We start from the raw sequence: 41,789 nt of genomic DNA on the forward strand, positions 1-41,789 counted from the left end.
AAAAAAGACCAGTTCCAGCATCCGGGTCGCGACGGCGGTGCGGAACTCGTGGACTCGGGGCAGGGTGTGGGCCTTGGAGGCGATCGCGCGGGCTTGGGGCAGCGTGATTCGTCCGGTGTCGAGGGCGGTCTGGACCTCGGGCAGGTCGCGTAGTTGTTCGACGGTCCGGACCAGCCCACCGCCGGTGCCCTTGTGGCCACCGGTGAGATGGGTCAGGAAGTCCTTGGTCGACGCCCACCCCAACGGGCGTAGCGCGTCGGTGGCCTCGAGCCGGTCGATGCCCCGCAACAAGGCGGCGTCCAGCAACGCCCGGGCTGCGACCACTGCTTCCACGCCTGCGACCGTCGCGGGGCCGTCGAGGTCGTCCCAGGCACTGCCGGCCAGCTCCGCGGCACGCTCGACCACGGCGGTGGCTGTGTGGAGCGCTCCGGGAGAGGTCATGCGCTCAGTCTACTCGAACACCTGTTCGAGTCAAGCCCTGTCGGCGATCACCATGTGATGTCTCAGGACATAGGTGACAGTTCTGCATCAGGACATGGGTGACAGTTGATGTCTCAGGACATCGGTGAACTTCGGTCGACGTGTTGCGTGGACCTCGGGGTCTGCCGTTGCCGACGTACGTCACTCCGGGGTCGGGCCGGTGGTGCTCGATGAGGCTCTGGCCTTGTAGGTCGGTGAGGATGAGTTTCCTCGCCGGGATGGTGACGCCGGTGATGACCAGGACGTGTTGGTGAGAGAGCTGGCCGCTGACCATGTAGGCGACCTTGTCCAGTGTGAACGACGGCGTAGCGGGAGTGGTCGTCGATGAGCTGGAAGATCACGCACTTGCGGTCGCCGGTCAGCACGTACTCGGTGGCATCGAGTTGGCAGCACGCGTCCGGGGCGTTCTTGGACACCGGCGCAGTCGACCGGTCCCGGGCCCGAGAGGTGCCACTGACTCACCGAAGTGTCACCACCAAGACCCCTCGAAGTGTCACCGATGTCCTGATGCAGAACTGTCACCGATGTCTTGCGACACCACAGATCAAACACGCGTAGGGGGCCCGGATCACCGCCGGGCCCCCTGGCGTTGCCATCGAGAGGCTCAGGAGCCGTAGAGCACCCGAGCACCCTCGGCGTCGGACGCCTGGAACTCCAGGTCCGACGAGCTGCCGTTGCACTGGGGGTAGTGCATGATCGACGCGGAGTCGTACGGCGTCAGCGGGCGCCAGTTGTTGTCCTCGAAGCAGGTGCCCGACTCGGGGCGCGTGTGCTCGTGGCGGAAGCCCAGCGTGTGGCCGAGCTCGTGACTCAGGATGTCGCCGGGCTCCCAGTTGCCCGAGGCCCAGATCGAGTCGTCGACGAGCACGTTGCGCTGCCTCTTGGGGGTGCTCGGGAAGAAGGCCCGGGCGATGTACTGCGAGGTCGAGACCGGCTCCACGGAGAAGAGGATCGCGTTGTTCCGGGTCGTGCACTTGCCGTCCTGGGCCGGGACGTGGACGAAGTTCACCTTCGACGTCGCCGCCTCCCACAGACCCGCACCGGCGCTCATCGCGGCGACGATGTCGTCGTGGCGGGTGCCGAACCGGGTGCTGACGCAGTAGGTGAGGTTGAGGGCCTGGCTGGCGCTCCACTTGTCGTCGACGCCGTTGACGGTGTTGACGATGAGGCCGTCCTCGTGCGTCTGGGGCGGGGCGACCAGACGCTCGTAGAACGTCCTCAGGTCGTGCTTGCCCGAGACGACCTCGTCACCGTTGACGACGTAGGCGCCGTCGACGTCGACGTACGTCGAGGCCTCGAACTCCTGGTACGTCGGCACGTCGGCGCTGTCGGCACCGGCGGACGTCGACACGGACGCAGCCGCGAGGGATGCGACCAGGCACGCGACTCCGGCGGAGATCTTGTGGATCCGGGAAGACAACATGCAAGAACCTTTCGATGGAAGGGGTGGACCGCCGCTCATCGAAGCGCCGGCGTCCCGTCCACGACAAGGGATCCGCTGCCTCAGAAACCGGCAGCGTCGGCGACTGCAGGATTGTGAGCCAGGGGGCGGCCGTGCGGTGCCTCGGAGGTCAGCCGGCGAAGCGGTCCGACAGCGCGTAGCGCAGCAGCGCGACGTCGCCGATCGCGCGGCTCTCGACCAGCTCGGCCCGGCGCTCGGCACACCAGGGGAAGGCAGCGTCGCCGACGAACCGGCGCGCACGCGAGTCGCCGACGAAGAACGGCGCGACCACCAGCTGCAGCTCGTCCGCGAGGCCCGTGGCGAGGAACTGGGTGTGGACGCTCCCGCCGCCCTCGACCATCAGCCGGCGTACGCCGCGCGACCACAGGTCGGCGGCCAGGTCGGCCATCTCGACCTCGGCGCCGAGCCCGACCACCTTGGCGAGTGAGCCGATCCGGCTCTCGAGCGCCGCGACCGTCGCGTCCGGGCAGTAGACGATCTTCTCCCCGTCGCCGAGGGTGAAGAAGCGGGCGTGCGGGCTGAGCTCGCCGCGCGAGCTCAGCGTCACCTTCACCGGGGCCTCCGGGCGTCCCTCGGCCGATCGCCGGAGGCGGCGGTGCTCGGCGCGGATCAGCAGCCGCGGGTCGTCGTTGCGCACCGTCGCCGCGCCCACGAGGATCGCGTCGCAGCCGGCCCGCACCTCGTCGACGCGGTCGAAGTCGGCGTCGTTGGACAGGATCAGCCGGCCCTCGCCGGCGCTGTCGAGATAGCCGTCGAGCGAGATGCTGCAGCTCAGGAGGATGTACGGACGCTCACCCATGCGACTCCTCCCGTCCTCAGGACCAGCATGCCCGGAAGGGTCGCGACAAGCGACATCACGCCGTAGAGCACCGCCACCTCGAGGCCGGTGCCCGCCCCGAGGCCGGCCGCGGCGAAAACCCACGCGGCGGCGCCCTCGCGCGGCCCCCATCCGGCGATGCTCACCGGGACCGCCGACGCGAGCAGCACCACGAGGGCCAGCGCCAGCAGGTGCGGCGTGGACGCGGTGACCCCGGCGGTGCGGGCGGCGACGAGGAACACCACCACGTGTCCGCTCGCGGCCAGCGCCGAGAGGACGAGGACCTGCGGCCACGCCCGCCCGAGAGCGGCGCCGGCCTCCCGTCGTACGAGCACCAGGACGACGGCGCTCACCACCGTCACGACGCCGAGGACCCCGAGGGTGCGGCCGCGCAGCGCGACCGGCAGCAGGGGCACCGCGGCGAGCGCCATCGCGACCTGCACCACCTGGCCGCTCCCCCGGTCCCAGGCGACCGAGCGCAGGCCGCGTCCCAGGGCTCCGGAGGACCTCCCGTGCTCGTAGCCGCGGTGCAGGTCGCCGACCACCCCGCCGGGCAGGGTGGCGTTGAGGAGCTGGGCGCGATAGCAGGTGCGGTACGCCGCCCGGAACGGGACCGCGACGCCGAGTCCGTCCGCGATCAGGCTCCACCGGAGGGCACAGCAGGCGGTGGTGCCCGCGGTCACCACCAGGGCCAGCAGGAGCGCGCCGGGCTCGGTGTGGCGCAGCCCGGCGAGGAAGGGCCCGGCGCCCAGGCGGGCGGCGAGGATCCCGAGGATCGCCGCGGCTGCCAGCAGCCGGACGCCCGCCCAGATCCGCGCCCAGACCCTGCTCCTGTCGATGGCCGGCTCCTTCCCTACGGTGCGGCTCTCACGGGGAGTACGGCGTCGGGCGCGATCCGGTTCAGCACGTCCGCGACGCGCGCCGCGGTCGCGGCCCACGAGCCGAGGCGAGACCGCCGGCCGATCGCCGCCAGCCGCCAGCGCTGGCGCAGCCCCGGGTCCTCCAACCACGTGCGCAACGCCCGCCCGAGGGCCGCGGCGTCACCGGAGGGGACCAGCGTGCCGGGACGGGTCCCGTCGGGCGCGGTGCCGAGCGCTTCCGGGTGACCGCCGACGTCGGTCGCGATCGCGGGCAGGCCGCGGGAGAGCCCCTCGGCGAGCGCCATGCCGTAGGACTCGCGCCGCGACGGGGCCACGACCAGGTCGCTCCCGGAGCGCAGGGCGTCGAGGCGCGCGGTCGGAAGCGGACCGGTGAGCCGGACCCGGTCGGCCAGGCCGAGCCGGTCGATGCGCCTGCGCAGGTCGTCGACGTAGGCCGGGGCGAGGTCGAGGGCGCCCGCACAGCGACATCCCCAGGCGAGGTCGCGCACCTCGGCCAGCGCACCGACGAGGTCGTCGTACCCCTTGTCGGGCGTCACCGGCCCGACGCAGAGGAGCTCGGTGCCGGCGGGCGTGCCCGCGACCGTCGGGCCGGGGTCGACGCCTGGCGTCGCGACGTGCACCCGGTCGGCCGGCACGCCGTGTGCGAGCACCTGCCGACGCGCCCAGTCGCTGGTCGTCACGACAGCATCCGCGGCCCTCAGCACGGCGGGCTCCGCGGGCCCGGAGCCCGGCATGTGCAGCAGGACCGCGATCCGCAGCCTCCGGGTCTCCGCGACCAGCGCGTCCGTGGTGGAGGCGACCAGGCCGTCGACCAGGACCACGGCGCGGTCGGGCAGCGCGGACAGCACCGGCGCCGGGCCGGCCACGCCGACGAGGTGCTCGCGGATGTCCCACCCGAGGCCGGCGAGCCCGGCTCCCAGGCGGCGGTCGTAGACGTTGCCGCCGCTCGGGCGGCCGGCGTCGTCGATCCCCTCGGGGACGAGCAGGTGGAGCGTCACAGTGTCCGCTCGTAGCCGGCCCGCGCGACGTGGGACTCGTGCAGCACGACCTCGATCGCCGCCAGCGTGCGCCCGCCCGGACCCAGGTCGCCGCCGACCGCGCGCTCGGCGAGTCGGTCGGCCACCCAGCGCGCCAGCACCTCCGTCGAGGTGTTCTGCGTCGCGAGCGCCTCCTCCCCGTCGAGCTCGTCGAGGTTGCGGTAGTGCAGACGGCCCAGGACCTCCCGCACCACCTCGGTTGCGCGTCCGATGTCGACCAGGATCCCGTCCTCGTCGAGGTCGGCGCCGGCGAAGGTGGCGTCGACGACGTACGTCGCACCGTGCAGGCGCTGGGCCGGACCGAACACCTCGCCCTGCAGGCTGTGGGCGATCATGATGTGGTCGCGGACGGTCACACGGAACACGGGGCCTCCTGGTAGTCGATCGAGTGGCACAGGCCGGGCAGGTCTCCGGCGGCGATCCGCGCCATCACCTCGGGCAGCTCGGCGAAGGGCGAGCAGCCGGTGAGCAGCGCGTCGAACGCGGGATCGTGCAGCAGGTCGAGTGCGAGGGCCAGCCGGTCGCGGTGGGTGCGCGTGTCGCGACGGGCCGGGGCGACGGAGCCGACCTGGCTGCTGCGCAGGGTCAGCCGCGCGGAGTGGAAGGCCTCCCCCAGCGGCAGGGTGACCGGCCGGTCGCCGTACCAGGACAGGTCGAGCACGGTGCCCTCGCGGCGCACCAGCTCGAGCGCCCGACGCAGCCCGGCCTCGGTGGCGCTGGTGTGCACCACCAGGTCGCTGTCCTGCGGCGCCTCGTCCGGACCGGCGAACGCCACCCCCAGCGCCGCTGCCACTCCGGCCCGGTCCGGGTCGGTGTCGACGAGCGTCACCGTCACACCTGGTACGCCGGCGGCCAGCCGCGCGACGCAGCAGCCGACGAGGCCCGCGCCGACGACGGCGATCCGGTCGCCGAGGAGAGGCGGCACGTCCCACAGGGCGTTGAGGGCGGTCTCGACCGTCCCGGCCAGCACGGCGCGCTCGGCGGGGACTCCGTCCGGCACGGGCACCACGGCCGCGACCGGCACGACGTACGCCGTCTGGTGCGGGTGCAGGCAGAAGACCGTGCGCCCGGTCAGCTCGACGGGACCGCGCTCGACGATGCCGACGCTGAGGTAGCCGTACTTCACCGGGCCCGGGAAGTCCCCGTCCTGGAAGGGTGCGCGCATGACGGTGTGCTGGCTGGGCGGCACCCGGCCGGCGTACACCAGCGACTCGGTGCCGCGACTGATCCCCGTGCGCAGGGCTCGGACGAGGACCTCGTCGTCGCGCGGCTCGCGCAGCGGCACGGCTCGGATCTCGCCGCGTCCTGGCGCGGTGATCCAGTAGGCCCTGGCCTCGTCGACCACCGCGCCCTCCTTCCCAGGTCGGATCTGCCGGTCGGATCTGCCGGTCGGATCTGCCGGCCGGATCTCCGTGTCGGATCTGCGTGTTGAACCGGCGTCGGACACCGGTCGTAGGAGTGGGTACTACAACCTAGGACACGGAGGTGCGATGGATCGGGTTCAGCTCGGCCCGGCGGACCGGGTGACGGCGGTGCGGGCGGTGCTCGCGTGCTGCGTCGCGGGCCTGACCGTGCGGGGCCTGGTCGTGCCGCTCTCCGACCGGCTGACGACCGCGCTGGTCGCGATCAGCGCGGTGGCGCTGGCGCTCGACGCCGTGGACGGGTACGTCGCCCGGCGGACCCGGACGGCGAGCGCCTTCGGGGCGCGCTTCGACATGGAGACCGACGCCTTCCTGATCGCGGTGCTCAGCGTGCACGTGGCGCCGAGCCTCGGCTGGTGGGTGCTGGCGATCGGCGCGATGCGCTACGCGTACGTCGCCGCTGGCCGCGCCCTGCCGTGGCTGCGAAGGCCGACTCCCCCGCGCTCCTGGGCGAAGGTCGTCGCGGCCATCCAGGGCATCGTGCTCACCATCGCGGCGTCCGCCCTGCTGCCGGCACCACTGGCGCGCCTCGTCTTACTCGTCGCCCTGCTCCTCCTCGTCGAGTCCTTCGGCCACCAGATCCGCTGGCAGTGGAGTCTCCGCCACGCCCCGATCGACGCGCCGCTCCCGGCCGTCCTCGATCAGGACCACCCCCAGGACCACCCCGAGGGCCCGCCGCGGCGGCTGGTCGACGGGGCGGCGGTCGTCGTCCTCTGGGTCGCCCTCGCACCCCCGCGGGTCAGCGACGGGCTGAGCCCGGCCGACTTCGCCCACATCCCGGTGGAGGGTCTGGTGCTGGTCACGCTGGCGCTCGTCCTCCGCGAGCGCGCCCGCCGGGTCGTGGCCGTCGCGCTCGCCGCGACCGCAACGGCGCTCGCGGTGCTGCGCGGGCTCGGCCTCGGCTTCGAGGTCTACCTGGACCGTCCCTTCCACGTCCTCGGGGACTGGTCCTATCTCCCCAAGGGCGTCGAGGTGGTCCGCGACACCCACGGCGCACCGGTCGCCGTCCTCCTCGTCGCGGCAGCGCTCGCCCTGGTCCTCGCGCTGTCGGTCCTCCTCGCCTGGTGCGGGATCCGGGTCGGGCGGGTCGCGGCGGAGACGCCGCGCGGCACCTGGCGGACCGTGCTCACGCTGGGCTGCGTCTGGGTGGCCTGCGCCGCGTTCGGCGGCCCGACGGGAGGCGTCGCGGCGGCACAATCGGTGGGCCTGGTCGCCGACACCGTCGACCAGGCGCGCGCCGACCACCGCGACACCGCGGTGTTCGCCCGCGCCCTCGCCGACGACCCGTTCGCCTCCGTTCCCGCAGACCAGCTCCTCACCGGGCTGCGGGGCAAGGACGTGCTGCTGGTCTGGTTCGAGTCCTACGGGCGTGTCGCGCTCGAGGACACCTGGTTCGCGCCGTCGGTCGTCGCGGTGCTCGAGCAGGGCGACCGGCAGCTGACCGCCGCCGGCTACCACTCCCGCAGCGCCTTCCTGACGTCGCCGACCTTCGGTGCGGGCAGCTGGCTGGCCCACTCCACGCTGCAGTCCGGGGTGTGGGCCGACAGCGAGCGGCGCTACGGCCAGCTCCTCGACAGCGACCGCCTCAGCCTCACCCGGGCGTTCGCCTCGGCCGGCTGGCGCACGGTCTTCGCCGTGCCCGCCAACACCCGCGACTGGCCCGAGGGGGCGGCCTACTACGGCTTCGACGAGCTCTACGACTCCCGCAACGTCGGCTACCGGGGACCGGAGTTCGGGTACGCCTCGATGCCCGACCAGTACACCCTCGACCACCTGCAACGGGTCGAGCTCGCCCCCGGTCACCGCAGGCCGGTGTTCGCCGAGGTCGATCTCGTCTCCAGCCACCACCCCTGGGCGCCGGTGCCCGAGCCGGTGCCGTGGTCGGAGGTCGGCGACGGCTCGGTCTTCGACGGCCAGCCCGACCGCGGCGGCGACGCCGTCGACGGCGAGCGCCGCCCCCGGACCGCACAGCGCAACTACGCCGCGTCGGTGCGCTACACCTGGCGCACGATCGTCTCCTTCCTCACGACCCGTCCCGACCCCGATCGCGTGGTGATCGTGGTCGGGGACCACCAGCCGCACTCGTTCGTGAGCGGCGAGCACCCCGGGCGCGACGTACCGATCACCGTGCTCGCCCAGGACCCCGACGTCATCGCCCGCATCGAGGACTGGGGCTGGCAGCCCGGCATCCGGCCCGCCCCCGACGCGCCGGTGTGGCGGATGGACGTCGTCCGCGACCGGTTCCTGGCGGCGTACGGGAAGTGAACCGGATGCCCCTCTCCTTCGTGTTCCTCTCAAACGAGCGTGAGGAGTGCGCGATGGGCATGCGAGCGATCGGTGCGCTGGCGGCCGCGGTGTCGGCGGTCGTGCACCTCTACCTGTGGTTCGACGGCGTGCGCGACCAGGGCACCGTCGGCCGGCTGTTCGTGGTCAACGTCGTCGCGGGCGTGGTGATCGCGGTCCTCGTCGTGGCCTGGCGCAGCTGGGTCCCGCTGTTCCTGCTCGCGGGATTCGGCGCGACCACCCTGCTGGCGTTCGTCATCTCCACGACCGGCGGCCTGTTCGGCATCCACACGACGTGGGACAGCTGGTACGCCTGGGTCGCCGCGATCTCCGAGATCCTCGCCGTGGTCGTCGCCGTCGCCACCTCGGTGTCGGAGGGCTGGCTGCCTCACTCCTCGAGACGAAGGACTGAGTAGCCGTCCTCGGTCCGCACCTCGACCGACGCGATGTCGTCGGTGGCCACCGAGGTGGCCATCGTGACGTGCACCTCCTGGCCGCGCTCGGAGCGCCAGGTGCCGACCTGCTGCGAGCGCCCGTCGGCGGAGCGGACGACGAGGACGTACGTCGTCCGGTCGGCGATCCGGCCCTCGTAGGTGCAGGTCAGGTCGATCTGGGTGCCCCACCGCCGCTCGGTGAACGCGACCCAGCCGGACGATGCGGTCCCGAGGCTCTCCATCCGCTGCGGCGTGGCCGTGGGCGGCTCGTCCTCGCGCAGGGACAGGCCGATCCCCGCCAGCGCGACGAGGACGGCGACCGCTGCGGCGACGAGCGACGCCGTCAGCGCCCGGCGCCGCCGCTGCGATCGACGGGCGCGCGCGACCACCGCCGGCAACAGGGTCGCCGGCACGGGCACCGGCGGGGCCGTGTGCTCGACCTGCCCGACGTCGTCGGCGGACACCCGGCCGAGCAGCCCGGGCATGCCGGCCAGCTCGCGCAGCGCGCGCGTGCACTCCACGCAGCCAGGCAGGTGGCGCTCGTACTCCACCCGCTCCGTCGCGGCGAGCGCGCCGAGCACGTAGACGGCGTCGAGGTGGGCGTAGGGACAGGTCGCGGCGGTGCTCATGAGACGACCCCCATCTCCTCGAGCGCGAGCCGCAGCGCCCGCAGTGCGTAATGGGTGCGGGACTTCACTGTTCCCTCGGGGACCTGCAGCCGGCGCGCCGCCTCGGCCACCGAGCGGCCCCGGTAGTAGCACTCGACGAGCACCGCCCGGTGGTCGGGCGAGAGCCGGCCGAGCGCGTCGGCCACGACCCACGACAGCAGCAGCTCGTCGGTGGCGTCCGCGACGTGCTCGCCGACGGGCGGCTCCGCGGTCGCGAACTCACGTTGCCCCCGCGCGCCGCGCCACTCGTCGATCACGATGTTGCGCGCGACCGTGAACAGCCACGAGCGCACCGAGCCGCGGGACTCGGTGAGCACCGCGGTGTTGCGCCAGGCACGCAGCATCGTCTCCTGGGCGACGTCCTCGGCCCGGGCCCGGTCGTTGCCGGTCAGGTGCAGGCAGAAGCCCCAGAGCGCCGACGCGTGGTCGTCGTGCAGCTCCTTCATCACCGTCGCCGGGTCCTGGGTCATCCGCACCTCCTGTCGAGGGATACGACGTCGCGGCGTGAGCGGTTCAACGCGAGCGCGGAGCCGGCGACGAGGGCGAGCGCGGCGAGGAGGTAGGCGTCGCCCACGAGGTGCTCGAACCAGCGCCAGTCGTACTCGCGCCCCTCCGCCCACGGCGGCCACAGGATCGGCCGGGCGGCGAAGACGGCCACCCACGCCAGGGCCGCCGGCCTGCTGCGTCCCCACAGCACGAGCGCCACGGGCACCGCCCACACCCAGTGGTGCGACCACGAGACCGGCGAGGCGACGAGCATCGCCATCGCCGCCAGGCAGACGGCCAACAGACGGTCCCCGCGCCGCCACCACGCCGTCGCCACCAGCAGCACCGCGACCGCGATCGGGCCCGCGACCAGCGCCCAGGCCCACTGCGGCGCCGGCTCTCCGAGCAGGCGGGTCAACGCGCCGTACGCCGACTGGTTGTGCGCCAGCGCCGGAGGCCCGACCCGCCGCGCGTCCAGCAGCCCGTCGGTCCAGTACGACGCCGCGCCCGGCACGGCGATCAGGCCCACCACGACCGTCCCGGCGAACGCCACCGACGCCCGCGCCGCGGCGGCCCGCTCACCGGCCAGCGCGAGCAGCACGACGAAGACCAGCGGCGTGAGCTTGACGCCCGCCACGATCCCGACCAGGACGCCCGACCAGCGCCGCTCAGGAGCCGGCAGGTCGACCAGCAGCAGGACCGTCACCAGCAGGTTGACCTGCCCGAAGGCCAGGTTCTGCCCGACCGGCTCCAGCGCGAGGGAGCCGACACCCAGCGCCACCAGCAGGCCGCCCGACGCGGCCGCGCCTCGGGTCCGCAGCACCACGGCCACGACGGCGAGGAGCGCGGCGACCGACCCAGCCGTCCAGACAGCCGCAGCCAGCCAGCCCGGCAGCAGCGCGAGCGGGACCATGAGCACCGCCGCGAACGGCGGATAGGTGAACGGGTAGCCGGTGACCGGGTCGTCGGCGTCGTAGAGCCGCTCCTGATGCCAGACCGCGTCGCCGCCGTACCGGTAGACGTGCAGGTCCGCGAACCCGCCGACGACGGCACCCACCACCGCGGCGAGCGCGACCGCCCCGAGGGGGATCAGGACTCCCCGCCGCACCCGGCCCATCGTTGGACTCTAGGCTGGGCAGGTGCGCCTGGCCACCTGGAACGTCAACTCCCTGCGGACCCGGATCGGCCGCGTCGAGGCCTTCCTCGACCGGCACGACATCGACGTGCTGGCCCTGCAGGAGACCAAGGCCCGCGAGGAGCAGCTGCCGCTGATGGGTCTGCAGGCCCGGGGCTACGAGATCGCCGCCCACGGCCTCAACCAGTGGAACGGCGTCGCGCTGATCAGCCGGGTCGGCCTGGAGGACGTCACCGCCGGCTTCCCGGACCAGCCGGGCTTCGGAGAGGCCGCCGAGGTCGAGGCGCGCGCCCTCGGCGCGACCTGTGGTGGCGTACGGGTCTGGAGCCTCTACGTCCCCAACGGCCGCAAGCCTGCCGACCCGCACTACGTCTACAAGCTGGACTGGCTCGCCCGCCTCCGCTCGGCGGCCACGAAGTGGCTGGACGTGCCCACCGCACTCGTCGGGGACTGGAACATCTGTCCCACCGACGACGACGTCTTCGACGTCACCCAGTTCAAGAACTCCACCCACGTCACCCCCGCCGAGCGTGCGGCCTTCCAGGCCTTCCTCGACGGCGGCTGGACGGAGGTCACCCGCCCCCACGCGCCCGGCTACACCTACTGGGACTACTACCGTCAGCGATTCGAGCGCGACCGCGGCCTGAAGATCGACTTCGTGCTCGGCTCCGCGCCCTTCGCCGAGCGGGTGACCGGCGCGTTCATCGACCGCGAGGAGCGTGACCCGTCCGTGTTCGACGGCGCTCCCTCCGACCACGCGCCGGTGGTCGTCGACCTGGCGGACTGACCCTGTCGGCGCGCCGTCCTCCGTGCCCGGCCACGGCCGCCTAGCGTGGAGGGGTGAGCAGTGCGGCGCACGAGCGGCCCCGGACCCTGTGGGAGGAGGGCCACCGTCCCGGCCGGGAGGTGGTCGCGCTGGTGGTCGCGCTCCTGCTCACCGCAACCGTGCTCGACCTGGTCCTCTCCGAGGGACTCGGCCTGTTCTTCGACCTGGCGTTCGTGACGGTGTGCGTGGGCGCCGCGCTCGCCGTACGGCCCTCCGACTTCTTCCCGATCGGCGTGCTGCCGCCGCTGGCCATGGCCCTGGTGGTGGTGCTCCTCGGGTTCAGCGACCGCGCCAGCATCGCCCGCAACGACGACGGGATCGTCCAGGCCGTCGTAGCCGGGCTGTCGCGGCACGGCATCGCCCTCGCTCTCGGGTACGCCGCCTGCCTCGGCCTGCTGGCGCTGCGGCGCTCGTTCGTGGAGCGCCACCCGCGCTGACGCCGAGGCTCAGAACCGGTCGGGGTCCCCCGCGCCGCGGCGGATCACCTCGGGAGCTCCCTCCGACCAGTCCACGACGGTCGTCGGCTCGGGATGCACCTCGCCGGCCTCGACGACGATGTCGACCTCGTGATCGAGATCCTCCTTGATCTCCCAGCCCATCGTGCGGGGCTCGGACTCCCCCGGGAGGATCAGGGTCGAGCTCAGCAGCGGCTCGCCCAGCTCGGCGAGCAGAGCCTGCACGAAGGTGTGCTCGGGGATCCGCACGCCCACCGTCTTCTTCTTGGGGTGCAGCAGCCGCTTCGGCACCTCGGGCATCGCGGTGAGGATGAACGTGTAGGGGCCGGGCGTCGCGGACCGGATCGCACGGAACGCCGAGTTGTCCACGTGGACCAGTTGGCCGAGCTGGGAGAAGTCGCGGCACATCAGCGTGAAGTGGTGCTTGTCGTCGAGGCCGCGGATGCGAAGGATCCGGTCACGCCCGTCGCGGTTGCCGATCCGGCAGCCGAGCGCGTAGCCCGAGTCGGTCGGGTACGCGATCAGCGCGTCGTCCTGCAGTGCAGTGACGATCTGCTGCAGCGCGCGCGGCTGCGGATTGTCAGGGTGGACGTCGAGGTAGCGAGCCATCTCAGCGACCCGGCTCAGACCCGGCCCGCGGCCTTGAGGTCGCGGTGCAGCTCCTTGGGCAGCGAGAACGCGAGCGTCTCCTCCGCGGTCTGCACCGGCCGAGCGTCGGGGTAGCCGCGCTCCGCGAGATAGCCCAGCACCTCCTGGACCAGGTGGTCGGGCACCGAGGCGCCGGAGGTGACGCTCACCGAGCGCACGCCGTCGAGCCAGGACTCGTCGAGCTCGCTCACGTCGTCGATGCGGTACGACGCCTTGGCGCCGGCCTCGAGCGCGACCTCGACGAGGCGCACCGAGTTGGAGGAGTTGGCCGAGCCGACCACGATCACCAGGTCGGCGCTCGCGCCGATCTCCTTGACCGCGACCTGGCGGTTCTGGGTGGCGTAGCAGATGTCGTCGCTGGGCGGGTCCTCGAGCTGCGGGAACTTCGCGCGCAGCCGGCGGACGGTCTCCATCGTCTCGTCGACGCTCAGGGTGGTCTGGGAGAGCCAGGCGAGCTTGGCGTCGGCGGGGAACTCGAGCCGGTCGACGTCGTCGGGGTGCTCGACGAGCACGGTCTGCTCGGGCGCCTCGCCCGCCGTACCCTCGACCTCCTCGTGGCCCGCGTGCCCGATCAGCAGGATCGTGTAGCCCTCGCGCGCGAAGCGCACGGCCTCGCGGTGCACCTTGGTGACCAGCGGGCAGGTGGCGTCGATGGTCTTCAGCTCGCGCTCCGCGGCCTGGTGGTGCACGGCCGGCGAGACGCCGTGGGCGGAGAAGACGACGGTCGCGCCGGTGGGCACCTCGTCGAGCTCCTCGACGAAGATCGCGCCCCGGGACTCGAGGTTGGACACGACATGCTTGTTGTGGACGATCTGCTTGCGGACGTAGACCGGCGAGCCGTAGAGGTCCAGCGCCTGCTCCACCGTCACCACGGCCCTGTCGACGCCGGCGCAGTAGCCGCGCGGGTCGGCGAGCAGCACCTCCCGGTCGGCGTCCTCGAGCAGGCGCGGCGTCCCCAGGTCGATCGTCATGGGCCCCAGTCTACGGACGGGCGAGCCGACCACCGAGTTCTCGCACGAGCGCCCACGTTTGCACGCCGAGACCGGCCGGGAGGATGTCCGCATGGCGTTCCCCCCACCCCCGCCCGCTCCGGCGTCGTACCCGGCCCTGCCGCGGACCGCCCACCGGCCCGGGTCGTCGGCCGCGGTCGCTCTCAGCCTGCTCGCCCTGCTCCTGATCGCCGATCTGGTGCTCTTCGTCCTTCCCTCGTGGCTCCTCGTCGAGGGTCGCGCGGCTCGGTCCGGCAGTCTCACGCTCAGCCTCGGGGTGCTGCTGAGCGTGCTGTACGCCGGCCTGGTCGCGCTCATCGGCCGGACGACCGTGCGCAGGCTGGTCGCGGCCCTGGTCGCGCTGTCGGTGATCCCGATCCATCTGGCGCTGACCGTCGTGGTCCGTGTGACCGCGTTCCACCACGTCCAGGACATCGTCGCCGTGACCACCAGCGTGGGCGTCGTCTCGTCGCTGCTCTGCCTCGTCGCGTGGGGCATCGCACGACGCGACGGTGCGCTCTGGACCATCGGCCTCGTCGCACTGCCGATCGCCACCGTCGTCCAATGGCTGGCGCGCGACGATCTGAGCGACCTGCTCCACGAGCTGGGGGGCGGAGGACGCGCCCGCGGCCCGCTGGTCGCCTGGACGATCCTGTGGCTGTGGAACACCGCACAGGTGCTCGCGACAGGCGCGCTGTGCTTCGCGATCGACCGGCTCACGTCCCCGAACACGACGACGGCCCGCCACCCTCGCGGGTGACGGGCCGTCGGGGAGCCGGAGCTCAGGCCTTCTCGGTGTCCTCGGCGGACTCCTCGGCGGGCGCCTCCTCGGCAGCCTCCTCGGTGACCTCAGCCTCGGCCTCGCGGGCCTCGACCTCGGTGGCCTCGGTCTCCTCGACCTCGGTCTCCTCGGCCTGCGGGGCCTCCTCAGCCGGAGCCTCCTCGACCGGAGCCGGGGCGGCCTTCGTGGCCTTCGGCGCGGACGGCTTGAACGCCTCGGTCACCAGCTCGATGACCGCCATGGGGGCGTTGTCGCCCGCCCGGTTGCCGATCTTGGTGATCCGGGTGTAGCCACCGGGACGCTCGGCGAAGGTCGGGGCGATGTCCTCGAACAGGGTGTGGACGACGCCCTTGTCGCGGATGTCCTTGAGGACCTCGCGACGCTGGTGCAGCGGGTTCTCGCCGGCGTGGGCCTTCTTCGCCTTGGTGATCAGCTTCTCGGCGTACGGGCGCAGGATGCGCGCCTTGGCCTCGGTGGTCGTGATCCGGCCGTGCTCGAAGAGCGCGGTGGCCAGGTTCGACAGGATGAGGCGCTGGTGCGCGGCGCCACCGCCGAGGCGGGGACCCTTCTTGGGCTTGGGCATCTTGATCTCTCTTTCCTGCCCGGCCGTACGAGGTACCGGGTGCTAGGTCCGGCCGTGTCAGGTACCGGAATCTGAACCGGAGCGAGACTGCTCCGGCGATGCTGCAGGTGGTGCTGTGTGCTGCCGCCAGACCGACGGTGGTCCTACGGGAGCCAACCGCGGCGTGGCAGCGTGTCGCCCTGCGGCGAAGCCTCGTCGACTGGCGACACGCTCACGCTATGAACTTGTCCTGCCGCCGGGCCATCTCTAGCCCAGCGAAACTCGACTGCGAGGCCGGCAGCGTGTCGCCCTGCGGCGAAGCCGCTCGGTGCGCGAGCCCGGGCCAGCGGCCCGGGCGAGTGCACCGAAGGCGACACGCTCGGCCAAATTCAACTCAGAACTCTTCGGACTCGATGAACGACTCGTCGTCGTCCTCGTCGTCGGAGTAGTTCGCCAGGGCGGCCGACGGGTCGAAGCCTGGCGCGCTGTCCTTGAGGGAGAGGCCCATCTCGTGCAGCTTGGCCTTGACCTCGTCGATGGACTTCGCACCGAAGTTGCGGATGTCCAGCAGGTCCTGCTCCGAGCGGCTGAGGAGCTCACCCACGGTGTGGATGCCCTCCCGCTTGAGGCAGTTGTAGGAGCGAACGGTCAGCTGCAGGTCCTCGACCGGGAGGGCGAGGTCGGCGGCGAGCTGCTCGTCGACGGGCGAGGGGCCGATGTCGATGCCCTCGGCCTCGACGTTGAGCTCACGGGCCAGGCCGAAGAGCTCGACCAGCGTCTTTCCGGCCGACGCGATGGCGTCGCGGGGCAGGATGGACGGCTTGGTCTCGACGTCGATGACGAGCTTGTCGAAGTCGGTGCGCTGCTCGACGCGGGTGGCCTCGACCTTGTAGGTCACCTTGAGGACGGGGCTGTAGATCGAGTCGACCGGGATCCGGCCGATCTCGTTGTCGGCGCCCTTGTTCTGGACGGCCGAGACGTAGCCGCGGCCGCGCTCGACGACGAGCTCGAGCTCGAGCTTGCCGTTGTCGGAGAGGGTGGCGATCTTCAGGTCGGGGTTGTGGACCTCGACGCCGGCGGGCGGCGCGATGTCGGCACCCGTGACGTCACCGGCACCCGACTTGCGCAGGTACATGGTGACCGGCTCGTCGTGCTCGGAGGAGACGACGAGGCCCTTGAGGTTGAGGATGATCTCGGTGACATCCTCCTTGACGCCCTCGATGGTCGAGAACTCGTGGAGGACGCCGTCGATCTTGATGCTCGTGACGGAGGCACCGGGGATCGAGGAGAGGAGGGTACGACGCAGCGAGTTGCCGAGCGTGTAGCCGAAGCCGGGCTCGAGGGGCTCGATGACGAAGCGCGACCGGAACTGGTCGACGGTCTCCTCCGAGAGGGTGGGGCGCTGTGCGATGAGCACTTGTTTCGTTCCTTTCCGGGCCGACCGCTATATGAGGACCCAGACGTGGTGCGGAATGGAGAAGAGATGAGCGGAGGCAGTCGGGGGCGTCGCCGCCCCCGACTGCAAGGGCACTACTTCTTGGAGTAGTACTCCACGATGAGCTGCTCCTGGATCGGCATGTCGATCTGCTCGCGCACGGGCACCTGGTGGACCAGGATGCGCATGCGGTTGGGGAGCGCCTCGAGCCAGGCCGGCACGATCCGCTCGCCGTGGGTCTCGCGAGCCACGATGAACGGGGTCATCTCGAGCGACTTCTCGCGCACGTCGATGATGTCGTACTGGGTGACCTGGAAGGAGGGGATGTCGACCTTCCGACCGTTGACCAGGAAGTGACCGTGGGTCACCAGCTGGCGGGCGTGGCGGCGCGTGCGGGCGAAGCCGGCGCGGTAGACCACGTTGTCGAGGCGGCACTCCAGGAGCTGGAGCAGGTTGTCGCCGGTCTTGCCCTGGCGACGGGCAGCCTCTTCGTAGTAGCGGTGGAACTGCTTCTCCAGCACGCCGTAGGTGAAGCGGGCCTTCTGCTTCTCCTGCAGCTGGTTGCGGTACTCGCTCTCCTTGACCCGCGCGCGGCCGTGCTGGCCGGGAGGGTAGGGGCGCTTCTCGAAGGCGGCGTCGCCGCCGACGAGGTCGACGCCGAGACGGCGCGACTTCTTGGTCAGGGGTCCGGTGTAACGGGCCATTGAAGTTCTCCTCTAAGTCCTGGAACCGACGCTCAGACGCTCAGACGCGCCGGCGCTTCGGGGGGCGGCAGCCGTTGTGCGGGGCGGGGGTCACGTCCTGGATGGTGCCGACCTCGAGGCCGATCGCACCCAGCGAGCGGATCGCCGTCTCGCGGCCCGAGCCCGGGCCCTTGACGAAGACGTCGATCTTCTTCATTCCGTGCTCCATCGCCCGGCGTCCAGCGGCCTCGGCGGCCATCTGAGCGGCGTACGGGGTGGACTTGCGGGAGCCCTTGAAGCCGACGGTGCCGGCAGAGGCCCACGAGATCACCGCACCGGTCGGGTCGGTGATCGTGACGATCGTGTTGTTGAACGTGCTCTTGATGTGGGCCTCGCCCTGAGCGACGTTCTTCTTCTCCTTGCGGCGGACCTTCTTGGCGCCCGCGCGAGCCTTGGGAGGCATGCGTTATCTCCTTGAGAAAGCTGGTCTGTGGTAGGAGGCGGTGCTGAGCCGTCGGCTCAGATCACTTCGCCTTCTTCTTGCCGGCAACCGTGCGCTTCGGGCCCTTGCGGGTGCGAGCGTTGGTCTTGGTGCGCTGACCGCGGACCGGAAGGCCCATGCGGTGGCGGCGACCCTGGTAGCTGCCGATCTCGATCTTGCGACGGATGTCGGCCTGAACCTCACGACGGAGGTCACCCTCGATCTTGAAGTTCGCCTCGATCTCGTCGCGGAGCTTGACCAGTTCCTCGTCACCCAGCTCGTGGACGCGAAGGTCCGGGCTGACGCCGGTGGCCTTCAGCAGCTGCTGGGCGCGGGTACGGCCGATGCCGTAGATGTAGGTGAGTGCGACCTCGATGCGCTTGTCGCGCGGCAGGTCGACTCCGACGAGGCGTGCCATGGTGGCTTCCCTTTCGAACAGTCACGGTGGTCTGGTCGTGATGCATCCGGGCAGGTGTTGCGTCGTGCCCAGCTCCGGCCATCCGCTCCGGAGGTGATTCGCCGTCGTACGACGGCTAAGCGATCACGTTGATGAGGTATTCAGTTGTAGGCGGGGTCTCAGCCCTGGCGCTGCTTGTGGCGCGGGTTCTCGCAGATGACCATGACGCGGCCGTGGCGACGGATCACCTTGCACTTGTCACAGATCGGCTTCACGCTCGGGTTGACCTTCATGTCAGCCCTTTCTTGCTAGTGGCGGGAAGTGACGCCGATGGGCGTCACTTGTAGCGGTAGACGATCCGCCCGCGCGAGAGGTCGTACGGCGACAGCTCCACCACCACGCGGTCCTCGGGGAGGATCCGGATGTAGTGCTGGCGCATCTTGCCGCTGATGTGGGCAAGGACCTTGTGGCCGTTGCTCAGCTCCACGCGGAACATGGCGTTCGGAAGGGCCTCCACGACGGAGCCCTCCATCTCGATGACGCCTTCTTTCTTCGCCATGTCTCACAATCTGCTCGGGGATGTTGTGTCTACCGGTGGTCCGGGAACCTCTCAGTTTGCCCTTGGCGACCGAGTGGACCTCGTGGGCCGTGCACCACACACGGAACCCACGTTGGACCGACACGCCAGTCTATGGCGCGGCCCCAGCGAACTCCCAATCCCCGACGTCGAGCCAGGGCGTCGCCGCGCGCCCCGATGTCCGAATCTGGTGAAACCCCGATGAATGTCGGATACCGTCGCCGCCTGGGCGCGGAATGCAGTTCCGCCGAGTCGCGGGAACCGCGGGAGGGCAACGTGCACGGCACCCGGCTGCTGGCCTTCGTGGTGGCAGGACTCATCTGGATCGCGGCCACCTATTTGACCTTCCGGGGCCCGAGCCCCATCCTCGGGCTCATCGCAGCGTCCTACGTCGCCTTCTCCAGCATCGCGATGAGCATCCCCGGGCGACGCCTCGGCCAGACCCTCGCGGTGCTGTGGGCACTCGCAGTCCTTCTCCTGGGGACGGTCGCCTACCTGGCGGAGTCCGGGATCTGGGGAGCGATCTACGTCGGGACTCTTGTGGGCACGGTGTTGTTCGGGCTCTGGATCGGCACCGGTCTCGCCATCGAGCATCTGTTGCGCTCTGGCCGCCAACGGCCACACTCCTGACCCGGGCGAGGCGGGTCAGGCGGCCAGGAGCTCCAAGGTGCGCTCACGGGCGGGCGAGGTGCGCGGATCCGTGCCGCGCAGAGCGCCGCCGACAGGGTTGACCATCACCTCGTCGACGCCGTACGACGCCGCGAGCTCGCTCACCCGGGACCGTGCGCTCTCGGCGTCGCCGATCACCCAGCGCCGCCGCATGGCGTCGATCAGGCTCTCGTGTGCCTCGGGCAGGCCGGCGTCCACGATCGTCTCGGCGTCCTCGACGGTGCGCTGGGCGACGAGCGGCTGGCCGGTGCGTAGCGCGAGCATCTGCAGCAGCTGGGGCAGCGCGAGGCGCTGAGCCTGCTCGGTGGTGTCGGCCACCGAGGCGTTCACGGTGAGGAAGGTGCGCGGCTCGGCGAGCCGGTCGGACGGCTGGAAGGTCGAGCGGTACAGCTCCAGGGCCTCGGCGGTGCCGGAGCCGGAGAAGTGGTGGGCGAAGACGTAGGGCATGCCCTTGGCCGCGGCGAGGCGGGCGGAGTAGTCGGAGGAGCCGAGCAGCCAGATCTGCGGCACCGACCGTGCCGCCGGGGTGGCGCGCAGGACGTGCTGGGCCCCGCGCAGGGCCAGCCCGACACCGGCCGGCTCCATCATGGCGAGCACGTTGTCGACGTACTCCGGGAAGTGGGTGACCGCCTCGTCGCTCACTCCGCCGGCTCCGTGCCGCAGCGCCCAGCTCGTGACCGGGTCGGTGCCCGGCGCGCGCCCGATGCCGAGGTCGATCCGGCCCGGGAAGGCCGCCTCCAGCAGCGCGAACTGCTCGGCGACCACCAGCGGCGCGTGGTTGGGCAGCATCACGCCGCCCGAACCGACCCGGATCCGCTCGGTCGCCGACGCCACCAGGCCGATCAGGACGGGCGGGTTCGTGGCCGCGACCGCCGGCATGTTGTGGTGCTCGGCCAGCCAGAAGCGGCGGTAGCCCAGCCGGTCGGCGGTCCGGGCCAGGTCGAGGGTGGCGGCGAGCGCGTCCCCCGTGGACTGGTCGCTGCGGACGGGGACGAGGTCGAGGACGGAGAGCGCGAGAGACATCGTCAGGTCCAAGGCGCTGGGCGCTCCCGGCATTCCCGCTGAGCGTCCCGCGGTTTCATCACGGCATGTAGGCCAACCGGCGGTTCTGTAGCGGAGTTCCCCCGGGGCAGCGGGGACTCACCTACATCCCGTGATGAAACCGCACGCCCCGAGCAGCCTCAGTCGTCGGCTGTGGCGCTGCGGCGGGTGAGCAGCAGTCCCGCCCCGAACGCGGCGGCGCCGAGCAGTCCCAGCAGGAACAGGTCCATCAGGTAGTGGCCCGCGCCGCTCTCGGCGATCCAGTCCTCCTTGCCGGTGCCCTCGAACGCATCGACGAGTCTCATGGCGGACGCGGAGGCGGCGTATCCCCACCGCGACGGCGAGAGCCAGGCGATCTGCTCGAGCAGGACCCGCCCGGCGATCTCGAACAGGGCTCCGGAGAGGACCAGCTGGAGCATCACCAGGCCGACCAGGGCCGGCATGGTCTGCTCGGTGCTCGTCACCAGGGCCGAGAGGGCGAGGCCGATGACGACCATCACCGTGGACAGCAGTGCGATCGCGAGCGCGACCCGCAGGGTGCCGGCGCTGCCGTCGGCGCCGGGCAGGCCCACGGTGGCCAGGAAGGTGACGACCAGGCCCTGGAGGAAGGCGGCGGTCCCGAGCACGAGGACCTTGCTCGTGAAGTAGATGCCGGGCGAGAGGCCGACGGCGTACTCCCGCCGGAAGATGGGCCGCTCCCCCACCAGCTCGCGGATCGCGAGCGCGGTCCCCATCAGGCAGGCCGCGACGATGAGGACCGTGAGCCGTTGCTGCGCCTCGCCGATCCTGCCGCCCGCCTCGAGCACCGAGATCCCGTGGTTCCCGGGGACGACGCGACTCAGGCCGCCGAGGATCAGGGGCAGCAGGACGAGCATGCCGAGCAGCAGCCGGTCGGCGAGCACGACGGCCAGGTTGCGTTGGACGAGCGTGCCGAGCTGCCGCGCCACCGACTGGCGCGGCGCGGCGGGTACGGCGGCGCCGTACGACTGCTGCGCGAGCGAGGAGGTGTCCACGGCGTGCTGGGGCACGGGGATCCGCTGCCACAGATCGGCGTCGTCGAGCAGGTCGAAGACCTCGGGATAGTTCGTCCTGCCGAAGTGGGCGAGCACCCCGGCGGGCGGGCCGAAGTAGGCGATCCGCCCTCCGGGCGCGAGCACCAGCACGTTGTCGCACACGTCGAGCGCCAGCACCGAGTGGGTGACGACCATGACCACCCGTCCGTCGTCGGCCAGGCTGCGCAGCTGGCGCATCACCTCGAGGTCGAGACCGGGGTCCAGACCCGAGGTCGGCTCGTCGAGGAAGAGCAGCGGCGGCGCGGTGAGCAGCTCGGTGGCGATGGAGACCCGCTTGCGCTGGCCTCCGGAGAGCTGGGTGCCGATCCGGTTCTCCATCCGCTCGGTCAGCTGCATCTGTCCGGCGACGTGGCCGACCCGCGCGTCCCACTCCTGCGCGGTCGTGTCGGGCGGCAGCCGGAGCTGGGCGGCGAAGCGCAGGCCCTGACGCACCTTGAGCTGCGGATGGAGGATGTCCTGCTGGGGCACCAGACCGATCTGGAAGCGCAGCTGGTCGTAGTGCTGGTAGAGGTCGTGCCCCTGCCAGATCACCCGTCCGTGACTGGCCGGCTTGAGGCCGGTGAGCGCGCCGAGCAGGGTCGACTTGCCCGCACCGGACGGACCGATCACGGCGGTGAGGCTGCGCGGCTCGAGCTTGAAGGAGATGTTCTCGATCAGCCTCTTGCCGCCGGCCACCACCTGGGTGAGCCCGTCGGCGTACAGCGTGAACTCGTGGGCCGTCGCGGACGCGATCAGCTGGTGGCCGTCCCAGCGGAAGGTCTGGTTGCCGAAGATGACCTCGGACCCGACGGGCAGTCGGACGGAGCCCTGCACCCGCTGGCCGTTGACGAAGGTGCCGTTGAACGAGCCCAGGTCGTGCAGCACGGCCAGGCTCGTCGGGGTCGCCGGGTCCAGGCGCGCGTGGCGGCGGCTGATCAGCGGGTCGGCCAGCACGACGTCGTTGCCGTGATCGCGCCCGATGCTCAGCGACCGCCCCGCCTGGAGCTGTCGCGGCAGCACCACGGAGTGACCGTGCGGGAGTTGGCCCGGAGGCAGTACGCCGGCCGGGCGCCACGCGTCGACCGGCCCGCCGCTCGCGGGGACCTGCGGGGGCGGGAGGTTCTTCCAGAACTCGCCCTGGGGGCCTGGCTGGGGTGACGGGGCTGGTGGGGGCGGCGGGGACGCCTGGGGCGGCGGGGGTGGCGCGAGCGCCGACACCAGCACGGTCATGACGACCGGCTCGCCGACCGGACCTCCGAGGTGCAGGCTGACCGGGGTTGCGGTCAGCGGCAGCCGGGTGATCCGCTGCCCCGACACGAAGGTGCCGTTGCTGCTGGTGTCGACCGCGACCCAGACGCCGTCCTCGACCCGCAGTACGGCGTGGTGGCGCGACGCCTTCGCGTCCGTGACCGGCACGTCGCAGTCGAGCTCACGCCCGACCACGACCTGCGGACCCTCGAAGGTCCGCGTCCGCCCGGCCCACTGCACCTGGAGTCGATCCACGACCGACACCCTAGGACGTGGGCCCGGGCGGGGCAGGGACGGTCAGCGCCAGTCGGGGCCGGCGGTGTCGTCGACGTCGCTGGGGTCGCGAGGGCTCACGGCCTGGTCGGAGAGCTGGTCGGGGAGGTGGTCGTCCCCGCCCGAGGACCTCATCAGGCTGGCGACCGCCGTGACGACCAGGGTCACGATGATCACGCCCAGGCTGAACAGCGAGGAGATCTCCGGAGCGCCGTGCACGCCGTGGCCGCCGTTGATGAACGACAGCTCGTTCTCGTGCAGCGCGTGGAGCACGAGCTTGACGCCGATGAAGGCGAGGATGAAGGCCAGGCCCAGCGAGAGGTAGACCAGGCGCTGCAGCAGCCCGCCGAGCAGGAAGTACAGCTGGCGCAGGCCCATCAGCGCGAACACGTTGGCGGTGAAGACGAGGTAGGGCTCCTGCGTGATCCCGAAGATCGCGGGGATCGAGTCCAGCGCGAACAGGATGTCGGTGACGCCCAGCGCGATGATCACGATGACGATCGGCGACACGAAGCGGACACCGTTCTCGACGTACCAGAGCTTGAGCCCGTGGTAGGCCTCCCCGACGCGCATGTGCTTGCGGGCGAAGGAGACGACGGCGTTGTCCTCGGGATGCTCGTCCTCGTGGCTGCCGTAGGACTTCACGAGCTTGACGGCGGTGTAGACGAGGAAGGCACCGAAGAGGTAGAAGACCCAGCTGAAGTTCTCGATCAGCGCGTAGCCGAGCGCGATGAAGATGCCGCGGAACACGAGCGCGAGGACGATGCCGACGAGCAGCGCCTCCTGCTGGTACTTCCGGGGCACCTTGAGCGCCGCCATCAAGATGATGAAGACGAACAGGTTGTCGATCGAGAGCGAGTACTCCGTGAGCCAGCCGGTGTAGAACTCGATGCCGTAGTCGTGCCCGTGGTGCAGCAGGATGAACGCACCGAACGCGAGCGCCGCGCCGACGTAGAAGCAGAGCGCGACGGCGCACTCCTTCATGGTCGGCTCGTGCGGGTCGCGCGCGATGACGACGACGTCGAAGAGGAGGACTCCGACGGTCACCGCGATGGTGATCGTCCATTCCAGGCTGGTCACGTCCATAGAGGTGTCCCTTCAGGGGGGCGGATGCGTCGACTGATCGCCCGAGGTCTCTTCCGCTGCCGACGGCGGGTACGCCGTGTCGCAGCCTACGGGACCGGAGCGGGCGACTTCGACCGCTCGTGATGACGAGCCCGCAGCGAAGGAATACTCCCCCCTGGTGCCCCGGATCCTTCCACGTCCGCCGGGTGCTGGTCCAATCAGGCGCTCAGGGCAGGCCGGTGACCCGGGCCATGGTGGCGAGCTTGGCGCCGGTCTCGCGGACCTCGGCCGCGGGATCGGAGCCTGCGACGATCCCCGCGCCGGCGAACAGCCGCAGCCGCGGGCCGTCCATCACGGCGGCGCGGATGGTCACGGCGAACTCGCCGTCGCCGTGCCTGTCGACCCAGCCGACGCAGCCGGCGAACCAGTCGCGCAGGTCGCCCTCCAGATCGGCGATGACGGCGTTGGCGGCTGCCGTCGGCACCCCGCCGACGGCCGGCGTGGGATGCAGCAGTTGGGCCAGGCGCAGGGCGCTCGGGCCGTCGACCGGGTCGGCGAGGCGCGCGTGGATCGGCGTGGCGAGATGCCAGACCGTGTCGGTGGAGAGCAGCTCCGGCGTCGCGGGGTACTCGATCTCCACGCACACGTCCTTGAGGGCGTGCACGATCGCCTCGACGACGAAGGCGTGCTCGGCGAGGTCCTTCGCCGACTCCTGGAGGCTCGCCGCGCGGCGCAGGTCCTCCGCCTCGTCGTCGGAGCGCGGCGCCGAGCCGGCCAGCGGGGTGCACGAGATGACCGCTCCCTCCCGGCGCACGAGGAGCTCGGGGCTGGCCCCGACCAGGTTCGGGCCGTCGCCGTGGGGCGAGGCGTCGAGCGGCACGCTGAACACGTAGCGCCCCGGGCGCGTGGTGAGCAGCCGGTCGATGATCTCCGCCGGCACGAGAGGTGGCGAGCTGACCACGTCGAGGCAGCGGCCGAGCACCACCTTGTGGATGTCCCCGGACGCGATCCGCTCGAGGGCGGTGGCCACCATGACGGCGTACTCGTCCGCGGTGGGGAACTCGGTGACCTCGTAGGTCCGCTCGACGGTGGCCTCGGTGTCCGGACGTTGCAGCGCGTGCTCGGAGCCGGTCGCGAAGTGCGCGATCCCGGGCGCGCCGGCTGCGAACGAGAGAGCGCACAGTGCCCGCTCCCCCGGCTCGAGGTCGGCGACGACCGCGTCCGCCCACCCATGATCGGCGCCGTCGGCGACCTCCCAGGTGCGGCGCACCGAGCGGGCGACGTAGGCCTCCTCGCCGGAGGCGAAGAGCATCGGTCGGGCCGCGAGAGCCGCCGGGGTGATCGGTTCCCGCGCCATGGGGTCCAGACTAATCGAGAGCCCCACACGGGACGCCGAGCGCCTCGAGCCGGGCGCGACCGCCGTCCTCGGCGGTGAGCACCCACACCCCCGCCTCGGTGAGGGCGAAGGTGTGCTCGTAGTGCGCCGCCCAGCTGCCGTCGCTCGTGACGACCGTCCACTCGTCGGCCGCCACGTCGCTGTCGTGCGTGCCGAGCGTGATCATCGGCTCGACGGCGAGCGCGGTCCCCTCGCGCAGCCGCGGACCGCGTCCGGGCCGGCCCTCGTTGGGGACGTCGGGCTCCATGTGCATCGCCGTGCCGATGCCGTGGCCGGTGTAGCCGTCGACGATGCCGTAGTCGCCCTGAGCCCGGACGTACGACGCCACGGCGTGCGAGATGTCACCGACCCGGCCGCCGGCGCGCGCCGCCGCGAGGCCCCGCCACAGCGACTCCTCCGTGACCCGCATCAGCTCGGCCACCTCGTCCCGCACCGTGCCGACCGCGACGGTGATCGCGGCGTCACCGTGCCAGCCCTGGCCGGCGTCGTCGAACACGATGGCGCCGCAGTCGATGGAGATGGCGTCGCCCTCGACGAGGACCCGGCTGCCGGGGATGCCGTGCACCACCTCGTCGTTGACCGAGGCGCAGATGCTCGCGGGGAACGGCGGCTCGCCGTACCCGAGGAACGACGGAACGGCGCCCTGTTCGCGGATCGTCTGCTCGGCGAGGGCGTCGAGCTCGGCGGTGGTGACGCCCGGGCGGACCGCGTCACGCAGTCGCGCGAGCGTGCGGCCGACCACGAGGCCGGCCGCACGCATGACGCGGACCTGCTCCGGGGTCTTGAGCTCGATCCGGTGCTGGTCGAAGAACAAGCGGGGGTCAGCTCTCGGGCACGTCGTCGAGGGCGTCGAAGATCCGCTGCTGGACCTCCTCGACCTCGCCCATGCCGTCGACGGAGACGACCAGGCCGCGCTCGCCGTAGACCTCGATGAGCGGCTCGGTCTCCTCGGCGTAGACCTCGAGGCGGCGCCGGATGACGTCCTCGGTGTCGTCCGCGCGGCCCTCGATCTGGGCGCGCTTGAGCAGGCGGCCGACGACGGCCTCGCGGTCGACGGTCAGGCACAGCACGGCGTCGAGCCGGTGACCGGTCGCGTCGATCATCGCGTCGAGCTCGGTCACCTGGGCCAGGGTGCGCGGGTAGCCGTCGAGGAGGAAGCCCTTCTCGGCGTCCGGCTCGGCGATCCGGTCGCGGACCATCTTGTTGGTGACCTCGTCGGGGACGTACTCCCCGGCGTCCATGTAGCGCTTGGCCTCCACGCCGAGCGGCGTGCCCTGGCCGACGTTGGCGCGGAAGATGTCGCCGGTGGAGATGGCCGGGACGCCGAAGTGGTCGGCGACGGCCTTCGCCTGGGTGCCCTTGCCGGCACCCGGCGGGCCCATGATCAGAAGCCTCAACGCAGGAATCCTTCGTAGTTGCGCTGCTGGAGCTGGCTCTCGATCTGCTTCACCGTGTCGAGGGCGACGCCGACCATGATCAGGATCGACGTTCCACCGAAGGGGAAGTTCTGGTTGGCATCGATCAGCACGAACGCGATCAGCGGTACGAGCGAGATCAGACCCAGGTAGAGAGCGCCCGGCAGCGTGATGCGGGACAGGACGTAGGACAGGTAGTCCTGGGTCGGCTTGCCCGCCCGGATCCCGGGGATGAAGCCGCCGTACTTCTTCATGTTGTCGGCCACCTCTTGCGGGTTGAAGGTGATCGACACGTAGAAGTAGGTGAAGAAGATGATCAGCCCGAAGTATGCCGCCATGTGCACCGGGTGTCCCTGGTCGACGAGGTACTCGTTGACCAGGCGGATGAACTTGTTGGGGTTCTCCTGGTTGAACTGCACCGCCATCGCCGGCAGGTAGAGCAGCGACGAGGCGAAGATGACCGGGATGATGCCGGCCTGGTTGACCTTGAGCGGGATGTAGGTCGAGCTTCCGCCGAACATCTTGCGACCGACCATGCGGCGGGCGTACTGCACCGGGATGCGCCGCTGGGCCTGCTCGATGAAGATGACCGCGGCGACCAGCACCAGGCCGATGACGACCACGATGCCGAAGGTCCACCAGCCCTGACTGATCTTCACCTGCCACAGCGAGGCCGGGAAGGTCGCCACCACCTGGGTGAAGATCAGGATCGACATGCCGTTGCCGACGCCGCGCTCGGTGATGAGCTCGCCGAGCCACATGATGACGGCGGTGCCGGCGGTCATGGTCACGACCAGGACGAGGAAGGTCGTCGTGTCGTTGCTGTGCAGGAGCGGGAACTGTGTGGCGTCACAGCCCTGCAGCAGGTTGCCGGTGCGCGCGAGGGCGACGATGCCGGTGGCCTGCAGGACCGCGAGACCGAGCGTGAGATAGCGGGTGTACTGGGTGATCTTCGTCTGACCGGCCTGGCCCTCCTTCTTGAGGGCCTCCAGGCGCGGGATCACCACGACGAGCAGCTGCAGGATGATGCTCGCGGTGATGTACGGCATGATGCCGAGCGCGAAGATCGTCAGCTGGAGGAGTGCTCCGCCGGAGAACAGGTTGACCAGGCTGTAGAGGCTGGCGTTGCTGCCCTCCTCGACCACCTTGATGCACTTCTCCACGTTGGAGACGTGCACGCCAGGTGCCGGGATCTGCGATCCGGCCCTGAAGATGACGATGATCAACAGGACGAACAGCAGCTTGCGCCGCAGGTCCGGTGTCCGGAAGGCGTTCACGAACGCGGTGAGCACTCGGGTCCTCTTTCTACTCCTGGCTGCCGCACGCACGGGGGCTTCGCCCCCGTGGACTCCCGACAGGGAACGGCCGCGGGAAGCCTAACAGGCAAGGTGTTGCGATGACGCTGCGCGCCGGGGATGCGCGAGGGGCGCGGCATGCTGGTCGAAGCCAGCCCACCGCGCCCCTCGCGTGTGCCTCACAGAACCGTGACGGTCCCGCCGGCGCTCTCGATCTTCTCCTTGGCCGATGCGGAGAACGCGTTCGCGCTCACCGACACCTTGACCGTCAGCTCGCCCTGGCCGAGCACCTTGACGGGCTCGCCCTTGCGGACCGCGCCCTTGGCGACCAGCGTCTCCGGGGTGACGTCGCCACCCTCGGGGAACAGCGCGCTGATCCGGTCGAGGTTGACGACCTGGAAGGTCACCTTGAAGGGGTTCTTGAAGCCCTTGAGCTTCGGGAGCCGCATGTGGAGCGGCATCTGGCCACCCTCGAACGCGACCGGGACCTGGTAGCGGGCCTTGGTGCCCTTCGTACCACGACCGGCGGTCTTGCCCTTGGATCCCTCACCACGACCCACGCGGGTCTTGGCGGTCTTGGCGCCCGGTGCCGGGCGCAGGTGGTGCAGCTTGAGCGTCATCTCACTCGCCTCCGACGACCTCGACCGTCACCATGTGACGGACGGTGTGGACCATGCCCCGGATCTCGGGACGGTCCTCCTTGATCACGACGTCGCCGATCCGCTTGAGGCCGAGGCTGCGCAGCGTCTCGCGCTGGTTGGCCTTGGCGCCGATCTTCGACTTGGTCTGCTGGACCTTCAGCTGTGCCATCAGAGGGACACCGCCTCGGGAGCCGAGGCCTTGGCGGCCGCCGCGGCGGCCTCGCCCTCGGCCTTGGCCTTGAGCAGCGCCGCCGGGGCGACGTGCTCGACAGGCAGCCCGCGTCGTGCGGCCACCGACTCCGGCTGCTCCAGCATCTGGAGCGCCGCGACGGTCGCGTGCACGATGTTGATCTGGTTGGACGAGCCCAGCGACTTGCTGAGCACGTCGTGGATGCCGGCGCACTCGAGAACCGCACGCACCGGTCCACCGGCGATCACACCGGTACCGGGCGCGGCCGGGCGCAGGAACACCACGCCGGCGGCCTTCTCACCCTGGACCGGGTGCGGGATCGTGCCCTGGACGCGGGGAACGCGGAAGAAGTTCTTCTTCGCCTCCTCGACACCCTTGGCGATCGCCGCGGGAACTTCCTTCGCCTTGCCGTAGCCGACGCCGACCAGGCCGTCGCCGTCGCCGACGATCACGAGGGCGGTGAAGCTGAAGCGACGACCACCCTTCACGACCTTCGCGACACGGTTGATCGCGACGACGCGCTCGACGTACTGGCTCTTGTCGGCGCCGCCGCGGCCGCCGTCACGACCACCACGGCCGCCACGATCGCCGCCCGAACGCTGTCCGCGCTGGGGTCCGCTCATGATTTCTCCTCAGTCCTGTTCGCGTCTCAGAAGGTCAGGCCGCCCTCGCGGGCGCCATCGGCCAGGGCCGCGATGCGACCGTGATACTTGTTGCCGGACCGGTCGAAGACGACCGACTCGACACCCTGCTCCTTGGCACGGGCGGCAACGAGCTCGCCGACCTTCTTCGCCTTGGCCGTCTTGTCGCCGTCGAAGGCGCGCAGGTCGCCCTCGAGGGTCGACGCGGAGACCAGGGTCTTGCCGGCCAGGTCGTCGACGACCTGAGCGGTGATGTGCTTGCTCGACCGGGTGACCACCAGGCGCGGACGCTCGGTGGTGCCGGAGATCTTCTTGCGACCGCGGATCTGGCGGCGCAGCTTGGAGCTGGCGCGAGCCGAGAGGTTCCGCTGGTGCTTGAGGGTGATCGCCATGGTCACTTACCAGCCTTTCCGACCTTGCGACGGACATGCTCGCCGGAGTACCGGACGCCCTTGCCCTTGTAGGGCTCGGGCTTGCGAAGCTTGCGGATGTTGGCGGCGACCTCGCCGACCAGCTGCTTGTCGATCCCGGCCACACCGAGCTTCGTCGGGCCCTCCACCGTGAAGGTGATGCCCTCGGGAGCGTCGAAGATGATCGGGTGCGAGTAGCCGAGCTGGAACTCGAGCTGCGTCGGGCCCTTCGAGAGGACGCGGTAGCCGACGCCCACGATCTCGAGCTTCTTCTCGTAGCCCTCGGTGACACCGACGACCATGTTGTTGATCAGAGTGCGGGAAAGGCCGTGGTAGGCCTTCGAGACCCGCTCGTCGTCAGGACGCTTGACGTCCAAGACGCCCTCGCCCTTCTCGACGGTGATCGGAGCGACCACGGTGTGGCTCAGGGTGCCCTTGGGACCCTTGACCGTGACGGTGGCGCCGTCGATCTGGACGTCGACCCCAGCCGGGACCGGGACGGGGAGCTTGCCGATGCGCGACATGTTCTTCTCTCTCCTTCCTCAGCGGTTCCGGGTCACCAGACGTAGGCGAGGACTTCCCCACCCACGCCCTTCTGGTTGGCCTGGCGGTCGGTCAGCAGGCCCTGGCTCGTCGAGATGATCGCCACGCCCAGGCCGCCGAGAACCTTCGGCAGGCCGGTGTGCTTGGCGTACACCCGCAGGCCGGGCTTGCTGATGCGGCGGACGCCGGCGATCGAGCGCTCGCGGTTGCGGCCGTACTTGAGGGTGACGGTCAGCAGCTTGCCGACGCCGTTCTCGTTGTCGGCGACCCCGTAGGAGGTGATGTAGCCCTCCTGCTTGAGGATCTCCGCAACGCCCTCCTTGAGCTTGCTGTACGGCATGGTCACCGCGTCGTGGTACGCCTGGTTGGCGTTGCGCAGACGCGTGAGCATGTCTGCGATCGGGTCAGTCATCGTCATGATGTGTGTTTCCTTCTGCTGCGGTTTCCCCTCGCTCACGGCGAGGGGACCTGCAACGTTGTGGGACTAGATCCGGTGGTCGGGACTCACCAGGAGGACTTGGTCACGCCGGGCAGCTCGCCGCGGTGGGCCATCTCCCGCAGGCAGATCCGGCACAGGCCGAACTTGCGGTAGACGGCCTTCGGCCGGCCGCAGCGCTGGCAGCGGGTGTAGCCGCGCACCGCGAACTTGGGCTTGCGGGCCGCCTTGACCTTGAGCGCAGTCTTCGCCATGTCAGTTCTCCTTGAACGGGAAGCCGAGCTGCTTCAGCAGCGCTCGTCCCTGCTCGTCGTTGGTCGCCGTGGTGACGATGGTGATGTCCATGCCCCGCTGGCGGTCGACCTTGTCCTGGTCGATCTCGTGGAACATGACCTGCTCGGTCAGACCGAACGTGTAGTTGCCACGGCCGTCGAACTGCTTGGGCGAGAGGCCACGGAAGTCGCGGATGCGCGGCAGCGCGAGCGACAGCAGACGGTCGAGGAACTCCCACATGCGGTCACCGCGCAGGGTGACGTGGGTGCCGATCGGCATGCCCTCGCGCAGCTTGAACTGCGCGATCGACTTGCGGGCCTTGGTCACGGCCGGCTTCTGGCCGGTGATCGCGGTGAGGTCGCGGATCGCGCCCTCGATCAGCTTGGAGTCACGCGCCGCCTCGCCGACACCCATGTTGACCACGATCTTGGTCAGACCGGGGACCTGCATGACGTTGGCGATCTCGAACTCGGCCTTGAGCGCCGGGAGGATCTCCTCGCGGTACCTGGTCTTGAGACGAGGGGTGACCTTCTCGGCCACCGCACCCTCAGTGAGCGTCTCGCTCATGTCAGATCTCCTTCCCGGTCTTGCGGGAGATGCGCACGCTGCGCGTCGAGCTGTACTCGGAGCCGTCGGGACGGCGCTTGGTGACGTCGACCCGCTTGTAGCCGACCTTGGTCACGCCGTCACCCTCGACGAGCATCACGTTGGAGACGTGGATCGGGGCCTCGGTGGTGATGATGCCGCCGGTGTTGCCGGCGCGCCCACCCTGGTCGACGACCTTGGTGTGCTTCTTGATCCGGTTGACACCCTCGACGATCACGCGCTCCTCCTCACGGAGGACCTTGATGATCTTGCCCTCGGCGCCCTTGTCCTTGCCGGCGATGACCTTGACGGTGTCGCCCTTCTTGACGCGCAGGTTGGGCTTCTTGCGAACCTGCTCGGACTTCTTGCGGGCAGCCATCACAGCACCTCCGGAGCCAGCGAGATGATCTTCATGAACTTCTTCTCTCGCAGCTCACGGCCGACGGGGCCGAAGATGCGGGTTCCACGGGGCTCGCCGTCGTTCTTGAGGATCACCGCAGCGTTCTCGTCGAACCGGATGTACGAGCCGTCGGGACGGCGGCGCTCCTTGACGGTGCGCACGATGACCGCCTTGACGACGTCACCCTTCTTCACGTTGCCACCCGGGATGGCGTCCTTGACGGTGGCGACGATGACGTCACCGATCCCGGCGTACCGACGACCGGAGCCGCCGAGCACGCGGATGCAAAGGATCTCCTTCGCACCGGTGTTGTCGGCGACCTTGAGTCGCGACTCCTGCTGAATCATCGATTTCTCCTGGTTGTCGTGCCGGTTCTCGGGTCCTCACTCCGGTTCACGGAGCGGGCCGAGCCTGGCCGAACGGATTTACTTCGCGCGCTCGAGGATCTCGACCACGCGCCAGCGCTTCGTGGCCGACAGCGGGCGGGTCTCCATGATGAGGACGCGGTCGCCGACACCACAGTCGTTCTGCTCGTCGTGGGCCTTGAGCCGCGTGTTGCGGCGCATGACCTTGCCGTACAGAGCGTGCTTGACGCGGTCCTCGACGGACACGACCACGGTCTTGTCCATCTTGTCGCTGACCACGAGGCCCTCGCGGGTCTTGCGGGCGTGGCGCTGAGTGGTCTCGCTCGACTCGCTCATCAGTTCTCCTCCTCCGTACCCGGGGCGGTCCGGATGCCGAGCTCGCGCTCACGCACCACGGTGTAGATCCGGGCGATGTCCTTCTTGACCGTGCGGAGCCGACCGTGGCTCTCCAGCTGGCCGGTGGCCGCCTGGAAGCGCAGGTTGAACAGCTCCTCCTTGGCCTCGCGCAGCTTCGACTCGAGGTCGACGTCGTTGAGCTCGTCCAGCTCGTGGGCGCGGATGACGTTCGCCATCAGAACTCACCAGCCTCTCGCGTGATGAAACGGGCCTTCATGGGCAGCTTGTGGATCGCACGGCGCATGGCCTCGCGTGCGATGTCCTCCGGGACGCCGGAGAGCTCGAACATGACGCGGCCGGGCTTGACGTTGGCGACCCACCACTCGGGCGAGCCCTTACCGGAGCCCATGCGGGTCTCGGCGGGCTTCTTGGTGAGCGGGCGGTCCGGGTAGATGTTGATCCAGACCTTTCCGCCACGCTTGATGTGGCGGGTCATCGCGATACGAGCGGACTCGATCTGACGGTTGGTGACGTACGCACCCTCGAGCGCCTGGATACCGAAGTCACCGAACGCGAGCGACGTACCGCCCTTGGCAGCACCCGACCGCTTGGGGTGGTGCTGCTTGCGGTGCTTGACGCGACGCGGCATCAACATGGGTCAGGACTCCGTTCCGGGGGTCGGCTCGGCGGCCGGCGCAGCCTCGACGGCGTCCGCGGGAGCGGCAGCCTCGGCGTTGCGGTCCGAGCGGTTCGGGCGGTCGCCGCGCGACCCACGGGTCGGACGCTCGCCACCTCGGGTGGGGCGGCCACCGCGACCGGGGACACCGGCGCGGGCGGCAGCCTGGGCCTGACGCTCGGCACGGGTGCCGGCGACCTCGCCCTTGTAGATCCAGACCTTCACGCCGATGCGACCGAAGGTCGTGCGGGCCTCGTAGAAGCCGTAGTCGATGTCGGCACGCAGCGTGTGCAGCGGGACGCGGCCCTCGCGGTAGAACTCGGTGCGCGACATCTCGGCGCCGTTGAGGCGGCCGGAGCACTGGATCCGGATGCCCTTGGCACCGGAGCGCATCGAGGTCTGCATGGCCTTGCGCATCGCGCGACGGAACTGCACGCGGCCCGACAGCTGCTCGGCGACGCCCTGGGCGACGAGCTGAGCGTCGATCTCGGGGTTCTTGACCTCGAGGATGTTCAGCTGGACCTGCTTGCCGGTGAGCTTCTCGAGCTCGCCGCGGATGCGGTCGGCCTCGGCGCCACGGCGGCCGATGACGATGCCCGGACGCGCGGTGTGGATGTCGACGCGGACCCGGTCCCGGGTGCGCTCGATCTCGACCTTGGCGATGCCGGCCCGCTCCATGCCCTTGCTGAGCAGCTTGCGGATGGCGACGTCCTCGCCGACGTAGGACTTGTACAGCTTGTCGGCGTACCAACGCGACTTGTGGTCGGTCGAGATGCCGAGGCGGAAGCCGTTCGGGTTGATCTTCTGGCCCATTACTTCTTGGCCCCCTTCTTGGTCTTCGCGACGACGGTCTCCGCGGGCTGGACCGCGATGGTGATGTGGCTGGTGCGCTTGTTGATCCGGGTGGCCCGGCCCTGCGCACGCGGACGCCAGCGCTTCATCGTCGGACCCTCGTCGACCCGCGCGACCGAGACGACCAGGTCGCCGGTGGCGAGGCCCTCGGTGGTCGCGGCGTTCGCGACGGCGCTCTGCAGCACCTTGTAGACGGTCTCGGAGGCCGACTGCGGCGCGAACTGCAGCAGCGTCAGCGCCTCGTCGGCGGGCAGGCCGCGGACCAGGTCGACGACGCGACGCGCCTTCATCGGGGTGATCCGCACGAAGCGTGCGGTCGCGAACGCGCCGGGCTCGTCGCCCAGGAGGGACTCGCGACGCGCGCTGGTGCGGTGACGCTCAGTGGTGCTCATCGACGGCGTCCCTTCCGGTCTTCCTTGACGTGGCCGCGGTAGGTGCGCGTGGGCGCGAACTCACCGAGCTTGTGGCCGACCATGGAGTCGGACACGAAGACCGGGACGTGCTTGCGGCCGTCGTGGACCGCGATCGTGTGGCCGATCATCGAGGGGATGATCATCGACCGGCGCGACCAGGTCTTGATGACGTTGTGGGTGCCCTTCTCGTTCTCGGCGTCCACCTTCTTGAGCAGGTGGCCGTCGACGAAGGGGCCCTTCTTCAGGCTGCGAGGCATCGTTGCAGTTCCTATCAGCGCTTGTTCTTGCCGGACTTGCGGCGGCGGATGATCTGGGAGTCGCTGGCCTTGCGCTTGCGCGTACGGCCCTCGGGCTTGCCCCACGGCGAGACCGGGTGGCGACCACCGGAGGTCTTGCCCTCTCCACCACCGTGCGGGTGGTCGACCGGGTTCATGACGACACCACGGACGGTCGGGCGCTTGCCCTTCCACCGCATACGACCGGCCTTGCCCCAGTTGATGTTCGACTGCTCGGCGTTGCCGACCTCGCCGATCGTCGCGCGGCAGCGCACGTCGACGTAGCGCATCTCGCCCGAGGGCAGACGCAGGGTGGCACGCGAGCCCTCACGGGCGACGAGCTGCGCGCTGTTGCCGGCCGAGCGGGCCAGCTTGGCGCCGCCACCGGGACGAAGCTCCACGCAGTGGATCGTCGTACCGACGGGGATGTTGCGCAGCGGCAGGTTGTTGCCCGGCTTGATGTCGGCACCGACGCCGGCCTCGACCCGCATGCCCTGGGTGAGGTCCTTGGGCGCCACGATGTAGCGCTTCTCGCCGTCGGCGTAGTGCAGCAGCGCGATGCGCGCGGTGCGGTTGGGGTCGTACTCGATGTGAGCGACCTTGGCCGGCACGCCGTCCTTGTCGTAGCGACGGAAGTCGATGACGCGGTAGGCGCGCTTGTGACCGCCACCCTGGTGCCGGGTGGTGATCCGGCCCTGGTTGTTGCGGCCGCCCTTCTTGGGCAGCGGACGGGTCAGCGACTTCTCCGGCGTGGTCCGGGTGATCTCGGCGAAGTCGGCCACCGAGGAGCCACGACGGCCCGGGGTGGTCGGCTTGTACTTGCGGATAGCCATCAGGCCTGACCTCCGAAGATGTCGATGCGGTGACCGTCGGCCAGGCTCACGATGGCGCGCTTGGTGTCCTTGCGCTTGCCGAGGCCGTTGCGGGTGCGGCGGACCTTGCCCGGACGGTTGAGCGTGTTGACCGAGGTGACCTTCACGCCGAAGACCTTCTCGACGGCGATCTTGATCTCGGTCTTGTTGGCGTCCGGGTGCACCAGGAAGGTGTACTTGTTGGCGTCGAGGAGGCCGTAGCTCTTCTCCGACACCACCGGCGCGATCAGGACGTCACGGTGGTCCTTGTGCAGGGTGCTCATCAGTTGTTCTCCTCCTCGGCGTCCCCAGCGAGGGCGGCGTTGCCACCGACGAGGCGGTCGAAAGCGGCCTTGCTGAACACCACGTCGTCGCTCACGAGGACGTCGCGGGTGTTGAGCTGGTCGACGGCCACGATGTGCACCTCAGGGGCGTTGCGCAGCGAGAGCCAGGTGAGGCTGTCGGAGCGCTCGAGCACGACGAGGAACTTGCGGCGGTCGGACAGCTCGAAGAGCGAGGCCAGCGCGGCCTTGGTCGACGGCTTGTCACCGGAGACCAGACCCTCGACGACGTGGATCCGCTCGTTGCGGGCCCGGTCGGAGAGGGCGCTGCGCAGGGCGGCGGCCTTCATCTTCTTGGGGGTGCGCTGGCTGTAGTCACGCGGCTGCGGGCCGTGGACGATGCCACCGCCGGCGAACTGCGGCGCGCGGGTCGAGCCCTGGCGGGCGCGACCGGTGCCCTTCTGCTTGTAGGGCTTCTTGCCACCGCCGCGGACCTCGCCGCGACGCTTGGTGGCGTGGGTGCCCTGGCGCGCGGCCGCCTGCTGGGCGACGACGACCTGGTGGATCAGCGGGATGTTGACCTCGACGTCGAAGATCTCGGCGGGGAACTCAACGGAAACGTTCTTGGCCATGATCGGGTTCAGCCCTTCTTCGCAGCCGTGCGGAGAACGACGAGACCGCCCTTGGGGCCGGGGACGGCGCCCTTGATCAGGACGATGCCCTTCTCGACGTCCACGGCGTGGACGGTGACGTTCTGGGTGGTGACGGTGTCGGTACCCATGCGGCCGGCCATGCGCAGACCCTTGAACACGCGACCGGGGGTGGCGCACGCGCCGATCGAGCCCGGCTTGCGGTGGTTGCGGTGGGCACCGTGCGAGGCGCTCACACCGGCGAAGCCGTGGCGCTTCATGACACCGGCGAAGCCCTTGCCCTTGCTGGTGCCGGTCACGTCGATGGCCTGGCCGGCCTCGAACGTGTCGACGGGCAGCTCCTGGCCGACGGTGTACTCGCTGGCGTCGGCGGTGCGGATCTCCACCACGTGGCGGCGCGGGGTCGTACCGGCCTTGGCGAAGTGACCCGCCTGCGGCTTGTTGACCTTGCGGCCCTCGATCTCGCCGAAGCCGATCTGGATGGCGTTGTAGCCGTCCGGCTCGGGCTGGCGGACCTGGGTGACGACGTTGGTGCCCGCGGCGACCACGGTGACCGGGATGACCCGGTTGTTCTCGTCCCAGAGCTGGGTCATGCCGAGCTTGGTGCCCAGCAGGCCCTTCACGTTGCGCTCAATAGTCATGTCTTGAACCTCAGAGCTTGATCTCGATGTCGACACCGGCCGGCAGGTCGAGGCGCATGAGGCTGTCGACCGTCTTCGGCGTGGGGTCGATGATGTCGATGAGCCGCTTGTGGGTGCGCATCTCGAAGTGCTCGCGCGAGTCCTTGTACTTGTGCGGCGAGCGAATCACACAGAAGACGTTCTTCTCTGTGGGCAGCGGCACCGGGCCAGCGACCTTCGCGCCCGTTCGGGTGACCGTGTCAACGATCTTGCGCGCCGAGGTGTCGATCACCTCGTGGTCATAGGCCTTGAGCCTGATGCGGATCTTCTGTCCCGCCATAGGTCTCTCTCGTCCTTACTCGTCGTACGACTCTGGGTCCTTCAGCTCCGACCCCCGCGGTCGGGCGTGTCGCGCCGTGTTGAGGGCACACACGTCTTCCCGGGGGAAGTGGAGCTGTTGTTCTCGGCTGCCTCGTGTCTCACGGACGTGCGGTGCGAGCTGATGTCGACGACCGGGCACGCTCCACGCGGCTCGGATCGGCCGGATGTTCCGGTGGCCGACCACTCCGCTGGGGAGACACGATTCAGTAGTCAAGATCTGGCACGCACCCCGACGACCTGTCCGGGGCAACCGGAACATCTTGGCAGAGTTCGCGGGGGCCACCAAATTGCGGAGCCCGTTTGCGGCCAGGGCCCGGATGCAAGGATGACCCGCATGACCGACGGCCCCTCCCAGCACTACCCGCCCCCGGGGGCGCCGCCGCCTGCCGACCCCGTCCCGCCCGGCGCGAGCGGGGCCGGCGGCCCCGCACCGGGCGCGGCTCCCGAGCCGCCGCCCGCCCCCTGGGCGGCGTACCCGACCGCCCCGACGACGCCGGGCCCCCGGCCCCCGGCGGGCCTGATGCTCGGCGCGGCCCACAAGCCCGGCGCGCTCCCCCTGCGCCCCCTCAACCTCGGCAGCATCTACGACGGCGCGTTCCGGATCATCCGGTTCAACCCGAAGGCCACGGTCGGGGCCGCGGTCATGGTGACCGCGCTCGCGATGACGATCCCCGTCGCGGTGACCCTCGTGCTCACCTTCACCGTCGGCCTCGCGACCGACATGTCCGGAGACGTCGACACCGAGGCCACCACCGCCGAGCTCGTGGGCCTGCTCGCGGCGTACGGCTCCCTGCTCGTCTCGCTCGTCGTCGCCCAGGTCGGGGTGGTGTTCGTGACCGGGATGGTCGCCCACGTGACCCGCGCGGCCGCGGTCGGGCGGCGACTCGGCCTGGCCGAGGCATGGGCCGCGACCCGCGGCAAGCGCTGGCGGCTGCTCGGGCTGACCGTGCTCCTCAACCTCGCCTTCCTGGCGATCCTGGTCGTCTACCTGCTGATGTGGGTGGTCGTCGTCGCCGTCAGCGACAGCCCCTGGCCGGTCGTGGCCTGGGCCGTGGTGAGCCTGCCCGCCGTCGCCGCGCTGTGCTGCTGGCTGTGGATCCGCTTCTACTATCTGCCGGTCCCGGCGCTGATGCTGGAGCCGGTCGGCGTCTTCGCGGCGATCGGGCGGGGCTGGCGGCTCACCTCGCGGCAGTACTGGCGCACCTTCGGCATCGCCCTGCTGACCGTGATCATCGCCCAGTTCGCCGGCGGACTCCTCTCCCTCCCGATCAGCCTCGTCGGCAACGTCGCGGTGCTCGCGGCCCCCGAGTACGCCGCGCTCCTCCTGGTGCTCACCCAGGCGGGGGCCTTGATCGTCCAGAACGCCTTCGTGGCGCCCTTCCTCGCCGCTGTCACCTCGGTGCAGTACGTCGACCTGCGCATGCGCAAGGAGGCCTTCGACGTCGAGCTCATGCGCGAGGCGGGGATCGTCCCCGCATGACATCGTCCCCCCTGAGCGCCCCGCCGACGTGGCTGCTCCGGCTCGACCCACCGCTCGATCCGAGCGGCGACGAGGCGCGCCGCCAACTGCGGCGTGAGCTGGTGCGGCCCGAGTACTACCAGGACGACATCGTCGGACGGCTGCAGCGCTGGCTCGACCGGTTGATCACCGGCACCATCGACGCCGCCTCGGGCTCGTCCGGGCTGACCAGCGCCGCCGCCATCCTGGTCGTCCTGCTGATCGTCGCGGGCGTCCTGTTCCTGGCCAGCCGCGCCCGTCGTACGGCGCGGGGGCGGTCCGCCGACGCCCCCGCGCTCACCGGCGAGGTGATCACTGCCGACGAGCTGCGCGCCCGCGCCGAGGCGGCCCTGGCTGCCGGCGACCCTGCCGGCGCGCTCGTCGACGCCTTCCGGGCCGCCGCCGTCCGGCAGGTCGAGCGCGGCCGGATCGAGGACCTGCCCCAGGCGACCGCGCACGAGCTGGCCGCAGCGCTGGTCGCAGTGTTCCCCGAGCACCGCGGACCCGTGCTGCACGGGGCCGACCTCTTCGACGGAGTGCTCTACGGCGAGCGACCGGCCACGACCGCGGAGGCCCGCGAGCTGTTGGCGCTCGACGACACCCTCGTCGGACGAACGGCCCGCCGATGACCCCGCCGACGAGCCCGCCGACGACCCCGGCGACGACCCCGGCGACGAGGTGGCGGCTGTCCCGGACCCGGGTGGTCGTGGTGGCGGGGATCGTGCTCGCGCTGGTCGTGGCGGTGTGGACGACCCGCGGCGCCGAGGAGTACCCAGGCGTCGCCGACCCGCGCAATCCCGGGCCCGAGGGCGCCCAGGCGCTGGCCCGTGTCCTCGACGACCAGGGGGTCGACGTCACCATCGCCCGCTCGGCCGACGCCTTCGAGGAGGCACAGGTCGACGGGGCCACGACGGTCGTCGTGAGCGGGACCGACCAGCTGGCTGCGAGCACTCTCGAGCGGATGCGCCGCCACGCCGCGGGCGCCGCCCGGATCGTGCTCGTCGAGCCCGACTACGCGCTGGTGCAGGAGATCGACCCCGGACTCGGCCAGCTCGGCGTGTCGGCCGACGAGGACGACGCGGTCCGCGCCCACTGCCCCGACGGGGTCGCGGGGGTGGACCTGGACGGGCTGAGGATCGAGGTCGACAGCGCGACGTCGTACAACGGCGAGGGCTGCTTCCCGCGAGGCGAGCGCGCCCTGGTCCGCACCGTCGGGGGCCTCGTGCTCCTCGGCGCGGGCCAGGCCCTCACCAACGACCAGATCACCCGCGCGGACAACGCGGCACTGGGCCTGCGGCTGCTCGGCCAGGACCCGCGCCTGGTCTGGTACGTCCCCGACGCGACCGACGCGGTCTCCGACGACGCCGTGACGATCGGCACCCTGCTGCCCGACTGGATCGGCCCCGCGCTGTGGATCCTCGCGCTCGCGGGGATCGCGCTGCTGCTGTGGCGGGTACGCCGGCTCGGCCCGCTGTCCACCGAGCCGCTGCCCGTCGTGGTGCGCGCCGTGGAGACCGCGAGCAGCCGCGGCCGGATGTATCGCCGCAGCGGCGACCGGGCGCACGCCGCCCGCGCCCTGCGCGGCGCCGCGCGATCCGACATCGCCCGCCGGCTGCGCCTGGACCGCGGCGCCCCGACCCAGGTGGTCGTCGAGGCGGCCGCCCGCCACCTGGGCGCTCCGGCCGAGACCGTGGCCGCCCTGCTCGACGACCACCGCATGCCACCGGCGACCGACCAGGACCTGGTCCGGCTCGCGCAGGACCTGGCCCGACTGAGGAGAGAGGTACGACGCTCATGACCCAGACCATCCACGAGGCCGGCGTGCGCGAGCGGCTGCTGGCCGTGCGCCAGGAGGTCGCCAAGGCCGTGGTCGGCCAGGACGCGGCCGTGTCCGGGCTGCTCGTCGCGCTGCTGTGCGGCGGCCACGTCCTCATGGAGGGCGTGCCCGGGACGGCGAAGACCCTGCTCGTGCGGACCCTGGCCCAGAGCCTGGACGTGCAGACCCGCCGGGTGCAGTTCACCCCCGATCTGATGCCGGGCGACATCACCGGCTCGCTGGTCATCGACTCCGCGGGCGGCG

At 70.6% G+C, this 41,789-nt stretch carries 57 protein-coding genes; 10 read left to right on the forward strand and 47 right to left on the reverse strand.

All coding sequences use genetic code 11. The features are described 5' to 3' along the window. From FHP29_RS03480 to FHP29_RS03515, 7 genes are all read right to left on the reverse strand, one after another. A partial coding sequence (locus tag FHP29_RS03480) for a hypothetical protein (RefSeq protein ID WP_158296455.1) occupies window positions 1–405 on the reverse strand: 405 nt, incomplete at its 3' end. A gap of 679 nt (window positions 406–1,084) precedes the next feature. After that, the gene (locus FHP29_RS03490) at window positions 1,085–1,903 is read right to left on the reverse strand and encodes a zinc metalloprotease (RefSeq protein ID WP_192903955.1); all 819 of its coding nucleotides are present in this window, start codon (window positions 1,901–1,903) and stop codon (window positions 1,085–1,087) included. 148 nt (window positions 1,904–2,051) lie between these two features. Further along, window positions 2,052–2,741, reverse strand: a complete 690-nt coding sequence (locus tag FHP29_RS03495; RefSeq protein ID WP_139621484.1) for a RibD family protein — start codon at window positions 2,739–2,741, stop codon at window positions 2,052–2,054. Then, window positions 2,714–3,697, reverse strand: a complete 984-nt coding sequence (locus FHP29_RS03500; RefSeq protein ID WP_240044283.1) for a lysylphosphatidylglycerol synthase transmembrane domain-containing protein — start codon at window positions 3,695–3,697, stop codon at window positions 2,714–2,716. Before FHP29_RS03500 ends, FHP29_RS03495 begins: the two co-directional genes overlap by 28 nt. Beyond that, window positions 3,613–4,638 (reverse strand): glycosyltransferase family 4 protein, encoded by a 1,026-nt coding sequence (locus FHP29_RS03505; protein ID WP_139621485.1) that lies wholly within the window; start codon window positions 4,636–4,638, stop codon window positions 3,613–3,615. The genes FHP29_RS03500 and FHP29_RS03505 overlap by 85 nt, the downstream gene beginning before the upstream one ends. Next, complete coding sequence (locus FHP29_RS03510; RefSeq protein WP_139621486.1) at window positions 4,635–5,042, reverse strand: 6-pyruvoyl trahydropterin synthase family protein; 408 nt, start codon at window positions 5,040–5,042, stop codon at window positions 4,635–4,637. Before FHP29_RS03510 ends, FHP29_RS03505 begins: the two co-directional genes overlap by 4 nt. Next, window positions 5,030–6,022 (reverse strand): zinc-dependent alcohol dehydrogenase, encoded by a 993-nt coding sequence (locus FHP29_RS03515; protein WP_139621487.1) that lies wholly within the window; start codon window positions 6,020–6,022, stop codon window positions 5,030–5,032. The genes FHP29_RS03510 and FHP29_RS03515 overlap by 13 nt, the downstream gene beginning before the upstream one ends. A gap of 145 nt (window positions 6,023–6,167) precedes the next feature. Between FHP29_RS03515 and FHP29_RS03520 the strand changes: the two genes are divergently transcribed. Both FHP29_RS03520 and FHP29_RS03525 read left to right on the forward strand, forming a co-directional pair. Next, complete coding sequence (locus FHP29_RS03520; RefSeq protein ID WP_139621488.1) at window positions 6,168–8,363, forward strand: CDP-alcohol phosphatidyltransferase family protein; 2,196 nt, start codon at window positions 6,168–6,170, stop codon at window positions 8,361–8,363. Between the two features lie 53 nt (window positions 8,364–8,416). Then, the gene (locus FHP29_RS03525) at window positions 8,417–8,797 is read left to right on the forward strand and encodes a hypothetical protein (RefSeq protein ID WP_205013847.1); all 381 of its coding nucleotides are present in this window, start codon (window positions 8,417–8,419) and stop codon (window positions 8,795–8,797) included. Here the strand turns inward: FHP29_RS03525 and FHP29_RS03530 are convergent. Genes FHP29_RS03530 through FHP29_RS03540 form a run of 3 tightly spaced genes read right to left on the reverse strand, consistent with a single transcriptional unit; the run spans window position 8,770 to window position 11,086 of the window. After that, a complete protein-coding gene (locus FHP29_RS03530; protein ID WP_139621490.1) occupies window positions 8,770–9,444 on the reverse strand; it encodes an anti-sigma factor in 675 nt (224 codons plus the stop codon). The genes FHP29_RS03525 and FHP29_RS03530 overlap by 28 nt on opposite strands. Continuing rightward, the gene (locus tag FHP29_RS03535) at window positions 9,441–9,953 is read right to left on the reverse strand and encodes a sigma-70 family RNA polymerase sigma factor (RefSeq protein ID WP_139621491.1); all 513 of its coding nucleotides are present in this window, start codon (window positions 9,951–9,953) and stop codon (window positions 9,441–9,443) included. Before FHP29_RS03535 ends, FHP29_RS03530 begins: the two co-directional genes overlap by 4 nt. Further along, window positions 9,950–11,086 carry a glycosyltransferase 87 family protein gene (locus FHP29_RS03540; protein ID WP_139621492.1) on the reverse strand — a complete coding sequence of 379 codons (1,137 nt, stop codon included), beginning with the start codon at window positions 11,084–11,086 and terminating at the stop codon, window positions 9,950–9,952. The genes FHP29_RS03535 and FHP29_RS03540 overlap by 4 nt, the downstream gene beginning before the upstream one ends. 22 nt (window positions 11,087–11,108) lie before the next feature. Here FHP29_RS03540 and FHP29_RS03545 point away from each other — a divergent pair, with 22 nt between their 5' ends. Both FHP29_RS03545 and FHP29_RS03550 read left to right on the forward strand, forming a co-directional pair. Further along, complete coding sequence (locus FHP29_RS03545) at window positions 11,109–11,891, forward strand: exodeoxyribonuclease III (RefSeq protein ID WP_139621493.1); 783 nt, start codon at window positions 11,109–11,111, stop codon at window positions 11,889–11,891. Between the two features lie 53 nt (window positions 11,892–11,944). Beyond that, a complete protein-coding gene (locus tag FHP29_RS03550; protein WP_139621494.1) occupies window positions 11,945–12,367 on the forward strand; it encodes a DUF6542 domain-containing protein in 423 nt (140 codons plus the stop codon). Window positions 12,368–12,376: 9 nt separating this feature from the next. Here FHP29_RS03550 and FHP29_RS03555 read toward each other — a convergent pair whose 3' ends face one another. After that, complete coding sequence (locus FHP29_RS03555) at window positions 12,377–12,994, reverse strand: L-threonylcarbamoyladenylate synthase (protein WP_139621495.1); 618 nt, start codon at window positions 12,992–12,994, stop codon at window positions 12,377–12,379. Between the two features lie 14 nt (window positions 12,995–13,008). After that, window positions 13,009–14,004, reverse strand: coding sequence for a 4-hydroxy-3-methylbut-2-enyl diphosphate reductase (locus FHP29_RS03560; RefSeq protein ID WP_192903956.1), 996 nt, complete (start codon window positions 14,002–14,004; stop codon window positions 13,009–13,011). A gap of 91 nt (window positions 14,005–14,095) precedes the next feature. Here FHP29_RS03560 and FHP29_RS03565 point away from each other — a divergent pair, with 91 nt between their 5' ends. Then, a complete protein-coding gene (locus FHP29_RS03565; protein WP_139621496.1) occupies window positions 14,096–14,782 on the forward strand; it encodes a hypothetical protein in 687 nt (228 codons plus the stop codon). A gap of 22 nt (window positions 14,783–14,804) precedes the next feature. Here FHP29_RS03565 and rplQ read toward each other — a convergent pair whose 3' ends face one another. The 7 genes from rplQ to infA all read right to left on the reverse strand — a co-directional run bounded on the left by rplQ (window position 14,805) and on the right by infA (window position 18,920). Further along, window positions 14,805–15,386 carry a 50S ribosomal protein L17 gene (rplQ, locus tag FHP29_RS03570; protein WP_139621497.1) on the reverse strand — a complete coding sequence of 194 codons (582 nt, stop codon included), beginning with the start codon at window positions 15,384–15,386 and terminating at the stop codon, window positions 14,805–14,807. 373 nt (window positions 15,387–15,759) lie between these two features. Next, on the reverse strand, window positions 15,760–16,782 hold the full coding sequence (locus FHP29_RS03575; RefSeq protein ID WP_139621498.1) for a DNA-directed RNA polymerase subunit alpha: 1,023 nt from the start codon (window positions 16,780–16,782) through the stop codon (window positions 15,760–15,762). Window positions 16,783–16,895: 113 nt separating this feature from the next. Further along, the gene (gene rpsD / locus FHP29_RS03580) at window positions 16,896–17,504 is read right to left on the reverse strand and encodes a 30S ribosomal protein S4 (RefSeq protein WP_139621499.1); all 609 of its coding nucleotides are present in this window, start codon (window positions 17,502–17,504) and stop codon (window positions 16,896–16,898) included. Window positions 17,505–17,544: 40 nt separating this feature from the next. After that, a complete protein-coding gene (gene rpsK / locus FHP29_RS03585; RefSeq protein WP_038681087.1) occupies window positions 17,545–17,946 on the reverse strand; it encodes a 30S ribosomal protein S11 in 402 nt (133 codons plus the stop codon). A gap of 61 nt (window positions 17,947–18,007) precedes the next feature. Continuing rightward, complete coding sequence (rpsM, locus tag FHP29_RS03590; protein ID WP_139621500.1) at window positions 18,008–18,382, reverse strand: 30S ribosomal protein S13; 375 nt, start codon at window positions 18,380–18,382, stop codon at window positions 18,008–18,010. A 158-nt stretch (window positions 18,383–18,540) separates the two neighbouring features. Beyond that, window positions 18,541–18,654 carry a 50S ribosomal protein L36 gene (gene rpmJ / locus FHP29_RS03595; protein WP_004008316.1) on the reverse strand — a complete coding sequence of 38 codons (114 nt, stop codon included), beginning with the start codon at window positions 18,652–18,654 and terminating at the stop codon, window positions 18,541–18,543. Between the two features lie 44 nt (window positions 18,655–18,698). Further along, window positions 18,699–18,920: a translation initiation factor IF-1 gene (gene infA, locus FHP29_RS03600; protein ID WP_028656368.1), complete on the reverse strand. Its 222-nt coding sequence runs from the start codon at window positions 18,918–18,920 to the stop codon at window positions 18,699–18,701. Window positions 18,921–19,139: 219 nt separating this feature from the next. On the opposite strand from infA, the gene FHP29_RS03605 reads away from it, so the two are divergent. Next, a complete protein-coding gene (locus tag FHP29_RS03605) occupies window positions 19,140–19,568 on the forward strand; it encodes a hypothetical protein (RefSeq protein WP_158296456.1) in 429 nt (142 codons plus the stop codon). Between the two features lie 15 nt (window positions 19,569–19,583). Here FHP29_RS03605 and FHP29_RS03610 read toward each other — a convergent pair whose 3' ends face one another. From FHP29_RS03610 to rpsJ, 28 genes are all read right to left on the reverse strand, one after another. Next, window positions 19,584–20,630 (reverse strand): LLM class flavin-dependent oxidoreductase, encoded by a 1,047-nt coding sequence (locus FHP29_RS03610; protein WP_139621502.1) that lies wholly within the window; start codon window positions 20,628–20,630, stop codon window positions 19,584–19,586. Between the two features lie 158 nt (window positions 20,631–20,788). Beyond that, window positions 20,789–23,203, reverse strand: a complete 2,415-nt coding sequence (locus FHP29_RS03615) for an FHA domain-containing protein (RefSeq protein ID WP_139621503.1) — start codon at window positions 23,201–23,203, stop codon at window positions 20,789–20,791. 42 nt (window positions 23,204–23,245) lie between these two features. Then, window positions 23,246–24,307, reverse strand: a complete 1,062-nt coding sequence (locus tag FHP29_RS03620; protein WP_139621504.1) for a TerC family protein — start codon at window positions 24,305–24,307, stop codon at window positions 23,246–23,248. A gap of 205 nt (window positions 24,308–24,512) precedes the next feature. Continuing rightward, a complete protein-coding gene (locus FHP29_RS03625) occupies window positions 24,513–25,643 on the reverse strand; it encodes an isochorismate synthase (protein ID WP_139621505.1) in 1,131 nt (376 codons plus the stop codon). A gap of 10 nt (window positions 25,644–25,653) precedes the next feature. Next, the gene (map, locus tag FHP29_RS03630; RefSeq protein WP_275669415.1) at window positions 25,654–26,496 is read right to left on the reverse strand and encodes a type I methionyl aminopeptidase; all 843 of its coding nucleotides are present in this window, start codon (window positions 26,494–26,496) and stop codon (window positions 25,654–25,656) included. A 7-nt stretch (window positions 26,497–26,503) separates the two neighbouring features. After that, on the reverse strand, window positions 26,504–27,079 hold the full coding sequence (locus FHP29_RS03635) for an adenylate kinase (protein WP_192903957.1): 576 nt from the start codon (window positions 27,077–27,079) through the stop codon (window positions 26,504–26,506). Beyond that, window positions 27,076–28,389, reverse strand: a complete 1,314-nt coding sequence (gene secY / locus FHP29_RS03640; RefSeq protein ID WP_139621506.1) for a preprotein translocase subunit SecY — start codon at window positions 28,387–28,389, stop codon at window positions 27,076–27,078. Before secY ends, FHP29_RS03635 begins: the two co-directional genes overlap by 4 nt. Window positions 28,390–28,571: 182 nt before the next feature. Continuing rightward, entirely contained in the window at window positions 28,572–29,012 is a 441-nt protein-coding gene (gene rplO / locus FHP29_RS03645) for a 50S ribosomal protein L15 (protein WP_139621507.1), read from the reverse strand. Between the two features lies 1 nt (window position 29,013). Continuing rightward, window positions 29,014–29,202 carry a 50S ribosomal protein L30 gene (rpmD, locus tag FHP29_RS03650; RefSeq protein ID WP_139621508.1) on the reverse strand — a complete coding sequence of 63 codons (189 nt, stop codon included), beginning with the start codon at window positions 29,200–29,202 and terminating at the stop codon, window positions 29,014–29,016. After that, the gene (gene rpsE, locus FHP29_RS03655; protein WP_139621509.1) at window positions 29,202–29,846 is read right to left on the reverse strand and encodes a 30S ribosomal protein S5; all 645 of its coding nucleotides are present in this window, start codon (window positions 29,844–29,846) and stop codon (window positions 29,202–29,204) included. Before rpsE ends, rpmD begins: the two co-directional genes overlap by 1 nt. Before the next feature lie 26 nt (window positions 29,847–29,872). Next, window positions 29,873–30,256 (reverse strand): 50S ribosomal protein L18, encoded by a 384-nt coding sequence (gene rplR / locus FHP29_RS03660; RefSeq protein WP_139621613.1) that lies wholly within the window; start codon window positions 30,254–30,256, stop codon window positions 29,873–29,875. A gap of 2 nt (window positions 30,257–30,258) precedes the next feature. Then, window positions 30,259–30,798 carry a 50S ribosomal protein L6 gene (gene rplF / locus FHP29_RS03665; protein ID WP_139621510.1) on the reverse strand — a complete coding sequence of 180 codons (540 nt, stop codon included), beginning with the start codon at window positions 30,796–30,798 and terminating at the stop codon, window positions 30,259–30,261. A 32-nt stretch (window positions 30,799–30,830) separates the two neighbouring features. Then, window positions 30,831–31,235, reverse strand: a complete 405-nt coding sequence (gene rpsH, locus FHP29_RS03670) for a 30S ribosomal protein S8 (RefSeq protein WP_056894487.1) — start codon at window positions 31,233–31,235, stop codon at window positions 30,831–30,833. Between the two features lie 86 nt (window positions 31,236–31,321). Beyond that, on the reverse strand, window positions 31,322–31,507 hold the full coding sequence (locus FHP29_RS03675; protein ID WP_011757321.1) for a type Z 30S ribosomal protein S14: 186 nt from the start codon (window positions 31,505–31,507) through the stop codon (window positions 31,322–31,324). A 1-nt stretch (window position 31,508) separates the two neighbouring features. After that, entirely contained in the window at window positions 31,509–32,093 is a 585-nt protein-coding gene (gene rplE / locus FHP29_RS03680; protein ID WP_139621511.1) for a 50S ribosomal protein L5, read from the reverse strand. A 1-nt stretch (window position 32,094) separates the two neighbouring features. Next, entirely contained in the window at window positions 32,095–32,490 is a 396-nt protein-coding gene (rplX, locus tag FHP29_RS03685) for a 50S ribosomal protein L24 (protein ID WP_240044284.1), read from the reverse strand. Then, entirely contained in the window at window positions 32,490–32,858 is a 369-nt protein-coding gene (rplN, locus tag FHP29_RS03690) for a 50S ribosomal protein L14 (protein ID WP_017932847.1), read from the reverse strand. The genes rplX and rplN overlap by 1 nt, the downstream gene beginning before the upstream one ends. Window positions 32,859–32,936: 78 nt before the next feature. Then, on the reverse strand, window positions 32,937–33,212 hold the full coding sequence (gene rpsQ, locus FHP29_RS03695) for a 30S ribosomal protein S17 (protein WP_139621512.1): 276 nt from the start codon (window positions 33,210–33,212) through the stop codon (window positions 32,937–32,939). Next, window positions 33,212–33,448, reverse strand: a complete 237-nt coding sequence (gene rpmC / locus FHP29_RS03700; RefSeq protein WP_139621513.1) for a 50S ribosomal protein L29 — start codon at window positions 33,446–33,448, stop codon at window positions 33,212–33,214. The genes rpsQ and rpmC overlap by 1 nt, the downstream gene beginning before the upstream one ends. Further along, window positions 33,448–33,867: a 50S ribosomal protein L16 gene (rplP, locus tag FHP29_RS03705; RefSeq protein ID WP_139621514.1), complete on the reverse strand. Its 420-nt coding sequence runs from the start codon at window positions 33,865–33,867 to the stop codon at window positions 33,448–33,450. Before rplP ends, rpmC begins: the two co-directional genes overlap by 1 nt. A 3-nt stretch (window positions 33,868–33,870) precedes the next feature. Continuing rightward, window positions 33,871–34,701 (reverse strand): 30S ribosomal protein S3, encoded by an 831-nt coding sequence (rpsC, locus tag FHP29_RS03710; protein WP_139621515.1) that lies wholly within the window; start codon window positions 34,699–34,701, stop codon window positions 33,871–33,873. Continuing rightward, window positions 34,701–35,132 carry a 50S ribosomal protein L22 gene (gene rplV / locus FHP29_RS03715; protein WP_139621516.1) on the reverse strand — a complete coding sequence of 144 codons (432 nt, stop codon included), beginning with the start codon at window positions 35,130–35,132 and terminating at the stop codon, window positions 34,701–34,703. Before rplV ends, rpsC begins: the two co-directional genes overlap by 1 nt. Then, window positions 35,129–35,410 (reverse strand): 30S ribosomal protein S19, encoded by a 282-nt coding sequence (gene rpsS, locus FHP29_RS03720; RefSeq protein ID WP_139621517.1) that lies wholly within the window; start codon window positions 35,408–35,410, stop codon window positions 35,129–35,131. The genes rplV and rpsS overlap by 4 nt, the downstream gene beginning before the upstream one ends. Window positions 35,411–35,424: 14 nt before the next feature. Then, the gene (gene rplB / locus FHP29_RS03725; RefSeq protein WP_139621518.1) at window positions 35,425–36,261 is read right to left on the reverse strand and encodes a 50S ribosomal protein L2; all 837 of its coding nucleotides are present in this window, start codon (window positions 36,259–36,261) and stop codon (window positions 35,425–35,427) included. After that, entirely contained in the window at window positions 36,261–36,563 is a 303-nt protein-coding gene (gene rplW / locus FHP29_RS03730; protein WP_139621519.1) for a 50S ribosomal protein L23, read from the reverse strand. Before rplW ends, rplB begins: the two co-directional genes overlap by 1 nt. Then, entirely contained in the window at window positions 36,563–37,192 is a 630-nt protein-coding gene (gene rplD / locus FHP29_RS03735; protein ID WP_139621520.1) for a 50S ribosomal protein L4, read from the reverse strand. The genes rplW and rplD overlap by 1 nt, the downstream gene beginning before the upstream one ends. A gap of 8 nt (window positions 37,193–37,200) precedes the next feature. Beyond that, window positions 37,201–37,851: a 50S ribosomal protein L3 gene (gene rplC / locus FHP29_RS03740; RefSeq protein WP_139621521.1), complete on the reverse strand. Its 651-nt coding sequence runs from the start codon at window positions 37,849–37,851 to the stop codon at window positions 37,201–37,203. 10 nt (window positions 37,852–37,861) lie between these two features. Next, window positions 37,862–38,170 carry a 30S ribosomal protein S10 gene (gene rpsJ / locus FHP29_RS03745; RefSeq protein WP_007078637.1) on the reverse strand — a complete coding sequence of 103 codons (309 nt, stop codon included), beginning with the start codon at window positions 38,168–38,170 and terminating at the stop codon, window positions 37,862–37,864. 375 nt (window positions 38,171–38,545) lie between these two features. On the opposite strand from rpsJ, the gene FHP29_RS03750 reads away from it, so the two are divergent. From FHP29_RS03750 to FHP29_RS22465, 4 genes are all read left to right on the forward strand, one after another. Continuing rightward, window positions 38,546–39,691 carry a hypothetical protein gene (locus FHP29_RS03750; protein ID WP_139621522.1) on the forward strand — a complete coding sequence of 382 codons (1,146 nt, stop codon included), beginning with the start codon at window positions 38,546–38,548 and terminating at the stop codon, window positions 39,689–39,691. After that, window positions 39,688–40,338, forward strand: coding sequence for a DUF4129 domain-containing protein (locus FHP29_RS03755; RefSeq protein WP_139621523.1), 651 nt, complete (start codon window positions 39,688–39,690; stop codon window positions 40,336–40,338). Before FHP29_RS03750 ends, FHP29_RS03755 begins: the two co-directional genes overlap by 4 nt. Then, on the forward strand, window positions 40,335–41,507 hold the full coding sequence (locus tag FHP29_RS03760; protein ID WP_139621524.1) for a DUF4350 domain-containing protein: 1,173 nt from the start codon (window positions 40,335–40,337) through the stop codon (window positions 41,505–41,507). The genes FHP29_RS03755 and FHP29_RS03760 overlap by 4 nt, the downstream gene beginning before the upstream one ends. After that, window positions 41,504–41,789, forward strand: a 286-nt coding sequence (locus tag FHP29_RS22465; RefSeq protein WP_240044285.1) for an AAA family ATPase, incomplete at its 3' end; no start/stop codon positions are given. The genes FHP29_RS03760 and FHP29_RS22465, both read left to right, overlap by 4 nt.

This window comes from Nocardioides albidus, from assembly GCF_006335005.1.
GTDB classification, from domain to species: domain Bacteria; phylum Actinomycetota; class Actinomycetes; order Propionibacteriales; family Nocardioidaceae; genus Nocardioides; species Nocardioides albidus.

Excerpts from the sequence above, each read along its gene's own strand:
- FHP29_RS03490 (WP_192903955.1), bottom strand. The coding sequence starts at position 1,903 with ATGTTGTCTTCCCGGATCCACAAGATCTCCGCCGGAGTCGCGTGCCTG.
- FHP29_RS03495 (WP_139621484.1), bottom strand. The coding sequence starts at position 2,741 with ATGGGTGAGCGTCCGTACATCCTCCTGAGCTGCAGCATCTCGCTCGAC.
- FHP29_RS03520 (WP_139621488.1), top strand. The coding sequence starts at position 6,168 with ATGGATCGGGTTCAGCTCGGCCCGGCGGACCGGGTGACGGCGGTGCGG.
- FHP29_RS03525 (WP_205013847.1), top strand. The coding sequence starts at position 8,417 with ATGGGCATGCGAGCGATCGGTGCGCTGGCGGCCGCGGTGTCGGCGGTC.
- FHP29_RS03530 (WP_139621490.1), bottom strand. The coding sequence starts at position 9,444 with ATGAGCACCGCCGCGACCTGTCCCTACGCCCACCTCGACGCCGTCTAC.
- FHP29_RS03535 (WP_139621491.1), bottom strand. The coding sequence starts at position 9,953 with ATGACCCAGGACCCGGCGACGGTGATGAAGGAGCTGCACGACGACCAC.
- FHP29_RS03540 (WP_139621492.1), bottom strand. The coding sequence starts at position 11,086 with ATGGGCCGGGTGCGGCGGGGAGTCCTGATCCCCCTCGGGGCGGTCGCG.
- FHP29_RS03555 (WP_139621495.1), bottom strand. The coding sequence starts at position 12,994 with ATGGCTCGCTACCTCGACGTCCACCCTGACAATCCGCAGCCGCGCGCG.
- FHP29_RS03560 (WP_192903956.1), bottom strand. The coding sequence starts at position 14,004 with ATGACGATCGACCTGGGGACGCCGCGCCTGCTCGAGGACGCCGACCGG.
- FHP29_RS03565 (WP_139621496.1), top strand. The coding sequence starts at position 14,096 with ATGGCGTTCCCCCCACCCCCGCCCGCTCCGGCGTCGTACCCGGCCCTG.
- rplQ (WP_139621497.1), bottom strand. The coding sequence starts at position 15,386 with ATGCCCAAGCCCAAGAAGGGTCCCCGCCTCGGCGGTGGCGCCGCGCAC.
- rpsD (WP_139621499.1), bottom strand. The coding sequence starts at position 17,504 with ATGGCCCGTTACACCGGACCCCTGACCAAGAAGTCGCGCCGTCTCGGC.
- rpsK (WP_038681087.1), bottom strand. The coding sequence starts at position 17,946 with ATGCCTCCCAAGGCTCGCGCGGGCGCCAAGAAGGTCCGCCGCAAGGAG.
- rpsM (WP_139621500.1), bottom strand. The coding sequence starts at position 18,382 with ATGGCACGCCTCGTCGGAGTCGACCTGCCGCGCGACAAGCGCATCGAG.
- rpmJ (WP_004008316.1), bottom strand. The coding sequence starts at position 18,654 with ATGAAGGTCAACCCGAGCGTGAAGCCGATCTGTGACAAGTGCAAGGTG.
- infA (WP_028656368.1), bottom strand. The coding sequence starts at position 18,920 with ATGGCGAAGAAAGAAGGCGTCATCGAGATGGAGGGCTCCGTCGTGGAG.
- FHP29_RS03605 (WP_158296456.1), top strand. The coding sequence starts at position 19,140 with ATGAATGTCGGATACCGTCGCCGCCTGGGCGCGGAATGCAGTTCCGCC.
- FHP29_RS03610 (WP_139621502.1), bottom strand. The coding sequence starts at position 20,630 with ATGTCTCTCGCGCTCTCCGTCCTCGACCTCGTCCCCGTCCGCAGCGAC.
- FHP29_RS03620 (WP_139621504.1), bottom strand. The coding sequence starts at position 24,307 with ATGGACGTGACCAGCCTGGAATGGACGATCACCATCGCGGTGACCGTC.
- FHP29_RS03625 (WP_139621505.1), bottom strand. The coding sequence starts at position 25,643 with ATGGCGCGGGAACCGATCACCCCGGCGGCTCTCGCGGCCCGACCGATG.
- rplO (WP_139621507.1), bottom strand. The coding sequence starts at position 29,012 with ATGACGCTCAAGCTGCACCACCTGCGCCCGGCACCGGGCGCCAAGACC.
- rpmD (WP_139621508.1), bottom strand. The coding sequence starts at position 29,202 with ATGGCACAGCTGAAGGTCCAGCAGACCAAGTCGAAGATCGGCGCCAAG.
- rpsE (WP_139621509.1), bottom strand. The coding sequence starts at position 29,846 with ATGAGCGGACCCCAGCGCGGACAGCGTTCGGGCGGCGATCGTGGCGGC.
- rplR (WP_139621613.1), bottom strand. The coding sequence starts at position 30,256 with ATGGCGATCACCCTCAAGCACCAGCGGAACCTCTCGGCTCGCGCCAGC.
- rplF (WP_139621510.1), bottom strand. The coding sequence starts at position 30,798 with ATGTCGCGCATCGGCAAGCTCCCCGTCCCGGTCCCGGCTGGGGTCGAC.
- rpsH (WP_056894487.1), bottom strand. The coding sequence starts at position 31,235 with ATGACGATGACTGACCCGATCGCAGACATGCTCACGCGTCTGCGCAAC.
- FHP29_RS03675 (WP_011757321.1), bottom strand. The coding sequence starts at position 31,507 with ATGGCGAAGACTGCGCTCAAGGTCAAGGCGGCCCGCAAGCCCAAGTTC.
- rplE (WP_139621511.1), bottom strand. The coding sequence starts at position 32,093 with ATGAGCGAGACGCTCACTGAGGGTGCGGTGGCCGAGAAGGTCACCCCT.
- rplX (WP_240044284.1), bottom strand. The coding sequence starts at position 32,490 with ATGGCTGCCCGCAAGAAGTCCGAGCAGGTTCGCAAGAAGCCCAACCTG.
- rplN (WP_017932847.1), bottom strand. The coding sequence starts at position 32,858 with ATGATTCAGCAGGAGTCGCGACTCAAGGTCGCCGACAACACCGGTGCG.
- rpsQ (WP_139621512.1), bottom strand. The coding sequence starts at position 33,212 with ATGAGCGAGTCGAGCGAGACCACTCAGCGCCACGCCCGCAAGACCCGC.
- rpmC (WP_139621513.1), bottom strand. The coding sequence starts at position 33,448 with ATGGCGAACGTCATCCGCGCCCACGAGCTGGACGAGCTCAACGACGTC.
- rplP (WP_139621514.1), bottom strand. The coding sequence starts at position 33,867 with ATGTTGATGCCGCGTCGCGTCAAGCACCGCAAGCAGCACCACCCCAAG.
- rpsC (WP_139621515.1), bottom strand. The coding sequence starts at position 34,701 with ATGGGCCAGAAGATCAACCCGAACGGCTTCCGCCTCGGCATCTCGACC.
- rplV (WP_139621516.1), bottom strand. The coding sequence starts at position 35,132 with ATGAGCACCACTGAGCGTCACCGCACCAGCGCGCGTCGCGAGTCCCTC.
- rpsS (WP_139621517.1), bottom strand. The coding sequence starts at position 35,410 with ATGCCTCGCAGCCTGAAGAAGGGCCCCTTCGTCGACGGCCACCTGCTC.
- rplB (WP_139621518.1), bottom strand. The coding sequence starts at position 36,261 with ATGGCTATCCGCAAGTACAAGCCGACCACCCCGGGCCGTCGTGGCTCC.
- rplW (WP_139621519.1), bottom strand. The coding sequence starts at position 36,563 with ATGAGCACCCTGCACAAGGACCACCGTGACGTCCTGATCGCGCCGGTG.
- rplD (WP_139621520.1), bottom strand. The coding sequence starts at position 37,192 with ATGGCCAAGAACGTTTCCGTTGAGTTCCCCGCCGAGATCTTCGACGTC.
- rplC (WP_139621521.1), bottom strand. The coding sequence starts at position 37,851 with ATGACTATTGAGCGCAACGTGAAGGGCCTGCTGGGCACCAAGCTCGGC.
- rpsJ (WP_007078637.1), bottom strand. The coding sequence starts at position 38,170 with ATGGCGGGACAGAAGATCCGCATCAGGCTCAAGGCCTATGACCACGAG.
- FHP29_RS03750 (WP_139621522.1), top strand. The coding sequence starts at position 38,546 with ATGACCGACGGCCCCTCCCAGCACTACCCGCCCCCGGGGGCGCCGCCG.
- FHP29_RS03755 (WP_139621523.1), top strand. The coding sequence starts at position 39,688 with ATGACATCGTCCCCCCTGAGCGCCCCGCCGACGTGGCTGCTCCGGCTC.
- FHP29_RS03760 (WP_139621524.1), top strand. The coding sequence starts at position 40,335 with ATGACCCCGCCGACGAGCCCGCCGACGACCCCGGCGACGACCCCGGCG.